61 protein-coding genes, 3 tRNA genes and 1 other RNA gene (2 of these 65 only partly in view) are annotated in these 53377 nt (G+C 65.8%); 38 read left to right on the forward strand and 27 right to left on the reverse strand.

Annotated features, from left to right (window positions below; all coding sequences use genetic code 11):
- The 4 genes in view from WC597_RS03800 to lpdA are tightly spaced (at most 15 nt apart) and all read left to right on the forward strand, a layout consistent with a single transcriptional unit that may run on beyond the window.
- A protein-coding gene (locus WC597_RS03800) for a pyruvate dehydrogenase complex E1 component subunit beta (protein WP_372691919.1) crosses the window boundary here: on the forward strand, positions 1 to 64 show its 3' end. 1307 nt of this gene lie to the left of the window's left edge; 64 of the gene's 1371 nt are visible here — the last part of the coding sequence; its start codon lies off the left edge, out of view; its stop codon occupies positions 62 to 64.
- Positions 61 to 1353 carry a pyruvate dehydrogenase complex dihydrolipoamide acetyltransferase gene (locus WC597_RS03805; RefSeq protein ID WP_372691920.1) on the forward strand — a complete coding sequence of 431 codons (1293 nt, stop codon included), beginning with the start codon at positions 61 to 63 and terminating at the stop codon, positions 1351 to 1353. Before WC597_RS03800 ends, WC597_RS03805 begins: the two co-directional genes overlap by 4 nt.
- Before the next feature lie 15 nt (positions 1354 to 1368).
- Positions 1369 to 1848: a glutathione peroxidase gene (locus WC597_RS03810; protein ID WP_372691921.1), complete on the forward strand. Its 480-nt coding sequence runs from the start codon at positions 1369 to 1371 to the stop codon at positions 1846 to 1848.
- Between the two features lie 2 nt (positions 1849 to 1850).
- Positions 1851 to 3257: a dihydrolipoyl dehydrogenase gene (lpdA, locus tag WC597_RS03815; protein WP_372691922.1), complete on the forward strand. Its 1407-nt coding sequence runs from the start codon at positions 1851 to 1853 to the stop codon at positions 3255 to 3257.
- 4 nt (positions 3258 to 3261) lie between these two features.
- On the opposite strand, the gene WC597_RS03820 is transcribed toward lpdA, so the two are convergent.
- Genes WC597_RS03820 through WC597_RS03830 form a run of 3 tightly spaced genes read right to left on the reverse strand, consistent with a single transcriptional unit; the run spans position 3262 to position 6689 of the window.
- Positions 3262 to 4116 carry a DUF1186 domain-containing protein gene (locus WC597_RS03820; RefSeq protein ID WP_372691923.1) on the reverse strand — a complete coding sequence of 285 codons (855 nt, stop codon included), beginning with the start codon at positions 4114 to 4116 and terminating at the stop codon, positions 3262 to 3264.
- A 2-nt stretch (positions 4117 to 4118) separates the two neighbouring features.
- A complete protein-coding gene (locus WC597_RS03825) occupies positions 4119 to 4301 on the reverse strand; it encodes a DUF3606 domain-containing protein (protein ID WP_008259491.1) in 183 nt (60 codons plus the stop codon).
- A 33-nt stretch (positions 4302 to 4334) separates the two neighbouring features.
- On the reverse strand, positions 4335 to 6689 hold the full coding sequence (locus WC597_RS03830; RefSeq protein WP_372691924.1) for an ATP-dependent helicase: 2355 nt from the start codon (positions 6687 to 6689) through the stop codon (positions 4335 to 4337).
- 167 nt (positions 6690 to 6856) lie between these two features.
- Between WC597_RS03830 and WC597_RS03835 the strand changes: the two genes are divergently transcribed.
- Complete coding sequence (locus WC597_RS03835; protein WP_372691925.1) at positions 6857 to 7042, forward strand: hypothetical protein; 186 nt, start codon at positions 6857 to 6859, stop codon at positions 7040 to 7042.
- On the opposite strand, the gene WC597_RS03840 is transcribed toward WC597_RS03835, so the two are convergent.
- The 3 genes from WC597_RS03840 to WC597_RS03850 are packed head-to-tail and all read right to left on the reverse strand — an operon-like array spanning position 7023 to position 8395.
- A complete protein-coding gene (locus WC597_RS03840) occupies positions 7023 to 7742 on the reverse strand; it encodes an SIMPL domain-containing protein (protein ID WP_372691926.1) in 720 nt (239 codons plus the stop codon). The two genes, WC597_RS03835 and WC597_RS03840, sit on opposite strands and share 20 nt — an antisense overlap.
- A gap of 24 nt (positions 7743 to 7766) precedes the next feature.
- A complete protein-coding gene (locus WC597_RS03845) occupies positions 7767 to 7991 on the reverse strand; it encodes a ribbon-helix-helix domain-containing protein (protein ID WP_372691927.1) in 225 nt (74 codons plus the stop codon).
- Positions 7988 to 8395, reverse strand: coding sequence for a YbaY family lipoprotein (locus WC597_RS03850; RefSeq protein ID WP_372691928.1), 408 nt, complete (start codon positions 8393 to 8395; stop codon positions 7988 to 7990). The genes WC597_RS03845 and WC597_RS03850 overlap by 4 nt, the downstream gene beginning before the upstream one ends.
- Before the next feature lie 106 nt (positions 8396 to 8501).
- On the opposite strand from WC597_RS03850, the gene WC597_RS03855 reads away from it, so the two are divergent.
- Positions 8502 to 9386, forward strand: a complete 885-nt coding sequence (locus tag WC597_RS03855) for a DMT family transporter (protein WP_372691929.1) — start codon at positions 8502 to 8504, stop codon at positions 9384 to 9386.
- A gap of 4 nt (positions 9387 to 9390) precedes the next feature.
- On the opposite strand, the gene WC597_RS03860 is transcribed toward WC597_RS03855, so the two are convergent.
- On the reverse strand, positions 9391 to 9579 hold the full coding sequence (locus tag WC597_RS03860; RefSeq protein ID WP_372691930.1) for a DUF4169 family protein: 189 nt from the start codon (positions 9577 to 9579) through the stop codon (positions 9391 to 9393).
- Between the two features lie 2 nt (positions 9580 to 9581).
- On the reverse strand, positions 9582 to 10823 hold the full coding sequence (locus WC597_RS03865; RefSeq protein WP_372691931.1) for a patatin-like phospholipase family protein: 1242 nt from the start codon (positions 10821 to 10823) through the stop codon (positions 9582 to 9584).
- Between the two features lie 151 nt (positions 10824 to 10974).
- Here WC597_RS03865 and WC597_RS03870 point away from each other — a divergent pair, with 151 nt between their 5' ends.
- Complete coding sequence (locus WC597_RS03870) at positions 10975 to 11214, forward strand: DUF2171 domain-containing protein (protein ID WP_372691932.1); 240 nt, start codon at positions 10975 to 10977, stop codon at positions 11212 to 11214.
- Between the two features lie 101 nt (positions 11215 to 11315).
- The gene (locus WC597_RS03875; protein WP_372691933.1) at positions 11316 to 11702 is read left to right on the forward strand and encodes a YccF domain-containing protein; all 387 of its coding nucleotides are present in this window, start codon (positions 11316 to 11318) and stop codon (positions 11700 to 11702) included.
- Positions 11703 to 11705: 3 nt separating this feature from the next.
- Here the strand turns inward: WC597_RS03875 and WC597_RS03880 are convergent, their stop codons facing one another.
- Both WC597_RS03880 and fumC read right to left on the reverse strand, forming a co-directional pair.
- The gene (locus tag WC597_RS03880; protein WP_372691934.1) at positions 11706 to 12437 is read right to left on the reverse strand and encodes an AAA family ATPase; all 732 of its coding nucleotides are present in this window, start codon (positions 12435 to 12437) and stop codon (positions 11706 to 11708) included.
- A 4-nt stretch (positions 12438 to 12441) separates the two neighbouring features.
- Positions 12442 to 13833 (reverse strand): class II fumarate hydratase, encoded by a 1392-nt coding sequence (gene fumC / locus WC597_RS03885; protein ID WP_372691935.1) that lies wholly within the window; start codon positions 13831 to 13833, stop codon positions 12442 to 12444.
- Positions 13834 to 13940: 107 nt separating this feature from the next.
- On the opposite strand from fumC, the gene WC597_RS03890 reads away from it, so the two are divergent.
- A complete protein-coding gene (locus WC597_RS03890; protein ID WP_372691936.1) occupies positions 13941 to 14300 on the forward strand; it encodes a RusA family crossover junction endodeoxyribonuclease in 360 nt (119 codons plus the stop codon).
- A gap of 6 nt (positions 14301 to 14306) precedes the next feature.
- On the opposite strand, the gene WC597_RS03895 is transcribed toward WC597_RS03890, so the two are convergent.
- The gene (locus WC597_RS03895; protein ID WP_372691937.1) at positions 14307 to 14780 is read right to left on the reverse strand and encodes an SspB family protein; all 474 of its coding nucleotides are present in this window, start codon (positions 14778 to 14780) and stop codon (positions 14307 to 14309) included.
- A gap of 161 nt (positions 14781 to 14941) precedes the next feature.
- Between WC597_RS03895 and WC597_RS03900 the strand changes: the two genes are divergently transcribed.
- Positions 14942 to 16033, forward strand: a complete 1092-nt coding sequence (locus WC597_RS03900; RefSeq protein ID WP_372691939.1) for an exo-alpha-sialidase — start codon at positions 14942 to 14944, stop codon at positions 16031 to 16033.
- A gap of 7 nt (positions 16034 to 16040) precedes the next feature.
- On the opposite strand, the gene ssrA is transcribed toward WC597_RS03900, so the two are convergent.
- Both ssrA and miaA read right to left on the reverse strand, forming a co-directional pair.
- Positions 16041 to 16408, reverse strand: a transfer-messenger RNA (tmRNA) gene (gene ssrA / locus WC597_RS03905).
- A 380-nt stretch (positions 16409 to 16788) separates the two neighbouring features.
- Positions 16789 to 17673, reverse strand: a complete 885-nt coding sequence (miaA, locus tag WC597_RS03910) for a tRNA (adenosine(37)-N6)-dimethylallyltransferase MiaA (RefSeq protein ID WP_372691940.1) — start codon at positions 17671 to 17673, stop codon at positions 16789 to 16791.
- A gap of 74 nt (positions 17674 to 17747) precedes the next feature.
- On the opposite strand from miaA, the gene WC597_RS03915 reads away from it, so the two are divergent.
- The gene (locus tag WC597_RS03915) at positions 17748 to 18815 is read left to right on the forward strand and encodes an Mrp/NBP35 family ATP-binding protein (protein ID WP_372691941.1); all 1068 of its coding nucleotides are present in this window, start codon (positions 17748 to 17750) and stop codon (positions 18813 to 18815) included.
- Between the two features lie 78 nt (positions 18816 to 18893).
- Positions 18894 to 19991, forward strand: a complete 1098-nt coding sequence (locus WC597_RS03920; protein ID WP_372691942.1) for an NADH:flavin oxidoreductase — start codon at positions 18894 to 18896, stop codon at positions 19989 to 19991.
- Between the two features lie 38 nt (positions 19992 to 20029).
- Here WC597_RS03920 and WC597_RS03925 read toward each other — a convergent pair whose 3' ends face one another.
- A complete protein-coding gene (locus tag WC597_RS03925) occupies positions 20030 to 20350 on the reverse strand; it encodes a YbjQ family protein (RefSeq protein WP_372691943.1) in 321 nt (106 codons plus the stop codon).
- 9 nt (positions 20351 to 20359) lie between these two features.
- Positions 20360 to 20887, reverse strand: a complete 528-nt coding sequence (locus tag WC597_RS03930; protein ID WP_372691944.1) for a dihydrofolate reductase — start codon at positions 20885 to 20887, stop codon at positions 20360 to 20362.
- Between the two features lie 57 nt (positions 20888 to 20944).
- Here WC597_RS03930 and WC597_RS03935 point away from each other — a divergent pair, with 57 nt between their 5' ends.
- On the forward strand, positions 20945 to 21529 hold the full coding sequence (locus WC597_RS03935) for a hypothetical protein (RefSeq protein WP_372691945.1): 585 nt from the start codon (positions 20945 to 20947) through the stop codon (positions 21527 to 21529).
- Here WC597_RS03935 and WC597_RS03940 read toward each other — a convergent pair.
- The 4 genes from WC597_RS03940 to WC597_RS03955 all read right to left on the reverse strand — a co-directional run bounded on the left by WC597_RS03940 (position 21526) and on the right by WC597_RS03955 (position 24876).
- On the reverse strand, positions 21526 to 21831 hold the full coding sequence (locus WC597_RS03940; protein ID WP_372691946.1) for a phosphoribosyl-ATP pyrophosphohydrolase: 306 nt from the start codon (positions 21829 to 21831) through the stop codon (positions 21526 to 21528). The two genes, WC597_RS03935 and WC597_RS03940, sit on opposite strands and share 4 nt — an antisense overlap.
- Positions 21832 to 21835: 4 nt before the next feature.
- Entirely contained in the window at positions 21836 to 22699 is an 864-nt protein-coding gene (locus WC597_RS03945) for an alpha/beta hydrolase family protein (protein ID WP_372691947.1), read from the reverse strand.
- A gap of 25 nt (positions 22700 to 22724) precedes the next feature.
- On the reverse strand, positions 22725 to 23582 hold the full coding sequence (locus WC597_RS03950) for a thymidylate synthase (protein ID WP_372692046.1): 858 nt from the start codon (positions 23580 to 23582) through the stop codon (positions 22725 to 22727).
- Between the two features lie 751 nt (positions 23583 to 24333).
- Positions 24334 to 24876: a DUF924 family protein gene (locus WC597_RS03955; protein ID WP_372691948.1), complete on the reverse strand. Its 543-nt coding sequence runs from the start codon at positions 24874 to 24876 to the stop codon at positions 24334 to 24336.
- Between WC597_RS03955 and ilvC the strand changes: the two genes are divergently transcribed.
- Positions 24875 to 25909, forward strand: coding sequence for a ketol-acid reductoisomerase (gene ilvC, locus WC597_RS03960; protein ID WP_372691949.1), 1035 nt, complete (start codon positions 24875 to 24877; stop codon positions 25907 to 25909). The two genes, WC597_RS03955 and ilvC, sit on opposite strands and share 2 nt — an antisense overlap.
- Before the next feature lie 65 nt (positions 25910 to 25974).
- On the opposite strand, the gene WC597_RS03965 is transcribed toward ilvC, so the two are convergent.
- Positions 25975 to 26051, reverse strand: a tRNA-Pro gene (locus tag WC597_RS03965).
- A gap of 201 nt (positions 26052 to 26252) precedes the next feature.
- Here WC597_RS03965 and WC597_RS03970 point away from each other — a divergent pair.
- The 4 genes from WC597_RS03970 to WC597_RS03985 all read left to right on the forward strand — a co-directional run bounded on the left by WC597_RS03970 (position 26253) and on the right by WC597_RS03985 (position 27533).
- A tRNA-Gln gene (locus WC597_RS03970) sits at positions 26253 to 26326 on the forward strand.
- Positions 26327 to 26451: 125 nt separating this feature from the next.
- Entirely contained in the window at positions 26452 to 26967 is a 516-nt protein-coding gene (locus WC597_RS03975; RefSeq protein WP_372691950.1) for a Dps family protein, read from the forward strand.
- A 69-nt stretch (positions 26968 to 27036) separates the two neighbouring features.
- Entirely contained in the window at positions 27037 to 27399 is a 363-nt protein-coding gene (locus tag WC597_RS03980; protein WP_372691951.1) for a hypothetical protein, read from the forward strand.
- A 49-nt stretch (positions 27400 to 27448) separates the two neighbouring features.
- A tRNA-Leu gene (locus WC597_RS03985) sits at positions 27449 to 27533 on the forward strand.
- 80 nt (positions 27534 to 27613) lie between these two features.
- On the opposite strand, the gene WC597_RS03990 is transcribed toward WC597_RS03985, so the two are convergent.
- Complete coding sequence (locus WC597_RS03990) at positions 27614 to 29188, reverse strand: amino acid permease (RefSeq protein WP_372691953.1); 1575 nt, start codon at positions 29186 to 29188, stop codon at positions 27614 to 27616.
- Positions 29189 to 29333: 145 nt separating this feature from the next.
- Here WC597_RS03990 and hrpB point away from each other — a divergent pair, with 145 nt between their 5' ends.
- Together hrpB and WC597_RS04000 are read left to right on the forward strand one after the other, a co-directional pair.
- Positions 29334 to 31760, forward strand: coding sequence for an ATP-dependent helicase HrpB (gene hrpB, locus WC597_RS03995; RefSeq protein WP_372691954.1), 2427 nt, complete (start codon positions 29334 to 29336; stop codon positions 31758 to 31760).
- A gap of 57 nt (positions 31761 to 31817) precedes the next feature.
- Positions 31818 to 33098, forward strand: coding sequence for an MFS transporter (locus WC597_RS04000; protein WP_372691956.1), 1281 nt, complete (start codon positions 31818 to 31820; stop codon positions 33096 to 33098).
- Here WC597_RS04000 and WC597_RS04005 read toward each other — a convergent pair.
- The 3 genes from WC597_RS04005 to WC597_RS04015 are packed head-to-tail and all read right to left on the reverse strand — an operon-like array spanning position 33095 to position 36231.
- Positions 33095 to 33904 carry a TrmH family RNA methyltransferase gene (locus tag WC597_RS04005; protein WP_372691957.1) on the reverse strand — a complete coding sequence of 270 codons (810 nt, stop codon included), beginning with the start codon at positions 33902 to 33904 and terminating at the stop codon, positions 33095 to 33097. The two genes, WC597_RS04000 and WC597_RS04005, sit on opposite strands and share 4 nt — an antisense overlap.
- On the reverse strand, positions 33901 to 34812 hold the full coding sequence (locus WC597_RS04010; RefSeq protein ID WP_372691958.1) for a class I SAM-dependent methyltransferase: 912 nt from the start codon (positions 34810 to 34812) through the stop codon (positions 33901 to 33903). The genes WC597_RS04005 and WC597_RS04010 overlap by 4 nt, the downstream gene beginning before the upstream one ends.
- 18 nt (positions 34813 to 34830) lie before the next feature.
- Entirely contained in the window at positions 34831 to 36231 is a 1401-nt protein-coding gene (locus tag WC597_RS04015; protein ID WP_372691960.1) for a glycosyltransferase, read from the reverse strand.
- Between the two features lie 120 nt (positions 36232 to 36351).
- Here WC597_RS04015 and WC597_RS04020 point away from each other — a divergent pair, with 120 nt between their 5' ends.
- Genes WC597_RS04020 through WC597_RS04035 form a run of 4 tightly spaced genes read left to right on the forward strand, consistent with a single transcriptional unit; the run spans position 36352 to position 39522 of the window.
- Positions 36352 to 36981: a TetR/AcrR family transcriptional regulator gene (locus WC597_RS04020; RefSeq protein WP_372691962.1), complete on the forward strand. Its 630-nt coding sequence runs from the start codon at positions 36352 to 36354 to the stop codon at positions 36979 to 36981.
- Complete coding sequence (locus WC597_RS04025; protein ID WP_372691963.1) at positions 36978 to 37784, forward strand: ABC transporter substrate-binding protein; 807 nt, start codon at positions 36978 to 36980, stop codon at positions 37782 to 37784. Before WC597_RS04020 ends, WC597_RS04025 begins: the two co-directional genes overlap by 4 nt.
- Complete coding sequence (locus WC597_RS04030; RefSeq protein WP_372691964.1) at positions 37781 to 38770, forward strand: FecCD family ABC transporter permease; 990 nt, start codon at positions 37781 to 37783, stop codon at positions 38768 to 38770. Before WC597_RS04025 ends, WC597_RS04030 begins: the two co-directional genes overlap by 4 nt.
- Positions 38767 to 39522, forward strand: a complete 756-nt coding sequence (locus WC597_RS04035; RefSeq protein ID WP_372691965.1) for an ABC transporter ATP-binding protein — start codon at positions 38767 to 38769, stop codon at positions 39520 to 39522. Before WC597_RS04030 ends, WC597_RS04035 begins: the two co-directional genes overlap by 4 nt.
- Here WC597_RS04035 and WC597_RS04040 read toward each other — a convergent pair.
- Entirely contained in the window at positions 39516 to 41576 is a 2061-nt protein-coding gene (locus tag WC597_RS04040; protein WP_372691967.1) for a transglycosylase SLT domain-containing protein, read from the reverse strand. The genes WC597_RS04035 and WC597_RS04040 overlap by 7 nt on opposite strands.
- A gap of 125 nt (positions 41577 to 41701) precedes the next feature.
- Between WC597_RS04040 and dapA the strand changes: the two genes are divergently transcribed.
- Positions 41702 to 42586, forward strand: a complete 885-nt coding sequence (dapA, locus tag WC597_RS04045) for a 4-hydroxy-tetrahydrodipicolinate synthase (protein ID WP_372691969.1) — start codon at positions 41702 to 41704, stop codon at positions 42584 to 42586.
- Positions 42586 to 43059, forward strand: coding sequence for an SsrA-binding protein SmpB (smpB, locus tag WC597_RS04050; protein ID WP_159851251.1), 474 nt, complete (start codon positions 42586 to 42588; stop codon positions 43057 to 43059). Before dapA ends, smpB begins: the two co-directional genes overlap by 1 nt.
- A gap of 3 nt (positions 43060 to 43062) precedes the next feature.
- Here the strand turns inward: smpB and WC597_RS04055 are convergent, their stop codons facing one another.
- Both WC597_RS04055 and WC597_RS04060 read right to left on the reverse strand, forming a co-directional pair.
- Positions 43063 to 43698 carry a uracil-DNA glycosylase gene (locus WC597_RS04055; protein ID WP_372691970.1) on the reverse strand — a complete coding sequence of 212 codons (636 nt, stop codon included), beginning with the start codon at positions 43696 to 43698 and terminating at the stop codon, positions 43063 to 43065.
- Complete coding sequence (locus WC597_RS04060; protein WP_372691971.1) at positions 43698 to 44234, reverse strand: NYN domain-containing protein; 537 nt, start codon at positions 44232 to 44234, stop codon at positions 43698 to 43700. Before WC597_RS04060 ends, WC597_RS04055 begins: the two co-directional genes overlap by 1 nt.
- On the opposite strand from WC597_RS04060, the gene folK reads away from it, so the two are divergent.
- From folK to WC597_RS04120, 12 genes are all read left to right on the forward strand, one after another.
- Entirely contained in the window at positions 44233 to 44814 is a 582-nt protein-coding gene (gene folK / locus WC597_RS04065) for a 2-amino-4-hydroxy-6-hydroxymethyldihydropteridine diphosphokinase (RefSeq protein WP_372691972.1), read from the forward strand. The two genes, WC597_RS04060 and folK, sit on opposite strands and share 2 nt — an antisense overlap.
- Positions 44815 to 44861: 47 nt before the next feature.
- Complete coding sequence (locus WC597_RS04070) at positions 44862 to 45299, forward strand: cupin domain-containing protein (protein ID WP_372691973.1); 438 nt, start codon at positions 44862 to 44864, stop codon at positions 45297 to 45299.
- 84 nt (positions 45300 to 45383) lie between these two features.
- Positions 45384 to 45743: a DNA-directed RNA polymerase subunit omega gene (gene rpoZ / locus WC597_RS04075; protein WP_159851259.1), complete on the forward strand. Its 360-nt coding sequence runs from the start codon at positions 45384 to 45386 to the stop codon at positions 45741 to 45743.
- Between the two features lie 224 nt (positions 45744 to 45967).
- Entirely contained in the window at positions 45968 to 48037 is a 2070-nt protein-coding gene (locus tag WC597_RS04080; protein WP_372691974.1) for a bifunctional (p)ppGpp synthetase/guanosine-3',5'-bis(diphosphate) 3'-pyrophosphohydrolase, read from the forward strand.
- A complete protein-coding gene (locus WC597_RS04085) occupies positions 48034 to 48792 on the forward strand; it encodes a TIGR00730 family Rossman fold protein (RefSeq protein WP_372691976.1) in 759 nt (252 codons plus the stop codon). The genes WC597_RS04080 and WC597_RS04085 overlap by 4 nt, the downstream gene beginning before the upstream one ends.
- A 50-nt stretch (positions 48793 to 48842) precedes the next feature.
- Positions 48843 to 49427: an orotate phosphoribosyltransferase gene (pyrE, locus tag WC597_RS04090; protein WP_372691977.1), complete on the forward strand. Its 585-nt coding sequence runs from the start codon at positions 48843 to 48845 to the stop codon at positions 49425 to 49427.
- A gap of 4 nt (positions 49428 to 49431) precedes the next feature.
- Positions 49432 to 50172, forward strand: a complete 741-nt coding sequence (locus WC597_RS04095; protein ID WP_372691979.1) for a pyridoxine 5'-phosphate synthase — start codon at positions 49432 to 49434, stop codon at positions 50170 to 50172.
- Complete coding sequence (gene acpS / locus WC597_RS04100; RefSeq protein ID WP_372691980.1) at positions 50169 to 50570, forward strand: holo-ACP synthase; 402 nt, start codon at positions 50169 to 50171, stop codon at positions 50568 to 50570. Before WC597_RS04095 ends, acpS begins: the two co-directional genes overlap by 4 nt.
- Positions 50571 to 50626: 56 nt before the next feature.
- On the forward strand, positions 50627 to 51532 hold the full coding sequence (lepB, locus tag WC597_RS04105) for a signal peptidase I (RefSeq protein WP_372691982.1): 906 nt from the start codon (positions 50627 to 50629) through the stop codon (positions 51530 to 51532).
- Complete coding sequence (gene rnc / locus WC597_RS04110) at positions 51532 to 52242, forward strand: ribonuclease III (protein ID WP_372691983.1); 711 nt, start codon at positions 51532 to 51534, stop codon at positions 52240 to 52242. The genes lepB and rnc overlap by 1 nt, the downstream gene beginning before the upstream one ends.
- On the forward strand, positions 52239 to 53186 hold the full coding sequence (era, locus tag WC597_RS04115; RefSeq protein WP_372691984.1) for a GTPase Era: 948 nt from the start codon (positions 52239 to 52241) through the stop codon (positions 53184 to 53186). Before rnc ends, era begins: the two co-directional genes overlap by 4 nt.
- A 6-nt stretch (positions 53187 to 53192) precedes the next feature.
- Positions 53193 to 53377, forward strand: partial view of a serine hydrolase domain-containing protein gene (locus WC597_RS04120; protein WP_372691985.1) — the 5' portion only. The gene runs 1063 nt beyond the window's last position; 185 of the gene's 1248 nt are visible here — the first part of the coding sequence; it begins with the start codon at positions 53193 to 53195; its stop codon lies off the right edge, out of view.

Consider the following 53377-nt stretch of genomic DNA (forward strand, 5'->3'; position numbering starts at 1 on the left):
GGAAGTGCTGTCGCTGCCGGGCGTGGACAAGATCATCGCAGCCGTGAAGCAGGTGATGGCATGACCGACATCCTGATGCCCGCCCTGTCTCCGACGATGGAGGAGGGCGTTCTGGCCAAATGGCACGTCAAGGTCGGAGACGTCGTCTCCGCCGGCGACGTTATCGCCGAGATCGAAACCGACAAGGCCACGATGGAAGTCGAGGCCGTGGACGAGGGCGAGATCACCGACATCCTGGTCGCCGAAGGCACAGAAGGCGTTAAGGTCAATACGCCCATCGCGCGTCTGAAGGATGAAGGCGGCGCTGCGGCCCCGAAACCGGCCGCCAAGGCGGAAGAGGCGCCAAAGGCCGAATCCGCTCCGGCGGCCGCCGAGGCGCCAAAGGCGGCTGCGCCCGCCGCGCCGGCTCCGGCTGCGCCGAAGTCGGACAATGGCGAGCGCATCTTCTCGTCGCCCCTGGCGCGTCGCATCGCCGCCCAGAACGGCGTCGATCTGAAGTCGATCAAGGGCACCGGACCGCACGGCCGGATCGTCAAGCGTGACGTCGAGGGCGCGCCGAAGGTCGCCGCTCAACCGGCCGCCTCGACGGCGACCGCCGCAGCTGCGACCTCGGGCATCGAGCCGCGCAAGGCCCAGTCCCTGGCTCAGATGGGTATTCCGGACGGCAGCTACGACCTGATCCCGCTCGACGGGATGAAGAAGGCCGTGGCGCGTCGCATGGTCGACAGCATCCAGAACGTCCCGCACTTCCCGCTGTTCATCGATGTCGAGATCGACCAACTGATGGCCGTCCGCGCGAAGGTGAACAAGATGCTGGAGCCGCAGGGCATCAAGGTGTCGGTCAACGACTTCGTCATCAAGGCCGCGGCCCTGGCGCTGAAGGCCGTGCCGGAGGCGAACGCCTCCTACACGCCGGAAGGCATCGCCATGCACCACAACGCCGACGTCTCGATGGCGGTGGCGATCGACGGCGGCCTGATCACCCCGATCATCAAGAAGGCCGAGACCAAGGGCCTGGCGCAGATCGCGACCGAGTCCAAGGATCTGGCCAAGCGCGCCCGCGAACGCAAGCTGAAGCCCGACGAGTTCCAGGGCGGCACCTTCTCGGTGTCCAACCTGGGCATGTTCGGCATCAAGCAGTTCACCTCGATCATCAACGAGCCCCAAGGCTGCATCATGAGCGTGGGGGCGGGCGAACAACGGGCGGTCGTCAAGAACGGCCAGGTCGTGCCGGCCACCGTCATGACCGTCACACTGACCTGCGATCACCGTGTGGTGGACGGCGCGATCGGCGCACGCTTCCTGCAGGCGTTCAAGCCGCTGATCGAAGATCCCGTCGCGATGCTGGCGTAAGGGGAGGGTGAGGTCATGACCTCGGTCTATGACTTCTCCGCCCGGGCCATCGACGGCACGGACGTTTCGCTGGACCGGTTTCGCGGTCAGGCGCTGCTGATCGTGAACACAGCGTCCAAATGCGGCTTCACCGGCCAATATGATGGTCTGGAAAAGCTGCATCGGACGTTCGCTGACCGGCCGTTCGAGGTGCTCGGTTTTCCCTGCAACCAGTTCGGCGAGCAGGAACCGGGCCGGGCGGCGGAAATCGCCGCCTTCTGCGCTGCGAGTTTCGACGTCAGCTTCCCCCTGTTCGACAAGGTGGAGGTCAACGGGCCGAACCGGCATCCGCTCTATGCCTGGCTGACCCGACAGAAGCGCGGCTTCCTGGGCTCCCAGGCCATCAAGTGGAACTTCACCAAGTTCCTGACCGACCGCGAGGGCAGGGTGGTCGCCCGTTACGCCCCGCAGACAGAACCCGAGGCCATCAAGGCCGACATCGAGAAGTTGATCTGACCATGGCTGCTGAATTCGATCTCGTCGTCATCGGCTCGGGCCCCGGCGGTTACGTCGCGGCGATCCGCGCCAGCCAACTGGGCCAGAAGGTCGCCATCGTGGAGCGCGAGAACCTGGGCGGCATCTGCCTGAACTGGGGCTGCATCCCGACCAAGGCCCTGCTGAAGTCGGGCGAGAAGTTCGAGAGCCTGAGCCACCTGAAGGAATACGGCCTGTCCGCCTCGGGCGCGTCGTTCGATTTCGACGCCATCATTCAGCGTTCGCGCGGCGTCGCGGCGACGATGAACAAGGGCGTCGCCTTCTTGATGAAGAAGAACAAGATCGAGGTGATCGAGGGCTCGGCCAAGCTGGAGAAAGGCGCCGCAGCGCCCAAGGTGGTTATTGCGCTGAAGGCCGGCGGTTCGCGCACGGTCGAGGCCAAGGCTGTCATGCTGGCTGTCGGCGCCCGCGCGCGATCCTTGCCTCAGATCGGCCTGGAGGCCGACGGCGACAGAATCTGGGCCTATCGCGACGCTCTGGCGCCCAAGAGCCTGCCCAAGTCGTTCGTCGTCATTGGGTCCGGCGCCATCGGTATCGAGTTCGCCAGCTTCTATCGCGCCCTGGGCGCCGATGTGACGGTCGTCGAGGCTGTCGACCGCATCATGCCCGTTGAAGACGAGGAGGTCTCCAAGGCCGCCCAGAAGTCGTTCGAGAAGCGCGGCGTCAAGTTCAAGCTCGGCGCCAAGGTGACGAAGGTCTCCAAGAGCGCGACCGGCGTGAAGGTTGAGGTCGAGATCGGCGGCAAGGCCGAGACCTTGGAGGCCGAGGTCTGCATCTCGGCCGTCGGCATCACCGCCAACACCGACGGCATCGGTCTGGAGGCGCTGGGCGTCGAGCTGGACCGCGGCCACATCAAGACCGACAGTCACTGTCAGACCAACGTCAAGGGCCTGTTCGCCATTGGCGACTGCGCCGGCGCGCCCTGGCTGGCGCATAAGGCGTCGCACGAAGGCATCCACGCCGCCGAATTCATCGCCGGTTACAAGACCCCGAACGTCCATTCGCCCATCGCCGGCTGCACCTACGCCCAGCCGCAGGTCGCCTCGGTCGGCGTCACCGAACAGGCCGCCCGCGCCGAGAAGCGCGAGGTCAAGATCGGCCGCTTCCCGTTCCGCGTGAACGGCAAGGCCGTGGCGGCCGGCGAGGTGGACGGCTTCGTGAAGGTGATCTTTGACGCCAAGACCGGCGCCCTGATCGGCGCCCACATGATCGGCCACGAAGTGACCGAGATGATCCAGGGCTATGTCACCGCCATCACCATGGAGGCGACGGAAGAAGACATTCACGGCATCGTCTATGCGCACCCGACCATGTCGGAAGCCATGCACGAAGCCGCGCTGGACGCCTACGGGCGTGTGATCCACATCTGAGCCGTCAAGAGAGGTTGAGGCAGCATTTCTTGAACTTTAGCCCGCTACCGCAAGGACAAGAATCATTGCGGCCAATATTGCGTAATGTATTCAATGTCGGCGTGCTAAATGGCGGCAGTTCAACATTATAGCGCGACACCCAGGACAAGGACTCTACGGCATTGTCGATGTAGCCCAATCCGCAGCGCTCGAAAGGCGCGGGGGCGGACGGGTTTAAGATTGCGGCAGCGAGAGTGTCGTTCAGCCATTCGAGATCATACAAGTCTTTGGACGCAGCGCCCGTCGAGAAGGCCCATTCGGCCTGTAAACGCAAATCCAAGAAGCCCAACAGGCCGACGGCTTCAAGCCAACTCGACCAATCTGTTTCTTCCCAATGCGTCTCAAGCGCAAAGGTTTTTAGGAAGGCTCCCATCGTCGGACGCTCGATGCGTCCATCGCGGGTGAGCACAGTGGCTGCGCCAAGCAAGGCGCTGCGCACAAAGGTGTCCTGATCTGGACGGCGAATGGATTGAAAAAGTGCCTGTTCATCGCCGTTGAACAGGCTAGCCACCACCTTGCTGAGCGTCTCGGTGACACAGTCGCCTAAAATCCAATCCAGCTCATCTGCCGGTTGAGTTAGCAGGACAAGGAGGGGAACAAAGGATTCTACGTCACGTGCCTCCGCCAGGACGTGCAGCCCCACAAGCAGAATCCAAGCGTCTAGTTCGTTAGATGGGTGATCGACTAAATAAGCGCGTATCAGTGGCGCGGCTTCATGAATGCGCAGCAGGCATGATTCCATTCCCGCCTGCACGACACCGAAATCCTCTGATCCGAGGTCTGAGACAAGCTCTTCGATCGAAACGACGTGAGACTGCATATTCAGCGCTTTTTGCCCAACTCCGCCGCGATATCCTTGGTCATGCGGCCGACCTTGCGGTGGGCGGCGGTGATCTGATCCCGCGTCACGCCCCAGCGCTTCATCCAATATTCGACCGACTGACGCTCGGACAGGTCGATCCGGTCCTTGTCGATGAAGCCGCGCTTGTCCTTGAGGCCCGCCATGGTCGGCTCCGTCTGTTGCGATAGGTCGCCGGGTTAGGCCTTCTCGACGAAACTGTCGATCACGCGCTTCTCTCCGGCTTTTTCGAACTCGACCAGCAGTTTGTTGCCCTCAATGACGCGCACGTTGCCGTAGCCGAACTTCTGGTGGAAGACGCGTTCGCCCTTGGCCCAGCCCGTGCTCGACTTGGGATCGGCCGTGGCGATCAGACGGCCGTCACCTTCGATGACGGCCTTGCGGGCCGGGATCTTGGCCGGGGTCTGGGCGGCGGTGAAGGACTGGGCGCGTTTCCATCCGGGCGAGGAATAGCCGCTGCCGAATGACGGCGCGTCGTCCCAGCGGCTCTTGGCTTCCTTCATGCCAGACGAGGCGCCGTAATAGCCGGTGTCCGATTGCGGATCGACGTGGGCGATGGGCAGTTCATCGACAAAGCGGCTGGGCAGTTGCGAGGTCCAGCGGCCATAGACCAGACGGTTGGCCGCGAATGAAATCCGCGCGTCCTGCTTGGCGCGCGTCACGCCGACGTAGGCCAGGCGGCGTTCCTCCTCCAGACCCTTTTCGCCCTTTTCATCGATGCTGCGCTGGCTGGGGAAGACGCCTTCCTCCCAGCCCGGCAGGAAGACCAGCGGGAACTCCAGCCCCTTGGCGCCGTGCAGGGTCATGATCTGCACCGCGCCGTCGCCATTGGGATCGTCGCTGGTGGCGCGCTCCAAGTCCATGACCAGGGAGACGTGCTCCAGATAGGCCGGCAGCGTCTCGAACTGCTGCATCGACTGGGTCAGTTCCTTCAGGTTGTCCAACCGGGTCTGGCCGCTGGTCCGGTCGGCCTTCTGCATGTCGGTGTATCCGCTTTCCTCCAGCACCGTCTCCATGACCTGCCAGTGAGGCGTGGTCTCGGACAGGGCGCGCCAGCGATCCACATCGCGCAAGAAGTTGGACAGGGCGGTGCGGGTGCGGGCCTGAAGCTCGTCGGTGTTGACCAGGCCGCGCACGGCGGTCAGGGCGGACAGGCCGTGCTGGCGGGCGAGTTGCAGCACCTTCTGCACGCTGGTGTCGCCGATGCCGCGCTTGGGCACATTGACGATCCGCTCGAAGGCCAGGTCGTCGTCTTCGGACTGGATCAGCCGCATATAGGCGTGGGCGTCGCGGATTTCGGCCCGTTCAAAGAAGCGCGGGCCGCCGATGACGGCGTAGGGGATGGCCAGCATGACCAGCCGCTCTTCAAACGCGCGCATCTGGAAAGAGGCGCGAACCAGAATGGCCATGTCCTTGTATTTCAGGCCCGGCTCGCCCGCTTGGGGGCGACGCGCGGTCTCGATCTCGTCGGCGATCAGGCGGGCCTCGGCCTCGCCGTCCCAGACGCCGCGCACCCGCACCTTGTCACCGCTTTCGTCCTCGGTCCACAGGGTCTTGCCCAGCCGGTCGCGATTGGCGGCGATCAGGCCAGAGGCCGCGCCCAGGATATGGCTGGTCGAGCGATAGTTCCGCTCCAGCTTGACGATCTTGGCGCCGGGGAAATCGCGCTCGAAGCGCAGGATGTTGTCCACCTCGGCCCCGCGCCAGCCGTAGATCGACTGGTCGTCGTCGCCGACGCAGCAGACGTTGCCGGTCGAGGCCGTCAGCAGCCGCAGCCACAGATATTGGGCGACGTTGGTGTCCTGATACTCATCGACCAGGATGTAGCGGAAGCGACGACGGTATTCCTCGGCCAGGTCCGCGTGCTGCGACAGGATCGTGATGTTGTGCAGCAGCAGGTCGCCGAAGTCGCAGGCATTCAGGCTGCGCAGCCGCGCCTGATAGGCGGCGTACAGGCCCTGGCCCTTGCCATTGGCGAAATCCTCGCCGGGCGGCAGTTTGTCTGGCGTCCAGCCGCGGTTCTTCCAGTGGTCGATCAGGCCGCTGAGCGACTTGGGGGTCCAGCGCTTGGTGTCGATGTTGGCGGCTTCCACAAGTTGCTTCAGCACCCGTTCCTGGTCGTCGGTGTCCAGGATGGTGAAGCTGGACTTCAGCCCGACCAGTTCGGCGTGGCGACGCAAGATCTGGGCGGCGACAGAGTGGAAGGTGCCCAGCCAGCGCAGGCCCTCGGCCGAAGGGCCGATCAGGTGGCTGATCCGTTCGCGCATCTCGCGCGCGGCCTTGTTGGTGAAGGTGACGGTCAGCAGTTCCCAGGGCTTGGCCCGGCCGGTCGCCAGGATGTGCGCCAGACGGGTGGTCAGGACCCGGGTCTTGCCCGTGCCGGCGCCGGCCAGAACCAGCACGGGCCCTTCGGTCGTCTCGACCGCTTCACGCTGTTCGGGGTTTAGCCCTTTCAAATAGTCGCGCGGCGCATCCCCTTCGGGCGCGCGGGCACGCGCCAGGTCGGAAATGCGGGGGGCGGGAAGATCGGTCACAGGCGCAGAAACATCCGTCAGTCAGATTCGAAACCGGAACATAAGGGGACCGCGCGGCAATGTCAGGGCCGCCGCCACAATGAAACCTCGGAACCCGGCGGATCGACGACAGGTTCCTAGGTGCGATGCAGCGAAACACTCACACGAGGAAGGCGGCTTCGGGCCGCATGCCGCAGGGCAAGAAGGCGGGTTGGCTAGCCTTCATCCTGGGCATGGCCGGGATGTTTCTGATCATGGCGGTATGGGTCGCGCTGGTCGAAGTGGGCGAAGACCCGCATGCCGACGTCGAATTCATCGGACAATCGCAATCCGACGATGCGGCATCTGGAGAGGCTACTTCAGACTATAGGTGATGGTCGTAACGACCCGGACCTTCTTGTCGATCGAGGCGGCCTCATCGCTGCCTGAGCCGTCACGCGGCAGGATTTCGAACGAGCCCTGGGTGGCCTGACGGATCTGGCCCAGCGGCGTGCCGCTGTCCTTGGCGAACTGTTCAGCGCCGGTGCGCGCCGCCGCCGTGCCCTCGGCGATCATCTGCGGGCGCACGTCGTTCAGCTTGGTGAAGATGTAGGACGGCCCCTGGAAATCCTGAAGCACCACGTCCTGACGAACCAGGTCGTTGAGCAGCCGCGTCGTGGCCTGAACCCGCGCCACATCATTGGTTCGCACGATCACCGTCTGGGCCAGGATGAAGCGAGGACCACCGTTCTGCGCGGCGTATTCCCGCGACCGCGTGTCGGCGACCTCCAGCCGACCCAGTTCGATGGCTTCGGCAGGGTAGCCTTGCGCCACCAAGAATCGCCGGACCAGCGCCAGATCGCCGTCGATCTTGGTCTGGACTTCCGACAGGACATCCCCCGAGGCCGTGAAGCGTAGCGGCAGGACGGCAAGGTCGGCCTTCACATTGCGTTCGGACAGGCCGCGCACCGTCACCGTGCGGTCGCCGGCACGAGCATGAATGACGCCCTGACCGATCAAGGCGCCGGCGCCGATGAAGCCGAGGGCCAAAAGGCCGCCAACGACGGCGGCGGGGATCAGACGATTGTCGGTCATGAGGCGCTCTCCATTCGGCGGACGCTACGCCTGTCGCCCATGATCCGCCACCCAGTCCAGGGCCAGCAGGCGACAGGCGGAGGCCAAGGGGCGGCGGCCGCGATTGGCGTCGATCTCGGCCAGAAGCTGGGCCTTGCTGAGCTCGCGCGTTGCGGCAATGCGGTCCAGTACGGCCCAGAATTCGGGTTCCAGCGCGACCGAGGTCGCATGGCCCGCCAGGGCGACCGAGCGTTTGCTCAGGCTGCTCAACGCGCGGACTTCATCACGATCTCGGCCGAGGCCGGTGCGCCGTTGGTCAGGATCGCGTGGCGAGTGTCGGTGACGAACACCAGGGCGCCGGCCGCGTCGCGGATTTCGGCGCGGGCGGCATAGGTGTGGCGCGGATCGATCTGAGACGTCGGGAAGCCCAGGGTGACGCGATAGGGCGGGGCGCCGGTCAGAGGCTCGCTGGCCTCGGCCAGCACCTGGGCCGGGGCGTCGGCCAGGCTGACATCCTCGACCCTGACCGTCAGGACATGGCCGGGCGGCAGCATGATGCGCTCGCGATAGCTGGCGGTCACGTTCACGACGGTCGTTCCCGTCGTCATTTCCGGCGCGGTCGCGCAGGCGGCCAGAACCAGGGCGGCTGGCAGGATCAGGGTGGCGTTTCGCATGACGATCTCCTTTGTCGTCCTCAGTGTGTCACACTCCGGCGCAAGACGTGAGCGGCGCCGGTGTCGGTGCGATGATAAGCGGGCAGTCCGCCGCCGGAGATCGACCTTGAGCCGCCCTTTCACGATCGCCGCCATCGCCATCTGCGCCCTGATCTGGGGCACGACCTGGTATGCGATCACCCTGCAACTGGGGCCGGTCGATTCCATCGTGTCCATCGTCTGGCGGTTCGGCCTGGCCTCGGCGGTCCTGTTCGCCTTCTGCGCCGTGACGCGACGGCCGCTGCGCCTGACCTGCGCCCAGCACCTGGCTGCGATCGGGCAGGGCGCCTTCGTCTTCGCGGTCAGCTATGGCTTCGTCTATGCGGCGGAGGGACAGGTCGCGTCGGCCGTGGTCGCGGTGATCTTCGCCGCCCTGGCTTTCGTGAACCTGATCCTGTTCCGACTGATGGGCGGACAGAAGGCGGCGCCCGCCGCGTGGATCGGGGCGGCCCTGGGCGTCATAGGTGTGGGGGTGCTGTCGTACGGCCAGATCACGGCGGCGCGCGCAGGCCTCAATCCGGGGCTGGGCGTGATCTTCGCCCTGACCGCCGTCCTGGCGTCGGCGTTCGGCAATTGGTTCGCCTGGAAGGGACAGCAGGCGGGCGCGCCCGTGATGGCTGCGACCTCCTGGGCCATGGCCTATGGCACTGTAATGCTGGCCTTCTACGGCGTTGCGACCGGCGTGACCTGGCGGATCGAGCCGACGCCGCACTATGTGCTGTCGCTGCTCTATCTGTCGCTGTTCGGGTCGGTGATCGCGTTCGGCCTGTATTTCACCATCGCCCGTCAGCGTGGCTATGCCCTGGCCAGCTATATCTCGGCGCTGACGCCGCCCATCGCCATGCTGGTTTCGGTGATCTTCGAGGGCGCGCGTTTCGGCTGGAGCGCCTTGATCGGCTTGGCGCTGGTGCTGGCGGGGCAGGTGATGCTGATCCGCGCGCCCAAGACCTGAGCCGTCAGCCGTCCGATTTCGGGTCCAGCTTCTGACCGTCCAGCAGCTTGTCTGCGCGATGACGTTCCAGAGCGGACAGGGACTTATCGGCCTTGGTTCGACCGTGGACGACGCGATTGGCGGCGGCCTGCGCCTTGTCCCCGGCCTTGGCGCGTGTCTTTCGCGCCCGGTTCAGATTGACGATTTCGCCCATGATCAGTTCTTTGGCGGCTCTGCCGGCGTTTCTGCGGGCGTGGGCGCCAGCACCGCCGGCACCTGCGAGTCCGCGATGGTGGTCTGGGGAATGAACGGCTGGTCCGCCGGCCGCTCGCCCAGCCGGGTCCAGGCGTCTGCGCCGCGTCCGCGCTGGCGACCCAGTTCGAACATGGCCGTCATGGTTTCCTGATCGAACTTGAGGCTGGAGGCGGCGACATTGTCGGGAATGGCCGACAGGGCCATGTCCAGGCCATTGCGCCGCGCGAAGGCCGCCGTGATCGCCAGATGGATGCGCAGCGACGACTTGCTCATGCTGTCATAGGTGCGCGCCAGGATGCCGGACAGGCGGCCGGGCGTGACGCCGTTGTTGCGACCGACCTGACCGTTGACGATGACATAGAGGGCGCCGACGCGACCCTCGTCCTTGGGCCGGGTCCACAGCATCAGATCCTCGGGTATTGCCAGAAAGGGCGTGTTGACCCCGCCGTCGACGTGCATTTCCAGCACGACCTTGTCGTCGTCCTGAAGACCCGCGATCAGCACGGGCGGGAAGACGCCGGGAATGCTGGCGGAGGCGACCAGCACCTCCTTGAACAGTTCGCGGGCGTTCTCGTCGCCCTGGGTCGCCAGCAGGCCCATGTCCCAGATGACGGTCTGTTCGCTGTCCAGATCTGTCGTGGCGACCAGCAGGCGACGGCCCTTGGCGTGCTCGCGCGCCACGGCCTGCATCAGTTCGGGTGTGACGTTCTCGTCCACCAGGTTTCGCAGCGCTTGCGACGAGAACAGGCTGGGGTTCAGGAAGGCGGCGAAACTGCGCCAGCTCAGCAGGTTGTCAGCACCGCCGCTGGTGTAGGCGTGCTGAAGCTCGTCATCCCATTCCGAGCCCAGGAAGGCGAAGGGAGCCGCAAGGGCGCCGGTGCTGACCCCCGTGACGACATCGAACACAGGCCGGTCGCCCTGTTGGGTCCAGCCGACCAGCAGCCCGGCCCCGTAGGCCCCGTTGGCGCCACCGCCGGACAGGGCCAGGATCGAGGTCGGATGATCCGGCCGCAACCGTTCGCCGATTTCACGGGTGAAGGCCTGCAGTCGCGCGCTGTCGTTGGCGCGAATGCGGGGATCCTCGGCCTTGATCAGCGTGCCGTCGGTGATCCGAAGCGGGCCGGTTGGCCGATCCAGGGTGCCGCACGCGGTCAACGCCAAGGCCATGACGATGCCGAACAGGCCCGATCCGATCCGCCGCATGCGCTTGTTTCCAACCCTGTCTGGAGACGTGCTCTCTACCGCGTCGAGGCGGCGCCTGTCACCACATCAGAGAACAAGCGTCGCCGTTTGAAACCTGGCCTGACGCCGCGTGTTCTCACCGACAGGACAAACCGAACTGTTGGAGACAGACATGGTCGACGTTTCGCTCATCAAGGAACACCTCGAAGTCGTAGGCTCGGAAGGCGGCCACGTGGGGCGTGTCGATCACGTCCTGGGCGACCAGATCGAACTGGCCAAGCTGGATTTCGCCGGCGGCTTCAAGCACCACCTGATCCCGGTCAGCTGGGTCGAGAAGGTCGATGACAAGCACGTCCACCTGAACCTGACCCAGGAAGACGCAAAGGCGCGCTGGTCGGAAAAGCCGCACTGATCACGGCGTCTTAACGCGAATTCACGAAAGGCCTCGCTGCATAAGCGGGGCCTTATCGCTATCTAGAAGACGTCGCGTGAGGCGGCGCTGGAGCTTCGACCTTGATCCGCCTGATCCTCAATGTCCTCTGGCTCATCTTCGGCGGCTGGATTTCCGGCCTGCTGTGGCTGGTCGGTGGAGCCATCCTGGCGCTCACCGTCGTCGGCCTGCCTTGGACGTTCGCGGCGTGGCGTATCGCCAGCTATTCGTTCTGGCCCTTTGGCCGCGAGGTCGTGTGGCAGGATGCCCATCCGATGGCAGGTTGCCTGGGCGTCGTGCTGAACATCGTCTGGTTCGTCGTCGCCGGCTGGTACATCGCGCTGACGCACCTGATCATCGCGGTAGCGGAGTTCATCTCCATCATCGGCATTCCCTTCGCCCTGAAGGACCTGGAGCTGGCCAAGCTGGCGCTGGCCCCGGTCGGCCGCACAATCCGCGACAAAGCCTGACGTTCAGTCGAGGTCCAGCAGGATATCCAGCATCATCTCGCGCCGCGTCAGGAAGTTGCGCGTGACCTGATAATGGTCGGTGTCTTCGTACTCGACCCGCTCAAGCCCGTGCTCCGACGCCTGATAGATCCAGGAATTGGGATAGCCGAGCAGGATGGGGGAGTGGGTGGCGATGATCAGCTGCGACCGGGCGTTCACCAGTTCGTGCAAACGGCTGAGGAAGGAGAGCTGGCGGCTGGGCGACAGGGCCGCCTCAGGCTCGTCTAGAATATAGAGACCGTCGCCGATGAAGCGATTGTCGAACAGGGCGAAGAAACTCTCGCCATGCGATTGCTCATGCAGCGGCTTGTCGCCGAAACGGTCTGCGCCGTGATCTTCCAGATAGCTGGCCGTGGTGAAAAAGCTCTCGGCCCTCAGGAAAAAGCCGTCCTGAACACGCTGCGGCGACCGTACCGGACGCACGAAACGGTGCAGCGGCGAATGCGAGGTGCGGGTCTGGAACTGATGCTCCCGGCCGCCGCCCTCGGCGTTGAAACCCCACGCTACCGCCAGCGCCTCGATCAGGGTGGACTTTCCAGACCCGTTTTCGCCGACCAGAAAGGTGACGTTGGGGTGGAAGGTCAGCCGATCCAGGCTGCGCACGGCGGGCAGATTGAAGGGGTAGGCCTCGGCGTCCCAGCCGTCTCGGCGCTCGAAGAGGGCTTCGATCCAGTAGGGACGCTCCAGCGCGGTCATGATGTCAGCCCGGCGAGATCATCTTCTCGGGCCGCACCGCCTCGTCGAACTCGGCGTCGGTCAGATAGCCGCCGCCGACGGCTTCCTCGCGCAGGGTGGTGCCGTTCTTGTGCGCGGTCTTGGCGATCTTGGCGCAGAGATCATAGCCCAACTTGCCGTTCAGGGCCGTGACCAGCATCAGCGAGTTGTTCAAGCCGCGCGCGATATTGTCTTCGCGGGCCTCGATGCCGACGACGCAGTTGTCGGTGAAGCTGATCGCCGCGTCGGCGACCAGGCGCACCGACTGCAGGAAGTTGTAGGCCATCACCGGGTTATAGACGTTCAGCTCGAAATGGCCCTGCGAACCGGCGAAGGTGATGGCGGCGTTGTTGCCGAACACCTGGACGCAGACCTGGGTCAGGGCCTCGCACTGGGTCGGGTTGACCTTGCCCGGCATGATCGACGAGCCCGGCTCGTTCTCCGGCAGAGCCAGTTCGCCCAGGCCAGAACGCGGGCCGGAGCCCAGGAAGCGGATGTCGTTGGCGATCTTGAACAGCGAGGCGGCGACCGTGTTGATCGCGCCGTGACTGAAGACCATGGCGTCGTGCGCTGCAAGGGCTTCGAACTTGTTCGGCGCGGTCGTGAAGGGCAGGCCTGTGATCTCGGCGATCTGGGCCGCGACCTTTTCCGCGAACCCGACGGGGGCGTTCAGGCCGGTGCCGACGGCGGTGCCGCCCTGGGCCAATTCCATCAGCTTGGGCAGGGTTTGTTCGATGCGCTCGATGCCGTTGGCGACCTGTTGGGCATAGCCGCCGAACTCCTGGCCCAGCGTCAGGGGCGTGGCGTCCTGGGTGTGGGTGCGGCCGATCTTGATGATGTGAGCCCAGGCCTTGGCCTTGGCGTCCAGGGCGGCGTGCAGGTGCTTCAAGGCAGGGATCAGGTCGTTGACCACCTGTTCGGCGCAGGCCACGTGCATGGCCGTCGGATAGGTGTCGTTCGACGACTGGCTCATGTTGACGTGGTCGTTGGGGTGGACAGGCTTCTTGGAGCCGATCTCGCCGCCCAGGATCTCGATGGCGCGGTTCGAGATGACCTCGTTGGCGTTCATGTTCGATTGGGTGCCCGAACCCGTCTGCCAGACGACCAGGGGGAAGTGGTCGTTCAGCTTGCCCTCGATGACCTCGTTGGCGGCCTTGACGATGGCGTCGGTCAGGGCCGGGTCCAGCTTGCCTAGGTCGCGGTTGGTCTCGGCGGCCGCCCGCTTGACTATGCCCAGAGCGCGCACGATCGGCAGGGGCTGCTTCTCCCAGCCGATCTTGAAGTTACCCAGCGACCGTTGCGCCTGGGCGCCCCAGTAGCGATCGGCGGCGACTTCGATGGGGCCGAAGGTGTCGGTCTCTGTGCGGACGTTGCTCATGCGCGGAATCTCGTCTCTCAGGCGTGGCGATGGGTTGCGCGGGGGTGTAGCACGGTCGTCATGCAGGGCAAGAAGAGCGCGGACATCCTCACACCGGCAGGCGTCGCATGACCGCCGGCTGGATCGGAACCGGCAAGGTCCGGGCGCGCGAGGATGGCGACGCCGTCGAGATCGTCATCGACGGCCTGACCACCCAGGCCAAATACTACAAACCGCTGGTCTATGAGTTTATGCGAAAGGAATGGCGCGCCGCGCGGCCGTCCTGGGGCGACCATGTCGTGGAGATCCGCATGGAGCATGTCGGCGAGCCGCCGTGGATGGATCTCGACAACCTGGCCAAGGCCCTGCTTGATTCCATCAAGTGCTATCTGTTCCACGACGACGCTCAGGTCGCGCGGCTTCTGGTCGAACGGCGCGAGGGCGAGCGGGAGCGGATCACGATCCGCTCCTATCCTCGCAAGGACTGAGGGCGGTTATTTCTTGCGGAACTGGTCCAGCGACACGACCTTGGGCCCGTCCGAGATTGGCGACGGATCCTGAGGCGGGGTCGGCTCTTCCTCGATCTCTTCCAGAAGCTGCGGGTCCTCGAACTGCAGCAGGAACTGCACGCTGGGGTCATAGAACCGTGTGACCGCCGAATAGGGGATCACCAGGCTCTTGGGCATGCCGCCGAAGCGAAGCTTGACCGAAAAACGTTCGGGCTCGACGCGGAGGTCGTCGTACTGATGCTGCAGCACGACCGTCATCTCTTCGGGGTATTTCGCCAGGATGTCGGGCGCGACGCTGACGCCCACGGCGCGGGTCTTGAAGGTGATGTAGAAGTGATGCGCGCCGGGCAGACCTTCGGCCAGCACCCGTTCCAGCGCCGCGCGCAGGACGCCGCGCAGCGCCTCGTGCGCCAGGCGCTCATATTGCATCTCATCGACCGGAGGGGCCTGGTCGCTCATCGTCACCTCGCAACAGAGCGCGACTGATAGCGGGCCAAGCGTCCCGGCGAAAGATGCGAGGACGCTAAACCGCATCCCATTATTCGACTATCGGCGCCATTGTGCCGTTCGGCGAGGCGGCATGCCCCGCTTCATGGGTTGAGAGGGGCGGACTTATGGATGTGACCCGACGATTCCTGGGCATAGGTGCGGGGGCGGTTCTGGCGTCGCCCGGCGTTGCGGCTGCGGCGATTTGCGCCCCGCGCGATGCGATCCTGTCGTCCGGTTTCATCTATGACGACGCGCCCTATCCTCAGGCCCACGCCTCGACCGTGGTACAGGTTGCCGACGACGCCATTGCGGCCGCCTGGTTTGGCGGGACGCACGAGAAACATCCCGACGTCTGCATCTGGTTCGCACGAATGGATGGCGGGATCTGGGGCCAGCCGATCCAGGTGGCCGATGGTGTGCAAGCCGACGGCATGCGCCACCCGACCTGGAACCCGGTGCTGTTCCAATCACCGGGTGGGCCGCTGATCCTGTTCTACAAGGTGGGACCCGATCCGTTCTCGTGGTGGGGCATGGTGGTCGAATCGCAGGATGGCGGCCGGACGTGGTCCATGCCGCGACGGCTGCCCGACGGCGTGTTGGGGCCGATCAAGAACAAGCCGGTCGTCATGGCCGACGGCGCCTGGATTTCGCCGTCCAGCACGGAGGCGGGCGAGGGTATGGGCAGCCATGTCGGGGCGAACTGGCGGCTGCATTTCGAGATCAGCCGTGATGAAGGTCGAACCTGGAGCCTGACCGATCCGGTCGAATCGCCGCTGAACATCGACGCCATCCAGCCCAGCGTGCTGCTGCATGAAGGCGGGCGGCTTCAAGCGGTAGCTCGCACGCGGCAAGGCGCGTTGGCTTCGACCTGGTCGCGAGATGGCTGCCGAACCTGGAGCCCGCTCGGCGCCATCGACCTGCCTAATCCCAACTCTGGAACGGACGCGGTCACGCTGAAGGACGGACGTCATCTGCTGATTTACAATCATGCCGCCCATGCGCCCGAGACGCCAGGAAAGGGACCGCGCTGGCCGCTGAACCTCGCTCTCTCTGATGACGGCGTAGCCTGGCGCAATGTTCTGACGCTTGAGACGGAGCCTGTTCAGGCTGGCTATGCCTATCCCGCGATCATCCAGGCGGCGGACGGCCGCGTTCACGCGACATGGACGCATGACCGCCGACGCATAAGCCACGCGGTGATCGATCCGTCGAAACTGGAATAGGAAGGAAAGCGCCGGGATTCTGTTGCCAGGCTCCCGACAGGCCCCGCCCAAGGATCTGAACCCCTAGGACTTAAGATTCGAAATCACCCGAACCGCATTACGCGGCGAGAGCGACTTCTCCAGCGAAGTTATCGTTCGCAGTTAGAAAATGGCCCGATACGGTGGGCCAGGACGAGCGAAAGCAATCCTCTTTACACGTCCGTCGATGCTAGTCGGCCCCATGCTGCCTCCGCCGATAACGCGGGGAGAAAGTTGGTGGAGCCGCCGGGAATCGCACCCGGGTCCGGTCCGCTTATTACAAGCGCGTTTATCGCTATAGTCCGGCCGAAACCGGACAGGACCAATATAGGCCCTAACGCGACGTGTTCCAAGAGTGAGCTACATATAACGGGGGTTAAAAGCCACGACCCGGCATACCGACTCCGCCCTGGCCGTTGCCGGCTGCGCCCGCGCTGACGGCCCGATCCAAGCGGTCGCTTTCCGTTCTGCTGGCGGCGCGGCGCTCATCCCGCTCTGCGACAGTCATGCAGATTCGACGACGGCGATTGGTGCCCACGACAGGTTCGCTTTGGCAAACTAGGCGTGAAGAATCGTCCCGCTGGTCTCGCTGACGGTCTACATTAACTGGAGCGATCTCTGTTGCCGTTTGCGACTGAGAAGGCGATGGAGACGATGCCTGGAGAACTGCAGAAAGAACCAATGCGCTTACAAACATGCTTTTCCCTCTTTCAAAAATGGCACCGATTTAAAAACTCTTACACGGATTGAAAGGCAATATTCCAGCCTTGAGTCTGATTTCTGAACCAGGTCAGTTGTCGTTTTGCGTAGTTACGCGTCGATTGCTTCAATGCATCCGTTGCGGCTTCTAACGAAGCCGATCCATTAAGGTAGGAGGCGATCTCCCGCACACCCACCGCCTTCATGATGGGCAGTGTCGGGTCGATATTGCGCTCGATCAACGCCCAGACCTCTTCGATCGCGCCGCCCAAGAGCATTTGTTCCACGCGAATATCGCATTGCTCATAAAGACGGCGGCGGTCGATCTCCACGACATGGCCTTTCCATTGTCGGTCGCCCAACACTGGACGGGTTTGAGATTTCCATTTTGACAGGGATTTTCCGGTCGCGGCAAAAACGCTCGCCGCTCGGATCAATCTTTGACGGTCTCCCCGTTCGATGTTTTGCGCAGCAAGCAAATCTATCTCGGCCAGACGTGCCCGAAACGCGCTTTCGCCTTGGCTAAGATACTCCGCCTCCGCACTATCACGAATGATCTTTGGGACGGAGGGGATGTCAGCGAGGCCTTTGGTCAGGGCCATGAAGTAGAGGCCTGTCCCTCCAACCAATATGAACTGTCTTTCCCGCATTTGTGGGGCGTCGAGCAGATCGATCACTGACCTCGACCATTTGCCGACCGACCAGGCTTCGGCGGCGTCGGCGACTCCATACAGCCGATGGTCGGCCAGGGCTTCGTCCTCGGCGGATGGCCGCGCAGTCAGTATCCGCAGATCGGCGTAGAGTTGCTGGCTGTCGGCGTTGATGATCACAGCGCCGGTTGCACGCGCCATCTTCAGCGCGAGCGCTGACTTTCCCGAGGCGGTCGGGCCGGCGATCAGGATGATTGAGGGCGGTTGGGACAAATCGTGGCTCGCGGGACGGGTTCGAGGGCGATAGAACGCGCGCATCATCGCCTGCAAGTCTTCTGGAGACCGCCTTGGTCGAACGCACCGCCGTCCTCGCCGCCCTGGACACCGTCATCGACCCGGTTTCCGGCCAGGGGTTGGTTGCCGCCGGTCTGGTCCAAGGACTGGTGGTGGCCGATGACCGTGCGGGTTTCGCGCTTGAGGTCGATCGCAGCCAGGCCGCGGCCTATGCGCCCGTTCGTGACGCGGCGGAGGCGGCGCTGAAGGCCATTCCCGGCATGGCGCGCGTCTCCGTCATCCTGACCGCCGAGACCAAGCCCGCTGCTGCGCCACGCACGGCGGGCCTGTCCAAGGCTGCGGTCGATCAGGGCCGCGCCAAGGCCCCGGTCCCGACCGATCGTCCGGCCCATGTGCGCCGTGTCTTGGCCGTCGCCAGCGGAAAGGGCGGGGTGGGCAAGTCCACCGTCGCCGTGAATCTGGCGGCTGCGCTTGCGGCGCGCGGCCTGTCTGTCGGCATTCTCGACGCCGATGTCTATGGGCCGTCGCTGCCGACCATGCTGGGGATCAGTGGCCAGCCGGCCTATGAGGACGGGGCCATCGTGCCGCACGTCGCCCACGGACTGAAGGCCATGTCTGTTGGCCTGCTGACCAAGATGGACGACGCCATGATCTGGCGTGGACCGATGGCGTCGCAGGCTATCACACAGATGCTGACCCAGACTCGCTGGGGCACGGCCGAGGCGCCGCTGGACGTGCTGGTTGTCGATCTACCGCCGGGGACCGGGGACGTGCAACTAACCCTGATCCAGAAGACGCCGCTGGACGGGGCCGTCATCGTTTCCACTCCGCAAGAGGTGGCGCTGGCCGACGCTCGCCGCGCCCATACGCTGTTCCAGCGCGTCAATGTGCCGACGCTGGGCCTGATCGAGAACATGAGCGGGCCTGTCTTCGGTCAGGGCGGGGCAAAGGCCGAGGCCGAGCGTCTGGCTATTCCGTTCCTGGGCGATCTGCCGCTGAACGCCGCTCTGCGCGAGGGCGGCGACGCGGGGCGTCCGCCCGTCGCCGCCGATCCGTCGGGAGATATCGCCGCACTATTCGACGTCATCGCTGGCCGTATCGCCGCTGCTCTCGACCTTTAGAAAATATCTACGAGGGCGGGGTTTTCAAACGCAACCCTATTCGCCACCTTGGGTCTTACCGATACCCAAGGAGATCCTATGAGCGTCGACGCCCTGTTCAGCCCTTTCACAATCAAGGGCCTGACCCTGCCCAACCGCATCGTCATGGCGCCGATGACGCGGTCCTTCTCGCCGAACGGCATCCCGACATCCGATGTCGCAGCGTACTATCGCCGTCGCGCAGAGGGCGGCGTCGGCCTGATCGTGACCGAGGGTACGGTTGTCGAACGGCCGGCGGCGCGTAACGACGCCGCAGTGCCGGTCTTTCATGGCGAAGCCCTGCCGGAGTGGAAATCCGTGGTGGATGAGGTTCATGCCGCCGGCGGCCTGATCGCGCCGCAAATCTGGCACGTGGGATCGGCGCGCGGACGCGGCGACGACTGGACCCCGCTGGGCAAGGTCGACAGCCCTTCCGGCATGACCGCGCCGGGCAAGGCCAAGTTCGAGCCGATGACCGAAGAGGACGTCGCCGACACCATCGCCGCCTTCGGCCGCTCGGCCCGCGCCGCCCGTGAACTGGGCTTCGACGCCGTCGAGATTCACGGCGCCCACGGCTATCTGATCGATCAGTTCTTCTGGGGCGGCCTGAACGCCCGCGGAGACCGCTGGGGCGGCCCGACCATCGCCGACCGCGCCCGTTTCGGCGCCGAGGTCGTCAAGGCGGTGCGCGAGGGTGTCGGCGACGACATCCCCGTCATCCTGCGCCTGTCGCAGTGGAAGCTGCAGGATTACACCGCCCGCATCGCCGAGACGCCTGACCAGATGGTCGAATGGCTGACGCCGCTGTCGGACGCCGGGGTCGATGTCTTCCACTGTTCGCAGCGTCGCTTCTGGGAACCGGAGTTCGAGGGATCGGACCTGAATTTCGCCGGCTGGACCAAGAAGCTGATGGGCAAGCCGACCATCACCGTAGGCTCGGTTGGTCTAGACGGCGAGTTCATCGCGGCCTTCGGCGGAGAAGGCTCCAAGCCCGCTTCGCTGGACGGCCTGATGCGTCGTCTGGAGAACGAGGAGTTCGACCTGGTCGCCGTGGGCCGCGCGCTTCTTGCCGACCCGCATTGGGTGGCCAAGGTCCGCGACGGCCGCTCAGACGAGCTGCGGAATTTCGAGCGGTCGGACCTGATGACCCTGTCCTGAGACGTGAGGTGGTCGAGCTGGTTCGGTCTCTTCGAAGATCAGACCGGCTCGACGATCACGCCCGTACCGTAGCACAGCACCTCGGTCACGCCCGGCATGATCTCGGTGGCGTCGTAGCGCACGGCCAGGATGGCGTTGGCGCCGTGCGCTTCTGCATGTTTGACCAGTTCGTCATAGGCTTCCTGGCGCCCGGCCTCGGCCAGTTTCACATAGGCGCCGACGCGGCCGCCCAGCATCGACTGGACCCCGCCGATGGCGTCGGAGATGGCATTGCGCGAGCGCACCGTCACGCCGCGCACCAGGCCGATATGGCGGGTGACGCGAAAGCCGGGAAGGTCGTTGGTGGTCGTGACGTACATCTGTCTCTCCTAGCGGCGTTCCAGCACGCGAAAGGTGAAGGCGTGATCGTCCTTCTCGCCCGCCGGGTACGATTCCGACGATACCTCGACCCATGCGGTTTCGTCGAATGCAGGAAAAATGGCGTCGCCATCGGGCGAGGCATCGACCTCGGTGATGTAGAGGCGTCTGGCGCGGGGCAGGGCGGCCTCGAACAGGGCCGTGCCGCCGATGACGCAGATTTCGTCCACGCCGTCCTCTTCGGCGGTCTCGCGCCCGATCTCGATGGCTTCGTCCAAGGTGGCGCAGACCAGGGCGCCCTTGGACATGCCGTCGGTTTCGTAGGATTCGTCCCGCGTCAGCACCATGTTGAGCCGGCCGGGCAGGGGCTTGAGCGGCAGGCTCTCCCAAGTCTTGCGGCCCATCAGGCAGGGCTTGCCCACGGTGATGGCCTTGAACCGCTGCAGGTCCGAGCGCAGTCGCCAGGGCAGATCGCCGTCGCGGCCGATGACGCCGTTGCGACCACGCGCGACGACCAGAGAAATGATGGGCTGGGGCAAGAACCTTGACCGTATCGATGCGTTGAGGTGGCCCAACCCATGAACGCGAGCCCCCTCATGAGCAAGTACATCCCCGCCATCGTCGTCGGTTTCCTCGTCGCAGTCGTCGTCAGCGGCGGTCTGGCGTTCTTTTTCTCATCCGCAGGCGCGGACGCCGGCTATCTGCCGATGATGGTCGGGGCCTTCCTGGGTATATTCACGGCCTACATCATGGCCAATCTGGCGGGCACCAAGCTAGGCAAGGCGGCGACGCCGGAGCAGAAGCAGGCGGTTCTGGAGGCACGGCCCGAACCGGGACAGGCGCTGCTGATCGTTTATCGCGAAGGCTTCGTGGGCAAGGCGGCGGGCATGGACCTGTCGGTGGATGATCGGTTCGTGGCCCAGTTGAAGAGCCCGCGCTTCACAGCCATTTCGGTCTCGCCAGGCGGCCACCAGCTGTCAATGGCGTTCGGCGGCCTGGCCGGCAAGCAGAACAAGCCGACGCTTGAGGGCTTCATCGCCGCGCCCGGCGACGTGATCGCCTTCCGCGCCACCATGCAGATGGGCATGATGAAGAACCGGATCGTGGTCGAACGCATCGAGAGCGACGAGGCCCTGCTCCAGCGCCTGAAGCCGATGATCATGATCGCGCCGGAGGTTTAGGCTACAGTCTGAGGCTCCAGCCACTTCAGCCATTTGCGCTGCATGGCCTGGTCCAGATCGACCCCGGCCCGAGCGCAATAGATCAGCAGCATGCCCAGTATGTCCGCCGCCTCGTCGCCCAGCGCCTGGGCGTCGGGCGCACCCCGCCCGCGGTTGGTCAGGCGCAGATGCTCGGCCGTCAGCTCACCCAGCTCTTCCTGAAGTTTCAGCAGCGCCCAATCCCGGTCGCGGTCGATGTCGTGTTCGGCGGCATAGATGTCGGAGATGCGCAGGACAGAGACGGTGAGGTCTTTCAGGTCCATGTCTTCAACGCCGCTCCACCGTCACGCCGTCAGCGGCGAAGGTCTGGAGCCGCGCGCGAGCGGCGGCGTCGTTCAGGGCATAGGCGTCGAGAAAATCCTCGGTCGCGCGAACGATCTGATCGAAACGCTCGCCGTCCGCCGTTCCGGGCAGTTGATGATCCGCCCCGGCGAAGATCATCAGGGTCTTGTCTCCGGCAGGGCTGGCGTCGAAGGCGGTGCGATGATCTCGCCAGTCGTCAGCGAAACCCGGAACCAGATCCCGGTCGCCGGTGATCATCAGCAGCGGACCGTCGAGGGTGCGATAGGTGTCGGGCGTCACGACGTTGGGGATGTTCCCGGCCGAGGAAAAAGCGATCACGCCCTTCACCGCCGGATCGCCCATGGGGCCGGCGACAGTCACGGCCCCGCCCTCGATCAAGGACATCAGGGAGCCGAAGGAATGGCCTGCCACGATCAGGGGTTTGTCAGGATGCGTGCGCGCAGCCTCAGTACGAGCGACGCCGAGATCGACCAGGCGCGTCACGAAGGCGACCTGGCCCGTCGCGTCGCGATTGGGGTGTTTTTGAGAATCGACATGCAGTGGGGCGATGACGGTGAAGCCATGTTGCGCCCACGCCGACAACAAGCGCCGGTAGGCTTCGGGCGCGCCGCCGAAACCATGGCTGAAGACGACGACGCCGCGTTCATCTGGCGCGGTCCAGACATCCAGCAGTACGGCGCGGCCGTCCGATGCGGGAACAGACAGGCGAGTCGAGGCGATCGCCGTCGTCTGCTGGCCTGGGGCGACCTGAAGCGCCGCGGCGGGCGTGATGGGCGCGGCCAGAAGTAGGAGACTGGCCAGTCCGGCAAGAACAGGGCGAATCGACATCGACGACTCCGAGATCAGAAGGGTGTCAGACCGCGACCTGAGCCTTGATGTGCGGCCAGGCTTCGTAACCGTCGAGCGTGAAGTCGGACAGGTCGAAGGCGAACAGGTCGGTCTTGGGAGCGATGTGCATGACGGGCAGCGCCAGGGGCTCGCGCGTCAGCTGAAGCTCGGCCTGTTCCAGGTGGTTCAGATAAAGGTGGGCGTCGCCGAAGGTGTGGACGAAGTCGCCGGGCTCCAGCCCCACGACCTGGGCCAGCATCATGGTCAGCAGGGCGTAGGAGGCGATGTTGAACGGCACGCCCAGGAAGACGTCGGCGCTGCGCTGATACAGCTGGCAGCTCAGCTTGCCGTCCGCGACGAAGAACTGGAACAGGCAGTGACAGGGCGGCAGGGCCATGTCGTCGACGTCGGCCGGGTTCCAGGCGGTGACGATGTGGCGGCGGCTGTTGGGGTTGGTCTTCAGCCCGTGGACCAGTTTCTCGATCTGGTCGATGACGCGGCCGTCGGGGGCTGTCCACGAGCGCCACTGTTTGCCATAGACCGGACCCAGCTCGCCGTCGGCGTCGGCCCATTCGTCCCAGATGCGGACGCCGTTGTCCTTCAGGTAGGCGATATTGGTCTCGCCGCGCAGGAACCACAGCAGTTCCACGATGATCGAGCGCAGGTGCAGCTTCTTGGTCGTCAGGACCGGGAAGCCCTTGGACAGGTCGAACCGCATCTGGCGGCCGAAGACGCCCAGGGTGCCGGTGCCCGTGCGGTCGTCCCGACGCACGCCATTGTCCAGGATATCGCGCAGCAGGTTCAGATACTGCCGCTCGGGATGATCGGCGGGCGCGGCGGCGATGCGGGCCTGAACGTCGGCCTGAAGCGTGGCGTGGATCATCTGAACGGTCATGGCTTCAAGGTGCCTCAGAATTCGATTCGGGGTCGCGGCAAATCGGCGTCGTCCACAGGAATTGATTCGCTCGGACACGGGTGATCGGCCTCGCGCTTTCGCAGCGAAGTTGATGGAGGGCTGGGCGGAGCGCCGGGCCTTCGCCCGGAATGTGATTAGAGATTACCGTTTCGACGAAGGGTTGACGCTCCGCGCGGGTGGTTGGCCTGCAAGCTCGGGGCGTCGAGCGGTGGCGGTCTTATCGCCTAACCCCATAAGCCTGCGACGGGTCGGCAGGGTCTGCGAAACCCCGTCCCGAGTGCGATCGAGTATCCCCCTCGACCCTCCGACACCGCTCCATGAGTCGATGTCAGCGCGAGCCGTTTCAGACCCGCTCCCGTTCCATCCGCTCCCGCCGCCGCAAGGTCGCAGGCCAAGCGAGCCCTCCATGCGACGGGACGGGTGTAGAATACGCCCGTTTCGGCGGGGGGATGGGAGAAGGGGGACATAAATCGGCAAGCGATTGGATTCGCTGCGAATGGACCAGCGTCATTGTGCGGGTTGGCGAGCGTTTCTCCCTCCCCTTCATGGGGAGGGGCGGCGAAGCAGAGCGTAGCCGGGGTGGGGACGTGTGAAGCGGTTCGCCCGCTCTTACGGCCCCACCCGGATCGCTGCGCGATCGTCCCTCCCCATGAAGGGGAGGGAGAGGCGCTTGTGGGGCTTCAAGCTCCTCCACCGCTTGTAGGAGGAGACGGTGAGGTCAGCCGCCGAAACCGCCTTCGTCGAGGAAGGCCTGTTCCTCTGTCGTCGTCTTGCGGCCCAAGGCGGCGTTGCGGTGGGGGAAGCGGCCGAAGCGGACGATGATGTCGCGGTGGAGCTTGCCCCATTTCTCCAGCTCTTCGTCGCCGGCGATCAGGGTCATGTAGCGGTTCTGATCCTCGATCCGTTCGGAGTGTTCGAAGGGCAGCAGGAGGAAGTTCTTCAGCTCGGGTTCGACCTGAAGATGGAGGTCGCGCGCCACGGCCTGATTGGCGAACATCAGGGCCAGGGGGTCGGTGGCGAACTGATGCGCCGTGCCGCGGAAACTGTTCCTGGGATACTGATCCAGCATAATCAGCAGGGCCAGGGCGCCTTGCGGCGTCGCCATCCAGTCGTCCAGTTCGCGGCGCGCCGCCGCCCAGTGGACCGCGCGGCCATGGTCGCGGAAGTCGGTGTCGAACGCCTCATCCTTGGCGAACCACTTTTCGGGACCGGCCTCTTTCCAGAAGGCGACGACGGAGGAAGGGGTTATGAAGACGGCCATGAGCCAGACCTTATCCAATCCGCTGCCCGTCTTCCATGACCGCGACTGCGACCTTTCGATCATTCGCGGCAAGCGCGTCGCCATGATCGGTTACGGCAGCCAGGGACGCACCCATGCGTTGAACCTGCGCGATTCGGGCGTGACCCACATCGTCGTGGGACTCAAGGCGGGGTCGAAAACGCGTGAGGTTGCGCATGCGGACGGGTTCGAGGTGATGACGGCCGCCGAGGCCGCCGCAGGCGCCGACGTGATCGCCGTCATGACCTCGGACGAGGCGCATCGCGATCTGTGGCGCGACGAGCTGGAGCCGAACGTGCGGCCGGGGGCGGCCCTGGTGTTCGCGCACGGCCTGTCGGTGCGGTTCGGCCTGGTTCAGCCGCGCGCCGATCTGGACGTCATCCTGGCGTCGCCCAAGGGGATCGGGCCGCGCATCCGCGACCTGTATGAGGCGGGGGAGGGGGTTTTCTGCCTGTTCGGAGTGCATCAGGACGCGACAGGCGGCGCCCATGCCCTGGGCCTGTCCTATGCAGCGGCGCTGGGGTGCGGGCGCAAGGGCATCCTGGAAACGACGATGCGCGACGAGTGCGAGAGCGACCTGTTCGGGGAACAGGTGGTGCTGTGCGGGGGGATCGCCGAACTGATCGATTCGGCCTTCATGAAGCTGGTGGACGCCGGTTATCCGCCCGAAGTGGCCTGGTTCGAGTGTTTCTACGAGACCAAGCTGGTGACCGATCTGATGTATGAACGGGGCATCGCCGGGGCCTTCGCCAAGATTTCCAACACCGCAGAATACGGCGCCTACCTGACCGGGCCGCGCATCATCAACACTGCGTCGCGCGAGGCGATGGATCAGGTACTGGCCGAGGTTCAGTGCGGGGATTTCGTGAGACGGCTGATGGCCGATTACGACGCCGGCTCGCCGGACCTGTTGGCACGGCGCAAGGCGCTGGGGCTGCGGACGATCGAATCGGTGGGGGCGCATCTGAACGCCGTGGCGCGCCAGGCGATGGAGACGGCGGCGAACGACGATTGAAGCGATCAGCCGTCGCGGCGGGTGAAAACCCGCCGTCGCGTCGTCGATGTCTTGAAAAGAGAAGATGGTCGGAGTGAGAGGATTCGAACCTCCGACCCCTGCGTCCCGAACGCAGTGCTCTACCAGGCTGAGCCACACTCCGACCGTGGGGGCTGGCCTGGCGGCGTCGCCCCGAAGTGAGGACGCGGCTTATAGCCATGGGTTCAGGAGGCCGCAAGCGCCCATTTCACCCCATCTTCGCGGCGTGTGAAAATAGTCCTGAAAGAGGGTGTTGCATCCCAAAACAGCTTGGCGTATCTGACCGCCTCCGCCGCACAGAGTGCTTCGGAAACGCCGGTCCTGCTGGGGAATGGTGTAATGGTAACACTACGGTTTTTGGTACCGTCATTCTAGGTTCGAGTCCTAGTTCCCCAGCCATCGGCCGACAAAGGTCGGCGCCGCCGAACCACTTCACAGCTTCAGCATTATGATCTGCACCAGGGCTTCCGTTCGGACGCCCGGCTGCCTAGCTTGACTGCAGAGTGCTGCTGAGGAGAACGACGATGGTCACCGCCCGTGAAAAACGCCTGGCGCCGCTGAGAACGCCGACCAGCCTGTCGGAGGAGGCGACGCGCGATATTTCCGCCGCGTTGACCACGCTGCTGGCCGATACGTTCGCCCTCTACATCAAGACCAAGAACTTCCACTGGCACGTGTCGGGGCCGCATTTCCGCGACTATCACCTGATGCTGGACGAGCAGTCGGCGGAAATCCTGGCCATGACCGATCCGATGGCCGAGCGGGCGCGCAAGATCGGGGGCACGACGCTGCGTTCCATCGGTCAGATCGCCAGGGAGTCGCGCGTGTTGGACAATGACGCCGACTATGTCGATCCGCTCGACATGCTGGCCGAGCTTCGCGATGACACCGGCGAACTGATCGGCCGAATGCGCGAGGTTCACGATCTGTGCGACGAACATAACGACATCGCCACCGCCAGCCTGCTGGAGAACTGGATCGACGAGAGCGAGAAGCGCGTCTGGTTCCTGTTCGAATCGGGACGGCGCGGCAACGGCTGAGGAACCGCAGCGCTCGCGCCGTCTTATGTATCATCGATAGTCCATTCGCAGACGGCGCAGGAGAGGCGTGTGAAGCAGGGAGCGGTGATCTGCGGATTGGCGATGGCCAGCGCCCTTGCGGCCTCGCCTGCGTCGGCGGACATGTCCAAAGCGTTTGGAAACACGATCGTCTCCCACTATCCGAACGGACAGTGGGTCAGGCATTATTTCGAGCCGGACGGGCGCTATACGTCGCAGTTCTCTGACGGGCGGCGGCTGAGCGCGCGCTGGTCGGCCGAGGGAGACAAGATCTGCCTGAGCGGCTTCAGCCCGCGTCAGATCCTGCCGCGCTTCTGCAGCCGGATGATCGTGGCCGATATCGGCGATACCTGGCTGGCGCGCGATCCGCTGGGGCGGTCCATTCGCAACGAACTGGTCGCCGGGCGTCGCTGAGCCCCTTGCCCTGATCGCCGTCACCCTCTAGAGGCGACGGCCTGCCCATGCGGATGTGGCGGAACTGGTAGACGCACTAGATTTAGGTTCTAGCGCCGAGAGGCGTGGAGGTTCGAGTCCTCTCATCCGCACCAAAGCAAAAAGGCCCCGGATCGCTCCGGGGCCTTTCTTCTTTTTTGGCCTACCGCCCTTTGGGCTACTTGAGGCCGTTAGTTTAGCGGATCGGCGGAACGGGCGGCGGCGGTGCGTCGCTGTCGGTCTCGTGGACCTCGATCAGGCCGCGACCCAGATGGCTCTTGCGATAGCCATACAGGAAGTAGATCACCAGGCCGATGCCGCCCCAGATCGGCAGCACCATCTTGGCGTCGTGCGGCAGGTTCCAGAACAGGAAGGCGCAGCCGAAGGCCGACAGGGGCGCGAAAACCCAGATCAGCGGCGTGCGGAACGGACGCTTGCGGTTCGGTTCCTTGACCCGAAGAATCAGCACGGCCAGCGACACCATGAAGAAGGCGAACAAGGTGCCGGAGTTCGAGATGTCCGCAAGCTGACCGACAGGGAACAGGGCGCCGGCGATAGCCACCGCGACGCCGGTGCAGGCCGTCACGATATAGGGCGTCTTCCACTTGGGGTGAATCTTGGTCAGGCCTTCAGGCAGCAGGCCGTCACGCGCCATCACGAAGAAGATGCGGGTCTGGCCGTAGATCATCATCAGGATGACCGAGGGCAGGGCCAAGAGAGCAGCAGTGCCCAGGGCGTTGCCGATCTGCGGATGGCCGATCACGCGCAGGACGTGGGCCAGGGCTTCGTTGGAGCAGACCAGCGCCTCGCTGTTGGACGGCAAGGCGCAGGCGGCGACGAAGGCGGGCGAGCCGGGTTGGACGGCTTCGCCGGCCGCGCCGAGCACCGGCTGGGCGCCGATGGCGCCAGCTGCACCCAGGGCGACCAGCAGATAGAAGATGGTGCAGATGGCCAGCGAGCCGATCAGGCCGATCGGCACGTTGCGTTGCGGGTTCTTGGTTTCTTCGGCCGCCGTCGAAACGGCGTCGAAGCCGACATAGGCGAAGAAGATCGAGGCGGCGGCGCCGACGATGCCCATGCCCGAATAGGCGCCGAACAGGCCGTTGGGCGCGAACGGCGACAGGTTGGCCGACTTGATGACCGGCAGGGTGATGACGATGAAGACGGTCAGGGCCGCGACCTTGATCAGGACAAGGACGGCGTTGACGCGCGCCGATTCCGTGGTCCCAAGCATCAGCAGGCCGGTGACCAGCAGGGCCACGACGATGGCCGGGATGTTGACGATCCCCGCCGAGAAGTCGGGCGTGGGGATGAAGCCGTTCATGGCCCAGGTCGGTCCGGCGGACAGAAGGTCAGGGAAGTTGAACCCCAGCCCCTGTTCTATCAGCCCCAGGACATAGCCGGACCAGCCGACCGACACGGCGGCGGCGGCGACAGCATATTCCAGGATCAGCGCCCAGCCGACCGTCCAGGCCAGCAGTTCGCCCATCACGGCGTAGGTATAGGTGTAGGCCGAGCCCGAGACCGGGGCCATAGCGGCCAGTTCGGAATAACAGAGCGCCGCGACAGCGCAGACGGCGCCGGCGATGACGAAGCTGACCATCATGCCCGGGCCGGCTTTTTGCGAAGCCGCAGCCGTCAGGACGAAGATCCCGGTGCCGATAATGGCCCCGATCCCCAGAAGCGTCAGTTGAATAGGACCAAGCGACCGATGAAGCGATTTCTTCTCGGCCGTGGCTAGGATCGCGTCGAGCGACTTAACGCGCCACATAAAATACCCCCACGGTTTGATGCAGCCCCTCGGCTGCTTGGGGCGGACGCTAGCGACGGATGAGGCGGCGCGCAACGCGCATGACGAGGGGGTTAAGGCGTGACGACGCTTTCGTGATCAGTGTGCATCGGGCTAGAGGCGGGGCATGCTGCCCATCCACACCGTTCTGGAACCGCTGAAAGCCGTCCTGTCGCAAAGCAATACGGCGGTGCTGGCCGCGCCGCCGGGGGCCGGCAAGACGACGGTCGTGCCCCTGGCCCTGCTCGACCAGCCTTGGCTGGAGGGCAAGGTGCTGGTGCTGGAGCCGCGACGCCTGGCCGCACGGGCGGCGGCCGACCGGATGGCCAGGACGCTGGGCCAACAGGCGGGTGAGACCGTGGGGTATCGCACCCGGTTGCAGAGCAGCATCGGGCCGAAGACGCGGATCGAGGTGATCACCGAGGGCGTCTTCACGCGCATGATTCTGGACGATCCGGGTCTGGAGGGCGTGGGAGCGGTTCTGTTCGACGAGTTTCACGAACGCAGCCTGGACGCCGACCTGGGGCTGGCGCTGGCGCGCGAGACGCAAGGCCTGTTGCGCGAAGATCTGCGTTTGCTGGTCATGTCGGCGACGCTGGATGTGGTGGGGGTGTCGCGACTGCTTGACGGTGCGCCTGTCATCGAGGCCGAGGGGCGGGCCTGGCCGGTCGAGACTCGGTATCTGGGCCGCAATCCGTCCGAACGGTTCGAAGAGGCCGTGGCGCGGGCCTGTCTGACGGCGCTGGGCGAGCAGACGGGGTCGATGCTGGTCTTCCTGCCGGGGCAGGGCGAGATCCACCGGGTCGCGCGGATCGTAAACGACCGGCTGCGACTGCCGAACGTCGATGTCGTGCCTCTGTATGGCGGGCTGGACCGGGCCGAGCAGGACCGGGCCATCGAACCGGCGACGCCGGGACGGCGCAAGCTGGTGCTGGCGACCGCGGTTGCGGAAACCAGCCTGACCATCAAGGGCGTGCGGGTGGTGATCGACGGCGGCCTGTCGCGGGTTCCGCGCTTCGAGCCGTCCAGTGGCCTGACCCGGCTGGCGACGGTCAAAGTCAGTCGCTCCTCGGCCGAACAAAGACGCGGCCGCGCCGGACGCACCGAGCCGGGCGTCTGCTATCGCCTGTGGGACGAGGAACAGACGCGCGGTCTGGTCCCGCATCAGCGCCCGGAAATCCAGGAGGCGGACCTGACCGGCCTGGCGCTGGACCTGGCGCGATGGGGCGCGCGGTCGGTCGAGGGGCTGGCGCTGCTGGACCCGCCGCCGGCCGGGGCCATGGCCGAAGCGCGCAAGGTGCTGATGCGACTGGGGGCGCTGGATGCGGACGGGGGGCTGTCGAAACATGGGCTGCGGCTGACGCGGATTCCGCTGTCGCCGAGGCTGGCCCATATGGTGGCCGTGGCGTCGGACGGGGGCGATGCGATGACGGGCGCGCGGATCGCGGCGGTGCTGAGCGAGCCGGGCTTGGGCGGATCGGGCGTGGATCTGGCGGATCGGCTGATCGGGCTGGAGCGGGATCGGTCACAAAGAGCGCGCGACGCGATGAAGCTGGCGGATCGTTGGGCGCGCGCGGCGGGCGGTGGGGCGGGCCAGAGGATCGATCCGGGGCTGCTGCTGGCCGAGGCCTTTCCCGAGCGGATCGCCAGGGCGCGGGGCAAGGCGGGCGAACTGTTGCTGGCCAGCGGACGCGGGGCGGTGCTGGAGGCGACGGATCACCTGGCACGGGAACCCTGGCTGGCGGTGGCGGAACTGGGTGGCGGCGACGCGCGCGACCGGGTGCGACTGGCGGCGGCGCTGGATGCAGATCGGATCGAGACCGACCTGGCGCGGCTGATCTCGGTCGAGGACCGGCTGGTGCGCGAGCCGTCGGGGCGTTCGGTGATCCGCCGGTCGCGGCGCATCGGGGCCATCGTGCTGGATGAAAAGATCGTGGGCGCGCCGGATGCGAAGACCTTGACCACCGCCCTTCGAGCCGAGGTCGAGGCGGACGGGCTGGGCGCGCTGAAATGGGGCGAGCAGGCGTCTGGTCTGCGCGCACGGCTGGCCTTTCTGCATGATCGCGACCCAGTCTGGCCCGATGTTTCGGACGCGGCTTTGCTGGCGGCGCGCGAGGACTGGCTGTGGCCCTTGCTGGAAGGGGCCAAGTCGCTGCAGGAGATAGCTGACGGTCGGCTGGCTGAGGCTCTACGCGGACTGATCTCTTGGGATTTGCAAAGGCGTCTGGACGAACTCGCGCCCACGCGTCTGGTCACGCCGCTGGGGTCGGCCGCCATCGATTACGGCGCCGAGGGCGGGCCGCGCGTCGACATTCGCGTGCAGGAGCTGTTCGGCGTGAAGACGCATCCGACCGTCGGTGGCGTGCCGTTGACCCTGGCCCTGCTGTCGCCGGCGCGACGGCCCGTGCAGGTGACGAAGGACTTGCCGCGCTTCTGGGCCGGTTCCTGGGCGGCGGTGCGGGCCGAGATGCGGGGGCGCTATCCACGTCACCCCTGGCCCGAGAACCCGGCCGAGGCGCAACCGACGAACCGGGTGAAGCCGCGCGGGACCTGATCGCCTTGACGCGACGGCAGGGAAACGGGCATCGCTGAGGGCAACTGGGAGCCTACGATGTCCGACGCCGTCCTGCCGAAGAACTCCACCGGTCGCGTGCTGTTCGCCAGCCTTATCGGCACGACGATCGAGTTCTTCGACTTCTACATCTACGCCACCGCCGCCGTGCTGGTGTTTCCGGTGCTGTTCTTCCCCGGCGAAGATCCGGGCACGGCGCTGTTGTCGTCGTTCGCCACCTTCTCCATCGCCTTCTTCGCGCGGCCCATCGGGGCCCTGGCCTTCGGGCATTTCGGGGACCGGGTCGGGCGCAAGGCGACGTTGGTCGTGGCCCTGATGACCATGGGCCTGTCGACCGTGGCGATCGGCCTGTTGCCGACGCACCAGCAGGTCGGTCTGTTGGCGCCCCTGCTGCTCGCCTTGTGCCGGTTCGGCCAGGGGTTGGGCCTGGGTGGCGAATGGGGCGGGGCCGTGTTGCTGGCGACCGAGAATGCGCCGCCGGGAAAGAAGGCCTGGTTCGGCATGTTCCCCCAGTTGGGCGCGCCTATTGGCTTCATCCTGTCGACGACATCCTTCATCGTCCTGACCTCGACCATGAGCGAGAGCGCATTCGAGGCCTGGGGCTGGCGCATTCCGTTCCTGGCCAGCGCCATCCTGGTGTTCGTGGGTCTGTGGGTGCGACTGAAGATCACCGAGACGCCCGAGTTCCAGAAGGCCGTGGATCGCGACGAGCGGGTCAAGGCGCCGGCCGTGACCCTGTTCGCCCATCACAAGGCCGCGCTGGTGCTGGGCACGTTCAGCGGAGTGACGACCTTCACCCTGTTCTATCTGATGACGGTGTTCGCCCTTGGCTGGGCGACGACGGGGATGGGGCTGGCGCGGGCCGATGTTCTGCCGATCCAGTTGATCGGCGTGCTGTTCTTCGCCGCATGCATTCCGGTGACGGCGCTGCTGGCCGACCGATACGGTCAGGTGAAGGTGCTGATCTGGTCGTCGGTGGGGATCGGCCTGTTCGGCTTTTTGTTCGCGTCTTTGTTCGGAGGCGGGCTGACCGGCTTGCTGATCTTCTTTGCGCTGGGGTTCGCCCTGATGGGCTGCACCTATGGCCCCATCGGCGCGGCCATGGCGCGGCCGTTCCCGACAGCGGTGCGCTATACCGGCGCGTCTATGGCCTTCAATCTGGCGGGCATTCTGGGGGCGTCGCTGGCGCCCTATATCGCGCTGAAGCTGGCGGAGCGGTTCGGGCCGGGGGCCGTGGGCGGCTATCTGGTGATTTCGGCCCTGGTCACCATCGTCGCCCTGTGGGGCATGGGGCGTGTGGCGCCCGAAGAGAAACGCTAGGTTTCGTCGGTCGCGGCATAGACCATGATGCCGGTGGCTATGGCCAGGTTCAGGCTGTCGGCCCGGCCGCGCATCGGGATCTTGACGTTGACGTCGCACGCGGCCGCCAGATCATCGGTCAGGCCGGCCTGTTCATTGCCCATCAGGATCAGCGACGGCTGTTTCATGACCGCCGAGCGGTGGCTGACCTTGGCGTCCAGGCGGGTGCCGACGACGCTGCCGGGCCAAGTCTGACGCCAGGCCAGGAAGGCCTCGGGCGTGGTCTTGGTGATCGAGACGGCGAAGACCGAGCCCATCGTGGCGCGCACGGCCTCGACCGAATAGGGATCGACGCAGTCGCCGATCAGGATGACCCCGCCGCAACCGGCCGCGTCCGCCGTGCGGATAATGGTGCCCAGATTGCCCGGATCGCGCACCTGCTCAAGCGCGACCCAGCAGGGGGCGGAGGCGGGGTTAAGGCTGTCCAGAGGGGCATAGGCCTGTTCGAACACGCCGAGCACGGTCTGCGGATTGTCGCGGCGGCTGATCTTTTCCAGGATGGCGTGGGTGACGACGACGATGTCGCCGCCGGCCTTGATCGTTTCGGACTTGGCGCGGTCCAGCAGGGGGTGGGGGCGGGCGTCTTCGCCGACCAGCAGCATTTTGGGCGAGCGGCCCTGGTCCAGCGCCTCGCCGATGAACTTCAGACCCTCGGCCAGGAAGGTCCCGGTCAGATCGCGTTCCTTGCGCATGTGCAGGGCGCGGACGCCCTTGACCGTGTCGTTGGTCAGGGAGGTGATGACGCGATAGGCGTCTTGGGCGCTCATTTGCTCCACCGCGCGAAGAAGGACAGGCCGATGGCGCGGGCGTCCGGGCCGTCTTCCGACAAGGCCAATTCGCCCCAGTCGATCCGGCCGCCTCGACCTTCAGTCGCCTCGACCATCAGGTGCGCCAGGGACAGGCCCGAAACGCGCGCCGCATAGGCGTTCAGCAACAGGAAGTCGGCGTCGTCGGCCAACAGGGCGACGCAATCCTTCAACAGGGCCGGCATGTCCTCGAACAGGCGCCAGACTTCGCCCGTCGGGCCGCGACCGTATTTGGGCGGGTCCAGAATGATGCCGTCATATTTCGATCCGCGCCGAACCTCGCGGGCGACGTATTTGCGCGCGTCCTCGACGATCCAGCGGATCGGATGCTGGGCCAGGCCCGACTGTTCGGCGTTCTCGCGGGCGTAGGCGACCGACTTCTTGGAGGCGTCGACGTGGGTGACCTCGGCGCCGGCTGCGGCGGCGGCCAGGCTGGCGACGCCGGTGTAGCCGAAGAGGTTCAGGATCTTCGGCGCCCGGCCGGCTGTGCGCTCGAAGTCGCGCACGCGATTGTCCAGCCATTCCCAGTTGGCGGCCTGTTCAGGGAAGAAGGCCAGGTGGCGGAAGGGGGTAAAGCGGCCGGTGAACTTCACGTCGCGCCATTTCAGAGGGAAGGCGTCGATGGGGCCGTGTTGGTCGAACTTCCAGCGGCCGGAATCTTCCTCCTCCTGCTGGGGGTCGAAGGTCGCTGTGGCGTTTTCGAAGGCCGCTGGATCGCGCGGGGACCAGAAACATTGCGGTTCGGGCCTGACCACAGTGTAACGGCCGTAGCGTTCCAGCTTCTTGCCGTCGCCGGAATCCAGCAGGGCGTAGTCGGACCAGCCGGAGGTCACGAGCGTTTCGGGAGTTTTTGAAAGGACGGGCGCCATCGTCGGGCTGATAGGCGCTCAGGCGGCCTCGCGTCCAGACTCCTGCGCCACGACGGTCAATTCCGGCGCATGGACTTCGCCGTCGTGCGGGGTCTTGTCCCAGACGTGAGGCTCGACGACCAAGCGCCAGGCGGCGTGGACGAAGGCCAGGCTGAGCAGGGACCAGTAGGCGGGGGCGGCCAACATGTCGCCGAGACGATAGTCCAGTCCCGCGCGCTTGGCGCCGACGGCGTAACCCATCCAGGCGGCAATTACGCCCAGGGCCAGGACGCCTAGAGACCCTGCGGGCGTCGCCGGCGCGATCCCGGCGTGGAGCCCGACCATTAGCGCCGAAGCGAGCCAGGCCAGGGTCGGGGCATGGGCCGCGGCCGACAGGATGCCTGCGCCCAGCGTCATGACCAGCGACAGCAGTCCGCGTCGCCCCAGGCCAAGCGGTCGTCGGGTGTGGACGCCCCAGGTCTGCATATAGCCCTTCAGCCACCGGGTCCGCTGAGGCAGCCAACGGTCCAAAGCGCCGGGCGGGGTCTCCCAGGTCGGGCAGTCGATAACGTCCAGCTTCCAGCCCAGCGACCAGAGCCGAAAGCCGAGGTCGGCGTCCTCGGTCACATTGTGCGCGTCCCAGCCGCCAGCGGCGCGCAGGGCGGTCATTCGGATGTGGTTGCTGGTGCCGCCCAAAGGGAAGGGCAGGCCCAGCCGCGCCATGCCCGGCAGCGTCACCTCAAACAAGGCAGCGTATTCGAAGGCGAACTGTCGATCCAGGAAGGCGGAGCCGGGCCGACCCGAGGGGCGGATGCGCAGCGGCGCCTGGAGGCATCCCAGCCGGGGTTGAGCGACGAAGCGCGCCGCCGCCTGGCGCAATTGTTGCGGATGCGGTCGGTCCTCCGCGTCGTAGATGGTGACCAGATCGCCCGCAGCCTGTCTCAGGGCGTGGTTCAGTGCGCGGGGCTTCGTCAGGGGCGAGCCGGGCGGGACGACCACAATCTTGATCCAGAACGGGCGCGGCGTGGCCTGTGCAACGGCGAGTGTGGCGTGGTCGTGCGTCTCCAGGACGATGAAGGCTTCGATCCGATCGGGCGGATAGTCGATGCGGGCCAGGTTTGCGATCAGTTGCGGCGTCACCGCCGCCTCGTCATGCAGCGCCGCCAAGATGGTGTAGCGTGGCCATACGATAGGTCGAGCGCAGGGCTTTGGTCGGCGCAGGCTGGCGATCGCGACGACGGTCTTCCAGATCGCCGAGACGACGAAGGCGGCCTGGAACAGAACAAGCAGCGCCAGGAAGGCGGCTTGAGGCCAGCGGACCAGGGCGGCAGCGGAGCCCAAGGCCAGCAAGATCATCGCCGTGATCTGAAAACCGCTGGGCATGCGGCGCGCGGCGCCATTCCTGCGAGGCGTGATCCCCGGATGTGTCCAGACCTCCATGTCGCCGCCCCCCGCATCTCCACAACCGTTAATCGCTATTTGAAACAACCGCGTTCGGCAAGCTGGTTGGCGTCTGGGACGGATTGTCGCTATTCAAGGCGCCTTACCCGGAGCAGCCGCTTGTCTGACGTTTCGAACTCTTCGCGCACGACCCGAAAGCCCAAGGGCGAAGGCCATTCGCGACGCGGCGAAATCCTGACGGCGGCGGAGCGCATCTTCGTCGAGCACGGCTATGAGGGCGCGACGATTCGCAAGATCGCGGACGAGGTTGGCCTGTCGTCCACGGCGCTCTACATGCATTTCCCCGACAAGGGCGCGATCCTGCAGGAGATCTGCCGCGACGCCTTTTCGCGCCTGATCGCGGCCAATGCGGCTGTGGCGGACGAGGATGCCCCGCCGATACGCCGGTTGCGTCGGATGATCGAAGGCTACGTCGATTTCGGTTTCGCCCATCCCAACGCCTATCGCCTGATCTATCTGACGCGGCCGGTCGAGGCGCGCGAGGGCGCCCAAGATATGGCGCGCGAACTGGGCGGCGGTCTGTTCACGACGCTGGAAGCGTCGGTGGCTGACGCGGTGACGGCCGGCGACCTGAAAGGCGATCCCAGCGTCTTAGCCCAGGCCATATGGGCGACGGCGCACGGGGTGGTGTCGTTGATGATCACCAAGCCGTATTTTCCGTGGGCGGATCGTCAGACCTTGGTTGACACGATGCTGGACGCCCTGTTCGCCGGTTTGCCTCGACCATGAAGCGCAGTCTTGTGGCGTTCACGGCCCTGATCTTGATCGCCGGCGCAGGCGTGGCTCAGGCAAAACCGTTGCGGGTGATGGCGCTCGATCAGTGTGCGGATCAATATGTTCTGGCGCTTGCACCGGATGCGGAACTGGCGCTGTCGCCCCGCGCCGACGATCCTGATGCCTGGCTGCGGCGCGAGGCGGCCGGGCATAGGCGGTTGAGGCCCACGCTGGAGGCGGCGGTGGGCTTCAGGCCCGATGTGGTGGTGCGCTACTGGGGCGGCGAACCGAGGCTGTTGACGGCGCTAGAACAGCGCGGGGTCAAGGTGATCTCCATCAATGACGCCGTCGATTTGGAGGGCGTTCGCCAGAACATCCGCACGACGGCGCGCGATCTGGGCGAGGTCGAGCGGGGACGCCGGCTGGAGCAGCGGATGGACGCCAAGCTGGCGCGGGCGGCGCCGGATCGCCAGACGACGAAGGCGCCGGGTGCGGTCTATCTGACCTCGGGGGGCTTCACCTCCGGGCCGGGCACGCTGATGGATGCGATGATGCACGCGGCTGGATTTCGCAATCTGACCACGGCGCCCGGTTTCGGCGCCGTCAGTGTGGAGCAGATCGCCCTGAACCCGCCGGCGCGGTTCATTCTGGGCTTCTTCGATCAGTTGCGGGCCGACCTGCGCGGTCCCGGCCGGCATCCGGTTGTTCGCCGGGCGGCCAAGGGGCGGACGGCGGCGCTATTGCCGGCGGCGAGCCTGACCTGTCCGGCGTGGTTCGCGGCCGATGCGGTGGCGATGATGGCTGAGGGGCGGCCGTGACGGGGACGGTGCGACTTTGCCTGATCCTGGGTCTGCTGATCGTGGCGGCCTTGGCGCTGGCGATCCTGGCGGGCGAGACGGCGTTCAGCGGCGCGCAATATGCCGCTGCGTTCGGCGATCCGACGTCTGGGCCGGCTGAAGTGCTGTGGCAGGTGCGGGCGCCGCGCGCGGTCTGCGCCCTGGTCGTCGGCGCGGCCCTTGGACTCGCGGGCGCGGTCATGCAGGGACTGTTGCGCAATCCGCTGGCCGATCCGGGCGTGCTGGGGGTGTCGGCGACGGCGGCCCTGGGCGCGGCGTTGGCCATCGTGCTGGGCGCTGCGGCCGTGCCGGGACTGGTCGAGGTTTCGGCGCTGGCGGGCGCGGCGCTGGCTGGGGGGCTGTTGATCGCGGCGTCCAAGGCCATGCGGGCGCCCGAGGCGCTGATCCTGTTCGGGGTGGCGCTGTCCAGTTTCGCGGGCGCGGCGACCGCCTTGATCTTCAACCTGTCGCCGTCGCCGATCGCCTCGGCGGAGGTGATGTCGTGGCTCTTGGGATCGGTGCAGAACCGGAGCTGGATCGACGTGGCCTGGGTGACGCCCGCAGTGATCGTCGCGGCAGTGTTCGCCGGTCTGTCTGGTTCGGGCTTGCGGATGCTGACCTTGGGCGACGAGGGCGCGGCGGCGTCGGGCCTGAACATGGGGCGAATTCGGGTGTTCGCCCTGATCGCGGCGGCGGTGGCCACAGGGGCGGCGGTGGCGGTGGCGGGCGTCATCGGCTTCGTGGGTCTGGCCGCGCCGCATCTGGTGCGGACGGCGGTGCGGGGTGACGCGAAGCGGATATTGGCGCCCTCGGCGCTGGCGGGCGGGTTGATGCTGGTCGTCGCGGACCTGTTGGCGCGCCTGACGCCTACGGATCAGGAGCTGAAGCTGGGTGTATTCACGGCCTTGATCGGGGCGCCGCTGTTCGCCCTGATCGCTTGGCGGGCGGCGCGGGAGTGGCGGCTGTGAGCCTTTTGTCGCTGGAGAAGGTTCAGGCGCGGCTCGGCAAGGCTGTGGTTCTGAATGGGGTCGATCTGTCGGTTTCGGCCGGCGAGATCGTCGCCCTGTGCGGGCCGAACGGGGCGGGCAAGAGCAGCGCCATTCGTGCGGCCGCCGGCCTGCTGGCGACCACCGGCGGTGAGGTCAGGCTGGGCGGGACGCAGATCACAGACCTGTCCCATCGTCAGCGGGCGGAACGAGCGGCCTATCTGCCGCAGGAACGGCGGATCGCCTGGAACCTGCCGGCGGTCGAGGTGGCGGCGCTGGGCGCGCCATTCCTGTCGGGCGCCGAAGCCTTGGCGCGGGCCGGAGCCGCGCTGGACGAGGTGGGCGCCGGTCATCTGGCGGATCGCGGCGTGGCGGAGATGTCGGGTGGAGAACGGGCGCGTGTGCTGTTGGCGCGAGCCCTGGTGGTCGATGCGCCGCTGCTTTTGGCCGATGAGCCGATTGCGGGGCTGGACCCGGATGCTCAGCGGCTGGTGCTGGAACGGCTGAGGGCGCGCGCCGACGGCGGGGCAGGGGTTCTGGTCAGCCTTCACGACCTGACTTTGGCGGCCACGGTGGCGGACCGCGTCGTGGTGCTGGACCAGGGCCGAGTGGTCGCCGACGCCGTGCCCATGGAGGCGCTGGCACCCGCTGTCCTTCGTCAGGTATTCGGGTTGGACGGCGGCTGGATCGAGGGACCGAACGGACCGCTGCTGGCGGCCCACCGGGCTCAGTAGGCGATATAGGGCCGCGCGCCGGCCGCTGAACCGCGCGCGATGTCGGCCGACGGCGTCAACGGCGCCGTGCCGCCATTCAGCCGCGCCTTGTAGACGGCCATGTTTTCCATCACCCGCATCATATAGTTGCGCGTCTCCGTGAAGGGCGCGCACTCGATGAAGTCGATGGTCTTGACCGCATCGCCGCGCGGGTCGCCGCAGCGGGCGATCCACTGACTCGGACGCGCCGGCCCGGCGTTGTAGCCGACCGTCGCCAACAGCATGGAGCCGTTGTTGGCGGCCATCAGCTCACCCAGGTGATAGCTGCCCAGGGTCATGTTGTAGTCGGGATCCCAGAGTTGGTCGGCCGAATAGCCCATGCCCAGGCGGCGAGCGACGCCCGATGCAGTGGACGGCAGGAACTGCATCATGCCCCGCGCGTCGGCGCCGGAACGGGCGCGGGGGTCGAAGCTGGATTCCTGGCGGGTGATGGCCTGGGTGAACTCCAGAGGGGCGGCGCCGGCGACCTGGGGCGGGACGCGGATGGGATACATGCGCTCGGGCATGACGAAGCCGCGCTGGCTGGCGGCGCGACCGACCATCATGGCGGTGAAGCCTTCGCCATAGCCGCGTGACAGGTCCATCAGCAGGGCCAGGTCGTTGATCGTCGGCAGATCGTTGTCGAGCTGATAGGCGAAGACGCGCAGCAGGCTGGTTTCGCCGGTTTCGCCCAAGATGCGCGTGGCGCGGACGATCTCATTGCTTTCGAAGCGGGCGATGTCCGACTGCGACGGTACCGGTTCACCCGGCAATTGCAGCGTGGTCATGCCCGCCTTCTCGGCCGCCAGCTGACCATAGAAGGTCTGCCAGTGCTGGGCGCCATTGCGATAATAGGCGAGAGCGGCGTCGCGCTCGCCGCGCGCCTCGGCGGCCCGACCCAGCCAGTAATAGGCGCGGCCCTGCGTGATCGGGGTGGAGGAGGCGGTGCGCAGGGCCTCAAAGTGGCGAGCGGCGACCTCGGGTTGGTTCAGCTTGGTCAGGGCGACCCAGCCGGCGAAGAACTCGGCATCCACCATTCGGTCGCCCGAGGTGAAGCCGTGGCCGTTCATGGCGTCATAGGCCGCGCGCCAGTTGCCTTGCTGCAGCGCGTCGAGGAAATAGTTGCGACGCTCGCTCCACAGGGTGTTGTCGCCCGCCGTGTGGGCGGGGGCGGGCGGCAGGTTGGCCAGCAGGGCGAACCCTTCGGCCTGGCGGTTCTGCGACCGCAGGAGGCGGACGCGTTCCAGAACGACGGCAGGATCGGCCGCCTGGGCGGGCGTCAGATTGGCGATGACGGCGTCGGGGCTGTAGGCCGAACGCAATGTCATGACCGTGTTGGCGATGGCGGCGCGGTCGGGCGACACCAGATTGACCATGCTGCGCGTCGCCGGACCGTGCGGGCCAAGCAGCAGCATGTTCAGCCGCGCCTCGTGATCGGCGGGCGTCAGCCAGGATCCCCACTGGCCGAGGATGCGCGACTGGGGCGCGTCGTCGAACGAGCGGGTGCGCCACCAATCGCGAACCAGGGCGCGGGCCTCGTCCTGACGGCCGCGTTGCTCAAGCGCAGAGGCATAGGCGATGGCGCCTTCCACCGTCGTAGGCTTGCCGTCGGACATCAGCGACAGGGCCGCATCGGCGCCCATGCCGGAACGGTCCAGCACCTTTTCGGCGGCGGCGCGGCGTGATTCGCCGCGCGGCCAGTTCGCCAGATCGTTCTGACCTCGCGCCAGGTCAGCGTATGATAATTGCTCACCGGAAGTGTCGATCAGCGCCCATTCGACCAGTTTGCGCGCCGAGGCGTCCCTGATCTGGGACATGGCGGACTGGGCGCCGAAGACGTCGCGGGCGCGCGCCGCCGCCAGACCCTGGCGAAACAGAGCCGTATCCTGATCGTTCAGCACGCGGCCCTGATAGGTGGCGGAATAGCCGGGCACGGACGACGACGCCGAGGCGTAGGGAACAGGCTGGGTCGGCAGGACGTCCTGCGGGTTCGGCGCAAGAACGGCGAGGGCCGCCGCCAGACTGGTCGCTATCATGATCTGTCCTGTTCTCATTCAATCCGGTTGCGGCGAAGCCGCTGGCGACCTAACGTCCCGCGCTCATTGCAAAGGCGATGAACATCCGTCCATCGTCCCTCCCCACGCAGGCCAAGTTTAGTCTCATGACCGCCCCCTTGTTCAAGGGCGTGATCACCGCCCTGATCACACCACTTCGTGACGGAAACGTGGACGAAGCCGCATTCGCCAAATTGCTGGAGCGCCAGATCGCCGCAGGGGTCCATGGCGTCGTGCCGATGGGCACGACGGGCGAGGGCGCCAGCATGGACCTGGACGAGCAAAAGCACGTGATCGAACTGTGCGTGCGGCTGACGGCAGGACGCGTCGCGGTAATCGCCGGTACGGGATCGCCCTATACGAAAGAAGCGATCGACCTGACCCGTCACGCCAAGACGGTGGGTGCGGACGGTGCGTTGATCGTCACCCCCTATTACATCCGCCCGTCGCAGGCGGGCATGGCGGCGCATTTCGAGGCCATCGCCGACGCGGTCCAACTGCCGATCCTGCTTTACAATGTGCCGGGGCGCACCGGGGCCGACCTGTCTAATGAGACGGTGGCGCGGCTGGCGGTCCATCCGAACATCGTCGGCATCAAGGACGCCACTGGCGACATGAGCCGCGTCAGTTGGATGCGGACCAATATCGGCGGCCAGTTCGACCTGATCTCGGGCGATGACCCGAGCTATCTGGGTTATCACGCCACGGGCGGGGTCGGTCTGATCTCCGTAGCGTCCAATGTCGCGCCCGAAGCCATGGTCGCCCTGCACAATGCGGCCGCGGCGGGCGATTACGCCACCGCTCGCGACTGGCAGGACCGGCTGATCGGCCTGTGCAAGGCGCTGTTCCTCGACAACTCGCCGGCGCCGACCAAATATGCTTTGGCTCGGTTGGGCCTGTGCAGCGAGGAGGCGCGCCTGCCGCTGTCGCCGACGTCGGAAGCGGTCAAGCCGATCATCGACCGCGCCATGGCGGACGCGGGCGTCGGCTGATGGCGCCGCAACCCCAGTCCAAATCCAAGGTCATCGCCGAGAACCGCCGCGCCAGGTTCGACTATTTCCTTGAGGAGAATATCGAGGCGGGGATCCAGTTGCTGGGCACCGAGATCAAGGCGCTGCGCGACGGACGCGCCAATATCGCCGAAAGCTATGCGGCGGTGGAGGGGCGTGAGATCGTCCTGATCAACGCCGACATCCCGCCGTACAAACAGGCCAATCGCTTCAACCACGAGCCGCGTCGGCCGCGGAAACTGCTGCTGCATCGCAAGCAGATCGACCGGCTGATCGGCGCCGTTCAGCGCGACGGCCAGACGATCATTCCGCTGAAGCTCTATCTGAATGACGCAGGCAAGGCGAAGCTGGAGATCGCCTTGGCCAAGGGCAAGAAGCTGCATGACAAGCGCGAGGCCTCGGCCGAACGCGACTGGCAGCGCGACAAGGCCCGGCTGATGCGCGACAAGGGCTGAGCCTTAAGCGTCGATCAGTGCGCGGACCCGCGCGAAGATGTCCTCGAACATCTGGGGCGTCAGGCGGCCGGTGTTCGTGTTCAGGCGTGAGCAGTGATAGCTGTTCAGGATCACATAGCCGCCGGCCTCGCCCTGGGCGCCATGGCCTGCGGGCATAGCGGAGGCGGGACGGCCGAACGCCTTGAGGATATTGCGGCGTGACACGTCGCCCAGGGTCACGATCACCTTCAGATTGGGCAGCAGGGCCAGCCGGTCGATCAGGAACGGCCGGCATGTGGTTTCCTCGATCGGCAGCGGCTTGTTGCCGGGCGGGGCGCAGCGAACGGCGTTGGTGATTATGCAGTCCGTCAGCGTCAGGTCGTCGTCGCCGTTTGGATCATAATGACCGTGCGCGAAGCCCGTCTTCTTCAGCGTGTCGTACAGCAGCCAGCCGGCATGGTCGCCCGTGAAGGGGCGGCCGGTGCGGTTGGCGCCGGTGCGGCCGGGCGCGAGGCCGGCGATCAGAAGACGCGCGTTCGTATCGCCGAACGAGGCGGCGGGACCGTTCCACCAGTCGGGGTTCTGGCGCGCATTCTCCTGGCGATAGGCGACCAGGCGCGGGCACAGCGGACAGTCGCGGGGCGGCTCGGGCGTCAGCATCACTGGGGCCCCTTCGGACGGCCGAACTCGGCCATCAGATCGTTCAGATCGAGGAAGGCGTCGGCTTGACGGCGCAGTTCGTCGGCGATGTGCGGCGGCTGGGTCTTCTGGGTCGAGATGACGGTGACGCGTACGCCCTTCGCCTGAACCGCCTGCACCACCCGTCGGAAGTCGCCGTCGCCGGAGAACAGCACCGCGTGGTCGATGTGCGGAGCGAGTTCCAGCATGTCCACCGCGATCTCGATGTCCATATTGCCTTTGATCCGGCTGTGGCCCTGGCCGTCGGTAAAACGCTTCACCGGCTTGGTAACGACCGAAAAGCCGTTGTAGTCCAGCCAGTCCACCAGGGGCTTCACCGGCGAGAATTCTTCGCCCTCGACCACGGCCGTGTAGTAATATGCCCGTGTCAGGATCGATTTCTCGCGGAACCAGTCCAGCATCCGCCGAAAGTCCATGTCGTGCTGCAAGGCGCGCGCGGCGGAATACAGATTTGACCCGTCGATAAAGATCGCCAGCCGGTCGGTGGAATGAAACATGGTCGATGCCGTCGAAAGAGATGAAAAATCGGACTGCGCGGCCGCGCTCGGCTTCGATGTCGGAATCGATGACGGGTTCGACCTGAATGATGCAGTCATCGTGGCGCTGGGCTGCAATGACAAGGGGGCATGGTCCTCATGCCGCGAAGCGCTGGAAGCGGCGCTGGCGCGATTTCGATGCGAGGGGATCGATGTCGTGGCGCGGTCGTCGTGGTGGTCGTCCCTGGCGTGGCCCGATCCGCAGGACCCGCCCTTTCTGAATGGTGTCGTGATGGTGCGCACCGACCATGATCCGCACGAACTGATGGCTGCGCTGGGACGGATCGAGGACGCCTTCGGTCGCGAGCGGTCAGTTCGCAATGCGCCGCGGACGCTGGATCTGGACCTGGTCGCCTATGGGCGGCTGAGCGGCGATCTGGACGGGCTGATCCTGCCCCATCCCCGCGCAGCCGAGCGACGGTTCGTCATGGGGCCTATCGTCGAGATCGCGCCGCTCTGGCTGCATCCGACGCAGGGCGGGACGGCGAGCGAACTGGTGGAGACCGCGTCGGTCGGTCGCGACGCCCATCCCTTGAAGTAGTCGATCGTTCGTGAGCTGATCTCGGCCCTGACACCGGGAGACATTTGATGCTCATTCTTTCGCTGGCCGTCCTGCTCACTGCCGGAGCGATGCAGGAATCGCATCCTGCGCCCGCCTCACCGCCAGCCGGCGTCGGCCTGGTGATCCATGAGGCGGACACGATCGTGCGCCAGCCGCCGCCGCATAACGGAACGGGGATGAGCACCGCCTACCGGATTTCTGGCCTAGCGCCGAACCGGTCGATGGAGTTCAGGAAGCGCGTCATGCATCCGGGATCTTCCATCGGTCTGCATGTCATCGCCCACGACGAGGTCTATCATGTCGTCAGCGGAGAGGGGGACGTGACCACGGACGGTGTCACGACCCGGATGAAGGCCGGCGATACGGCCTATCTGTATGACGGCGGCAATGTCGGCATCCAACAGGTGGGTGAGGACGATCTGGTGCTGATCATCGCCTATCCTCTGGCGCGTCGAACCGACTGACGCCGCACTTTCGCCCCTGTGGCGTTGCAAAAGTCAGTCCCCATCTGTATTTGACGCGGTTCTCCCCCGCGTTCGAGGAATTTCATGGCCCGCGTCACCGTCGAAGACTGCATCGAGAAGGTTCCGAACCGCTTTGGTCTGGTGCTGATTGCCGGCCACCGCGCCCGCAGCATCGCCAACGGCTCCGCCCTGACGATCGACCGCGACAACGACAAGAACCCCGTCGTGGCCCTGCGCGAGATCGCCGACGACACTGTCGTGCCGGACGAACTGCGCGAAACCATCATCACCACGCTGCAACGTGTCGATGAGCGTACGGAAGCCGAGGACGAGGCGGAAACGGTCGCCCTGCTGGCCGCGCCGCAGCACATGAACATGGCCGAGGCGGAACTGATCCGCGCCCTGCAAAGCGACCGCGACGGCGGTCAGGAGGAGCGGTACTGACGCCCGAGGGAGCCCCTGGCGTCACTATCCTGCCGGCGCGGACCGAAACGGTTCCGCCGGCGCCCCAAGCTGCAAACAAAAACGACCCGAAATCGGCCGCGTCCGATCCGGCGGCGCCGGTAAAGCGCGCGCCGATCCTGCGCCAGTTCGAGCTGATCGAGGCCGTAAAGGCCTATGACCCGACCGCCGACGAAGCGCTCCTGAACCGCGCCTATGTCTATGCGATGAAGATGCACGGCTCGCAGCTGCGGGCCTCGGGCGATCCCTATTTCGCGCACCCGATCCAGGTCGCGGGGATTCTGACCGACTACAAGCTCGACACCGCCACCATCGTCACCGCCCTGCTGCACGACGTGGTCGAGGACACCTCGGCGACGCGCGACGACATCGCCGGCATGTTCGGCGAGGAGGTCGCGGTCCTGGTAGAGGGCGTGACCAAGCTGAGCCGGCTGGAGCTTCAGGCCGAGCACACGCGACAGGCCGAAAACCTGCGCAAGTTCATCCTGGCCATCAGTCGCGACGTGCGGGTGTTGCTGGTCAAGCTGGCCGACCGCCTGCACAACATGCGCACGCTTCAGTATGTGAAGCCGGAGAAGCGCGAGCGGATCAGCCGCGAAACGCTGGAAGTCTATGCGCCGCTGGGCCGTTCGATCGGCATCCATTCCATCGCCTCCGAGCTGGAAGAGCTGGCCTTCACCCACCTGAACCCGACCGCCAAGACCGCCATCGAGCGGCGGCTGGAGGCGCTGAAGCTGGAGCACGGCCGCGCCATCGAAGGGGTAGCGGACGAAGTCGAGCGCGTGCTGTCCGAGGCGGGCCTGAAGGCCAATGTCTATGGCCGGCAGAAAACGCCCTATTCGATCTGGCGCAAGCTGCAGCGCAAGTCGGTCGGCTTCTCGTCCCTGTCGGACATCTATGGCTTCCGCGTCATCGTCGAGGCGGAAGACGACTGTTATCGCGCGCTGGGCGTGATCCACCGCGAATGGCCGATGGTGCCCGAACGGTTCAAGGACTTCATCTCGACGCCCAAGTCGAACAACTATCGATCGCTGCACACGACCGTCGTCGGGCCGCGCGGCCTGCGCATCGAGATGCAGATCCGCACCGAGGACATGGACCGGATCGCCGAGGACGGCGTCGCGGCCCACTGGCGCTACAAGAACCAGTCCTATGGCTTCGACCGCGAGGCGATGGAGCAGGGCGGGGGCCGCGATCCCCTGCAGAATCTGCGCCATCTGGTGCAGGTGATCGAGCACGGCGAGGGCGGCGAGGACTGGGTCGAGCACGCCAAGCTCGAAATGTACCTGGATCAGGTCTTCGTCTTCACCCCCAAGGGCCAGCTGGTGACCCTGCCGCGTGGCGGGATGCCGCTGGACTTCGCCTATGCCGTCCACACCGAGGTCGGGGACACCGCCGTCGGGGTCAAGGTCAATGGCGAGCTAAAGCCGATGCGGACGCCGCTGCAGAACGGCGACGTGATCGAGATCATTCGTGGCTCCAAGCGTGAAGTGCCGGCCGACTGGCGCAGTCTGACGGTGACGGGCCGGGCGCGCTCGGCGATCCGCCGCCACATCCGCACGTCGGAGCGGGAAGAGTTCATCAAGCTGGGCCGCGTGGCGCTGGATCAGACGCTGGGTCGCGTGGAGAAATCCCTGACCGACGTGTCGTTGAAGCCGGTGCTGGAGATGCTGGCGGTCGCCAATGACGAGGATCTGTTCGAAGGGCTGGGCCGGGGGCGGTTGTCGCCCACGACCGCTGCCGAAATCCTGTTTCCCGCGCTGAAGGGGCGGCTGAAGGCCGGGCCGGAGAAGCAGCGGATCGAGGGCGACAAGGCGCGGCTGTTCGTGCGCGGCGGCGGGCTGACGCCCGGCGTGACGGTGCATTTCGGACAGTGCTGCACGCCGGTGCCGGGCGACCGGATCGTGGGCATCCTGGAGCCTGAATCCGGCCTGACGGTGCACACCATCGACTGCCAGACCCTGGCGGCTTTCGCCGACGACGATTCGGTCTGGCACGACCTGCAGTGGACGCCGCAGGCCGAGACGGACGCCGTCGCCGCCGCCCGCATCCGCGCGACGATCCGCAATGCGCCGGGCGTGCTGGGCCAGGTCACGACCCTGATCGGCGAGGCCGGCGGCAACATCATCAATCTGTCGATGGCGCACCGGCAGCAGGACTTCTTCGACGTGGATGTGGATGTCGAGGTCGAGGACGCCAAGCACGCGACCATGATCATGGCGGCGCTGCGGGCTAATCCTTCTGTCGATTCCGTCGAGCGCGCGCGGGGCGAATGAGCGACACCCTCAAGCCGAACGCGGCCCAGATGGCGTCGCCGTCCTATCGCATGGCGGCGATGGATCAGGACTTCCTGCTGGGCGATTCCATGCGTGGGGTGCGGTTCCTGATGGAATACGCCAAGCCCGAAGAGGCGCTGAGGGCCTGGGGCGTGCGCTCCACCATCGTCGTCTTCGGCAGCGCCCGCATCCGCGAGGGTCATCGCTGGTACGAGGAGGCGCGCGCCTTCGGTCGGCTGGCGTCCGAGCGGGGCGGGGCGTTTCGGGGTTCGGTGGGCGAGCCGCGCGACAACGTCATCGCCACCGGCGGAGGGCCGGGCATCATGGAGGCGGCCAATCGCGGCGCAGTGGACGCCGGCGCACCCTCCGTTGGATTCAATATCGTCCTGCCGCATGAGCAGGAGCCGAACGCCTATTCGACGCCGGAATTGACCTTTCTGTTCCACTATTTCGCGATGCGGAAGATGCATCTGGCGATGCGGGCCAATGCGTTGGTGGTGTTCCCCGGCGGGTTCGGCACATTCGATGAGATGTTCGAGATGCTGACCCTGCGCCAGACGAAGAAGGCGCCGCCCGTGCCGGTCGTTCTGGTGGACAAGGCCTACTGGACCTCGGTGATCGGTTTCGACGCCCTAGTCGAGCATGGGATGATCGCGCGCTCGGACCTGGACCTGATCGGTTTCGCCGAGGACGCCGAGGGCGTCTGGGCCGAACTGCTGGCGCGCGGGCTGCGGCCGAACGAAAACATCGAATGAAGCGTCGCCGGAGGGTTCATCCGCGCGCGATCCGGGTCTAGAACCCCTTCATGAACACCCAAGATGTCCTCAACGAGTTTCGCGACGCCGGCGCCCTGCGCGAAGGCCATTTCGTCCTGTCGTCGGGCCTGCACAGCCCGGTCTTCCTGCAGAAGAACCTGGTCTTCATGGACGGCGCGCGCTGCGAGCGGCTGTGCAAGGCCTTGGCCGACAAGATCGTCGCCACGGTCGGCCCGGTCGATGTCGCCATCTCGCCTGCCGTGGGGGGCATCATCCCCGGCTATGAGACGGCCAAACACCTGAAGGTTCGTTCGATGTACGTCGAGCGCGAGGGCGGTCAGTTCAAGTTGCGTCGCGGCTTTTCGGTCGAGCCGGGCGAGAAGGTCGTCATGGTCGAGGACATCGTCACGACCGGCCTGTCGTCGCGCGAATGCATCGCCGCCATCCAGGCCGCCGGGGGCGAGGTGATCGCCGCCGCCTGTATCGTCGATCGCTCGGGCGGCAAGGTGGACGTGGGCGTGCCGCTGGTCGCCCTGGCCTCGCTGGAGGTGCCGGCCTATGCGGCCGACGCCTTGCCGCCGGAACTGGCCGCGCTTCCGGTGGAAGATCCCGGCAGCCGCAGATTGTCGAAGTAGAGCCATGCGCGAACGGGTCAGGCTGGGCGTCAACATCGACCACGTCGCCACGGTGCGGAATGCGCGCGGCGGGACGCATCCCGATCCGGCCCGCGCGGCCGAGGCGGCCCTGGCGGCCGGGGCCGACGGCATCACGGCCCATTTGCGCGAAGACCGCCGCCACATCACCGACGCCGACATCGACGTGCTGAGCGCCCTGTGCGCGCGGGCGGGCAAGCCATTGAACTTCGAGATGGCAGTGACGGAAGAGATGCTGGCCATCGCCCTGCGGCACAAGCCGCACGCCGCCTGCCTGGTGCCTGAGCGGCGCGAGGAGGTGACGACCGAGGGCGGTCTGGCGGTCGCCGGTCACGAGGCGCGGATCGCGCCTGTGGTCAAGACTTTGACGGACGCCGGCATCCGGGTCTCGCTGTTCATCGAACCGTCGGAAGAGCAGGTCGAGGCCGCAGCCGTCGTGGGCGCCCAGGTGGTGGAGTTCCATACCGGCCGCTATTGCCATCTGACCGATCCCGGCGAGCGTGAGGTCGAGTTCGAACGCCTGGCCGCCGCCGCCGCGCAGGCCGACATCCTGGGCCTTGAGGTCCATGCCGGTCACGGGCTGGACTACGACACGGCGCCGCGCATGCTGGCGATCCCGGAGGTTCGTGAGCTGAACATCGGCCATTTCCTGATCGGCGATTCGATCTTCATCGGCCTGGACGGCGCGATCCGCCGGATGCGGGCCGCGATGGATGCGGCGAAATGATCATCGGCGTGGGCGCGGACCTGTCGGACATCCGCCGCATCCAGGCCTCGCTGGATCGGTTTGGGGATCGCTTCAAGACCCGCTGCTTCACCGAACTGGAACGCACCCGCTCGGATCGCAAGCCGGACCCGGCCTGGAGCTACGCCAAGCGGTTCGCGGCCAAGGAGGCCTGCGCCAAGGCGCTGGGCACGGGGATGCGGGCCGATGTCTACTGGCGCGACATGGGGGTGGTGAACCTGCGTTCCGGTCAGCCGACCCTGGCGCTGACCGGCCATGCGGCCGAGCATCTAGCGCGCCTGACGCCCGCGGGGCATGAGACGAAAATCCACCTGACGCTGAGCGACGAACACCCCTATGCGCTCGCCTTCGTGGTGATCGAAGCCTTGCCGCAGTCGTAATCAGGTTATAGGCGTGCGCGACGACCGCGAACACGCGGCAAGGGATGCCTGATCGCATGAGCGAAGACCAAAAGCCCCACGACGCCAAGCGTGACGCCACGCCCGAGGAAGTCTTCGCGGCGTCGGAGGCCGACGCGCCGGTCGAGGCGGTCAAGTCGCCGACTTCGAACGCGACCACGTCGAACCAAAAGGTCTATGCGCAAAAGCCGGGCGGTCGCGACAAGACGCCGTCGGCCGCCAGCGAGACCGGCGAAATCTTCAAGACCATCATCTTCGCCCTGCTGATCGCGATGGTGCTGCGGATCTTCCTTTTCCAGCCCTTCACCATTCCGTCGGCCTCAATGGAGCCCAACCTCTATGAAGGCGACTATATCGTCGTGTCGAAGTGGTCGTACGGCTTCTCGAAGCACTCGATCCCATTCAGCCCGCCGCTGTTCGACGGCCGGATCATGGGTTCGGCGCCCAAGCGCGGCGACATCGTCGTGTTCAAACTGCCGCGCGATAACAAGACCGACTTCATCAAGCGCGTGATCGGCCTGCCCGGCGACCGCATCCAGATGATCGCCAATAAGTTGTATATCAACGACAAACCCGTTCAGGACGTGGTGGTCAGCGAGCAGGAGATCAACGACATCTTCGGCCCGCGCCCCGTGACCGAGGTCCGCGAGACCCTGCCGGAAGGCAAGAGTTTCATGACCCAGGACTTCGGTCCCGGAAATGATCTGGACGACACCCCGGTCTATGAAGTCCCGGCCGGCCACTACTTCATGATGGGCGACAACCGCGACAACTCGATCGACAGCCGCGTCGAACAGTCCAGCGGCGTGGGCATGGTCCCGGCCGAGAACTTGGTCGGCAAGGCCCAGATCATCCTGTTCTCTTGGAAGCCCGGTTCGTCGCTGTGGAACCCTGTCAGCTGGTTCAACGTGCGGCTCGACCGGTTCTTCAACGTCTTGAAGTAATGGCGAATACGCGAGCCGAAGCCGTCACGGCGCTGGAAACGCGCCTGGGACACACGTTCAAGGACAAGGCCCTGCTGGAGCGCGCCCTGACCCACGCCAGCGTGGGCGAGGGGGCGCCGGTCGGGATTCACGGCCCGCGCGACAACGAGCGACTAGAGTTCCTGGGCGACCGGGTGCTGGGACTGCTGGTCGCCGAGCGGCTGTCGGCCGAGTTCCCGACGGCCGACGAAGGTCAGCTGTCTTCAAGCCTGCATGCTCTGGTCGACAAGACCGCTTGCGCCCGCGTCGGCGAGGCCCTGGGCGTCGGTCCGGCCCTGCGTCTGTCGCCCGGCGAGACCAAGACCGGCGGCCGTCGCAAGGCGGGCGTCATCGCCGATGCGGTCGAGGCCATACTGGCGGCCGTCTACCTGGACGGCGGTCTGGATGCGGCGCGAAGCTTCTTCGAAGTCGCCTGGGCCGACGAACTGTCGGCGCCGCCGTCGCGGACCGTGACCAATCCCAAATCGGCGCTTCAGGAATGGGCGCAAGGCAAGGGCAGGCCGCTGCCGACCTATCGCGTGTCGGATCGGACGGGTTCGGATCATGCGCCGACATTCACCGTCGAAGTTTCCGTGCAGGACGTGCAGCCCTTGACCGCGCAAGGGCGTTCGCGTCAGGAGGCGGAGAAGGCGGCCGCAACGGCTCTCCTCAAACGTGAAGGCGTCATTTGACCGATTTCGAAAACCAGCGCGCGGGCTTCGCCGCCATCATTGGCGCGCCGAACGCCGGCAAGTCCACGCTGGTGAACCGGCTGACCGGATCCAAGGTCTCCATCGTCACGCAGAAGGTGCAGACTACGCGCTTTCCCGTGCGTGGCATCGCCATGGAAGGCGACGCCCAGATCGTGCTGGTGGACACGCCCGGAATCTTCACCCCGCGCCGTCGTCTGGACCGGGCCATGGTCGCCTCGGCCTGGGGCGGGGCCCAGGATGCGGATATAGTCGTCCACCTGATCGACGCACAGTCGCACATCAACTCGGAAGGTCGGGAAGGCACGGCGGCGGATCGCCGCTCGGCCGAGGACACCGAGACCATCATCGCCAACTTGCAGTCCACCGGAACCAAGGTGGTGCTGGCGCTGAACAAGATCGACGGCATGCGGCGCGACACCCTGCTGGCCCTGTCGCAGAAGCTGTTCGAGAGCGGCGTCTATTCCGAGGTCTATATGATCTCGGCCGCCAATGGCGACGGCGTCGAGGATCTGAAACAGCGTCTTGCCTTGTCCATGCCCAAGGGGCCGTGGCTCTATCCCGAGGATCAGGCGGCCGATGTGCCGGTGCGGGTCTTGGCGGCGGAGATCACGCGCGAGAAGGTCTATCTGCGCGTCCATGAGGAACTGCCCTATTCGGCGGCTGTGGAGACGACCAGTTTCGAGGACCGCGCCGACGGATCGGCCCGGATCGAACAGACCATCTATGTCGAGCGCGAGAGCCAGCGGCCCATCGTCCTGGGCAAGGGCGGCCAGACCCTGAAATGGATCGGCCAGAAGTCCCGCGAAGAGCTGAACGAGCTGCTCGGTCGCCAGGTCCACCTATTCCTGACGGTGAAGGTCGATCCGAAGTGGCAGGATTCGCGGGCGCTCTACGCCCAGTTTGGTCTGGATTTCGACGTCTGAGTTCCTGTGTTTGAAGTACCGCGTACTGCCGGGGGCCATCCCCGGCTTGTTCTGGGCGTCCTTGGGGCGCTGATCCTCGGCGGCGCGGTCTGGGGCGGCATCGCCACGGCTGTTCCACCCAAGACCGATGCAGCCTTGGTGACGGAGCGGGCCGATGCGCCGCCGCGTCCGCCTGTGGTAGTTGTTCAGGA

This window comes from Brevundimonas sp. (assembly GCF_041648115.1).
Taxonomy (GTDB): Bacteria; Pseudomonadota; Alphaproteobacteria; order Caulobacterales; family Caulobacteraceae; genus Brevundimonas.

What these genes read in the sequence shown, in the direction of transcription:
- WC597_RS03805 (WP_372691920.1), top strand. Translation starts at nt 61, where the DNA reads ATGACCGACATCCTGATGCCCGCCCTGTCTCCGACGATGGAGGAGGGC.
- WC597_RS03810 (WP_372691921.1), top strand. Translation starts at nt 1,369, where the DNA reads ATGACCTCGGTCTATGACTTCTCCGCCCGGGCCATCGACGGCACGGAC.
- lpdA (WP_372691922.1), top strand. Translation starts at nt 1,851, where the DNA reads ATGGCTGCTGAATTCGATCTCGTCGTCATCGGCTCGGGCCCCGGCGGT.
- WC597_RS03820 (WP_372691923.1), bottom strand. Translation starts at nt 4,116, where the DNA reads ATGCAGTCTCACGTCGTTTCGATCGAAGAGCTTGTCTCAGACCTCGGA.
- WC597_RS03825 (WP_008259491.1), bottom strand. Translation starts at nt 4,301, where the DNA reads ATGGCGGGCCTCAAGGACAAGCGCGGCTTCATCGACAAGGACCGGATC.
- WC597_RS03835 (WP_372691925.1), top strand. Translation starts at nt 6,857, where the DNA reads ATGCCGCAGGGCAAGAAGGCGGGTTGGCTAGCCTTCATCCTGGGCATG.
- WC597_RS03840 (WP_372691926.1), bottom strand. Translation starts at nt 7,742, where the DNA reads ATGACCGACAATCGTCTGATCCCCGCCGCCGTCGTTGGCGGCCTTTTG.
- WC597_RS03850 (WP_372691928.1), bottom strand. Translation starts at nt 8,395, where the DNA reads ATGCGAAACGCCACCCTGATCCTGCCAGCCGCCCTGGTTCTGGCCGCC.
- WC597_RS03860 (WP_372691930.1), bottom strand. Translation starts at nt 9,579, where the DNA reads ATGGGCGAAATCGTCAATCTGAACCGGGCGCGAAAGACACGCGCCAAG.
- WC597_RS03865 (WP_372691931.1), bottom strand. Translation starts at nt 10,823, where the DNA reads ATGCGGCGGATCGGATCGGGCCTGTTCGGCATCGTCATGGCCTTGGCG.
- WC597_RS03870 (WP_372691932.1), top strand. Translation starts at nt 10,975, where the DNA reads ATGGTCGACGTTTCGCTCATCAAGGAACACCTCGAAGTCGTAGGCTCG.
- WC597_RS03880 (WP_372691934.1), bottom strand. Translation starts at nt 12,437, where the DNA reads ATGACCGCGCTGGAGCGTCCCTACTGGATCGAAGCCCTCTTCGAGCGC.
- fumC (WP_372691935.1), bottom strand. Translation starts at nt 13,833, where the DNA reads ATGAGCAACGTCCGCACAGAGACCGACACCTTCGGCCCCATCGAAGTC.
- WC597_RS03890 (WP_372691936.1), top strand. Translation starts at nt 13,941, where the DNA reads ATGACCGCCGGCTGGATCGGAACCGGCAAGGTCCGGGCGCGCGAGGAT.
- WC597_RS03895 (WP_372691937.1), bottom strand. Translation starts at nt 14,780, where the DNA reads ATGAGCGACCAGGCCCCTCCGGTCGATGAGATGCAATATGAGCGCCTG.
- WC597_RS03920 (WP_372691942.1), top strand. Translation starts at nt 18,894, where the DNA reads ATGAGCGTCGACGCCCTGTTCAGCCCTTTCACAATCAAGGGCCTGACC.
- WC597_RS03925 (WP_372691943.1), bottom strand. Translation starts at nt 20,350, where the DNA reads ATGTACGTCACGACCACCAACGACCTTCCCGGCTTTCGCGTCACCCGC.
- WC597_RS03935 (WP_372691945.1), top strand. Translation starts at nt 20,945, where the DNA reads ATGAGCAAGTACATCCCCGCCATCGTCGTCGGTTTCCTCGTCGCAGTC.
- WC597_RS03940 (WP_372691946.1), bottom strand. Translation starts at nt 21,831, where the DNA reads ATGGACCTGAAAGACCTCACCGTCTCTGTCCTGCGCATCTCCGACATC.
- WC597_RS03945 (WP_372691947.1), bottom strand. Translation starts at nt 22,699, where the DNA reads ATGTCGATTCGCCCTGTTCTTGCCGGACTGGCCAGTCTCCTACTTCTG.
- WC597_RS03950 (WP_372692046.1), bottom strand. Translation starts at nt 23,582, where the DNA reads ATGATCCACGCCACGCTTCAGGCCGACGTTCAGGCCCGCATCGCCGCC.
- ilvC (WP_372691949.1), top strand. Translation starts at nt 24,875, where the DNA reads ATGAGCCAGACCTTATCCAATCCGCTGCCCGTCTTCCATGACCGCGAC.
- WC597_RS03955 (WP_372691948.1), bottom strand. Translation starts at nt 24,876, where the DNA reads ATGGCCGTCTTCATAACCCCTTCCTCCGTCGTCGCCTTCTGGAAAGAG.
- WC597_RS03975 (WP_372691950.1), top strand. Translation starts at nt 26,452, where the DNA reads ATGGTCACCGCCCGTGAAAAACGCCTGGCGCCGCTGAGAACGCCGACC.
- WC597_RS03990 (WP_372691953.1), bottom strand. Translation starts at nt 29,188, where the DNA reads ATGTGGCGCGTTAAGTCGCTCGACGCGATCCTAGCCACGGCCGAGAAG.
- hrpB (WP_372691954.1), top strand. Translation starts at nt 29,334, where the DNA reads ATGCTGCCCATCCACACCGTTCTGGAACCGCTGAAAGCCGTCCTGTCG.
- WC597_RS04000 (WP_372691956.1), top strand. Translation starts at nt 31,818, where the DNA reads ATGTCCGACGCCGTCCTGCCGAAGAACTCCACCGGTCGCGTGCTGTTC.
- WC597_RS04005 (WP_372691957.1), bottom strand. Translation starts at nt 33,904, where the DNA reads ATGAGCGCCCAAGACGCCTATCGCGTCATCACCTCCCTGACCAACGAC.
- WC597_RS04010 (WP_372691958.1), bottom strand. Translation starts at nt 34,812, where the DNA reads ATGGCGCCCGTCCTTTCAAAAACTCCCGAAACGCTCGTGACCTCCGGC.
- WC597_RS04015 (WP_372691960.1), bottom strand. Translation starts at nt 36,231, where the DNA reads ATGGAGGTCTGGACACATCCGGGGATCACGCCTCGCAGGAATGGCGCC.
- WC597_RS04025 (WP_372691963.1), top strand. Translation starts at nt 36,978, where the DNA reads ATGAAGCGCAGTCTTGTGGCGTTCACGGCCCTGATCTTGATCGCCGGC.
- WC597_RS04040 (WP_372691967.1), bottom strand. Translation starts at nt 41,576, where the DNA reads ATGATAGCGACCAGTCTGGCGGCGGCCCTCGCCGTTCTTGCGCCGAAC.
- dapA (WP_372691969.1), top strand. Translation starts at nt 41,702, where the DNA reads ATGACCGCCCCCTTGTTCAAGGGCGTGATCACCGCCCTGATCACACCA.
- smpB (WP_159851251.1), top strand. Translation starts at nt 42,586, where the DNA reads ATGGCGCCGCAACCCCAGTCCAAATCCAAGGTCATCGCCGAGAACCGC.
- WC597_RS04055 (WP_372691970.1), bottom strand. Translation starts at nt 43,698, where the DNA reads ATGCTGACGCCCGAGCCGCCCCGCGACTGTCCGCTGTGCCCGCGCCTG.
- folK (WP_372691972.1), top strand. Translation starts at nt 44,233, where the DNA reads ATGGTCGATGCCGTCGAAAGAGATGAAAAATCGGACTGCGCGGCCGCG.
- WC597_RS04060 (WP_372691971.1), bottom strand. Translation starts at nt 44,234, where the DNA reads ATGTTTCATTCCACCGACCGGCTGGCGATCTTTATCGACGGGTCAAAT.
- WC597_RS04070 (WP_372691973.1), top strand. Translation starts at nt 44,862, where the DNA reads ATGCTCATTCTTTCGCTGGCCGTCCTGCTCACTGCCGGAGCGATGCAG.
- rpoZ (WP_159851259.1), top strand. Translation starts at nt 45,384, where the DNA reads ATGGCCCGCGTCACCGTCGAAGACTGCATCGAGAAGGTTCCGAACCGC.
- WC597_RS04080 (WP_372691974.1), top strand. Translation starts at nt 45,968, where the DNA reads ATGAAGATGCACGGCTCGCAGCTGCGGGCCTCGGGCGATCCCTATTTC.
- WC597_RS04085 (WP_372691976.1), top strand. Translation starts at nt 48,034, where the DNA reads ATGAGCGACACCCTCAAGCCGAACGCGGCCCAGATGGCGTCGCCGTCC.
- pyrE (WP_372691977.1), top strand. Translation starts at nt 48,843, where the DNA reads ATGAACACCCAAGATGTCCTCAACGAGTTTCGCGACGCCGGCGCCCTG.
- WC597_RS04095 (WP_372691979.1), top strand. Translation starts at nt 49,432, where the DNA reads ATGCGCGAACGGGTCAGGCTGGGCGTCAACATCGACCACGTCGCCACG.
- acpS (WP_372691980.1), top strand. Translation starts at nt 50,169, where the DNA reads ATGATCATCGGCGTGGGCGCGGACCTGTCGGACATCCGCCGCATCCAG.
- lepB (WP_372691982.1), top strand. Translation starts at nt 50,627, where the DNA reads ATGAGCGAAGACCAAAAGCCCCACGACGCCAAGCGTGACGCCACGCCC.
- rnc (WP_372691983.1), top strand. Translation starts at nt 51,532, where the DNA reads ATGGCGAATACGCGAGCCGAAGCCGTCACGGCGCTGGAAACGCGCCTG.